Source organism: Streptomyces sp. NPDC018964, assembly GCF_044390325.1.
Lineage (GTDB): Bacteria > Actinomycetota > Actinomycetes > Streptomycetales > Streptomycetaceae > Streptomyces.
The window spans coordinates 1-56,814 of the sequence record NZ_JBIRYZ010000036.1; the positions used below are offsets into that span (position 1 = coordinate 1).

The 56,814-nt window shown below is 72.8% G+C and carries 49 protein-coding genes and 3 pseudogenes; 20 read left to right on the top strand and 32 right to left on the bottom strand.

Annotated elements, in window-relative coordinates:
- Positions 1–231 precede the first annotated feature (231 nt).
- Positions 232–2,226, bottom strand: coding sequence for a flavin monoamine oxidase family protein (locus tag ACH5AO_RS35210; RefSeq protein WP_398931928.1), 1,995 nt, complete (start codon positions 2,224–2,226; stop codon positions 232–234).
- A gap of 291 nt (positions 2,227–2,517) precedes the next feature.
- Here ACH5AO_RS35210 and ACH5AO_RS35215 point away from each other — a divergent pair, with 291 nt between their 5' ends.
- The 4 genes and pseudogenes from ACH5AO_RS35215 to ACH5AO_RS35230 all read left to right on the top strand — a co-directional run bounded on the left by ACH5AO_RS35215 (position 2,518) and on the right by ACH5AO_RS35230 (position 7,124).
- Entirely contained in the window at positions 2,518–4,416 is a 1,899-nt protein-coding gene (locus ACH5AO_RS35215) for an NAD-binding lipoprotein (protein WP_398931930.1), read from the top strand.
- A gap of 236 nt (positions 4,417–4,652) precedes the next feature.
- Positions 4,653–5,102, top strand: a pseudogene (locus ACH5AO_RS35220) (nuclear transport factor 2 family protein).
- 789 nt (positions 5,103–5,891) lie between these two features.
- Positions 5,892–6,509 carry a hypothetical protein gene (locus ACH5AO_RS35225; RefSeq protein WP_398931932.1) on the top strand — a complete coding sequence of 206 codons (618 nt, stop codon included), beginning with the start codon at positions 5,892–5,894 and terminating at the stop codon, positions 6,507–6,509.
- Between the two features lie 111 nt (positions 6,510–6,620).
- Positions 6,621–7,124: a hypothetical protein gene (locus ACH5AO_RS35230; protein WP_398931934.1), complete on the top strand. Its 504-nt coding sequence runs from the start codon at positions 6,621–6,623 to the stop codon at positions 7,122–7,124.
- 128 nt (positions 7,125–7,252) lie between these two features.
- Here ACH5AO_RS35230 and ACH5AO_RS35235 read toward each other — a convergent pair whose 3' ends face one another.
- The gene (locus ACH5AO_RS35235) at positions 7,253–7,495 is read right to left on the bottom strand and encodes a DUF5302 domain-containing protein (protein ID WP_398931935.1); all 243 of its coding nucleotides are present in this window, start codon (positions 7,493–7,495) and stop codon (positions 7,253–7,255) included.
- Positions 7,496–7,917: 422 nt separating this feature from the next.
- Positions 7,918–8,400 carry a GNAT family N-acetyltransferase gene (locus ACH5AO_RS35240; RefSeq protein WP_398931937.1) on the bottom strand — a complete coding sequence of 161 codons (483 nt, stop codon included), beginning with the start codon at positions 8,398–8,400 and terminating at the stop codon, positions 7,918–7,920.
- Positions 8,401–8,702: 302 nt separating this feature from the next.
- Between ACH5AO_RS35240 and ACH5AO_RS35245 the strand changes: the two genes are divergently transcribed.
- Positions 8,703–9,161, top strand: a complete 459-nt coding sequence (locus ACH5AO_RS35245; RefSeq protein WP_398931939.1) for an SRPBCC family protein — start codon at positions 8,703–8,705, stop codon at positions 9,159–9,161.
- A 294-nt stretch (positions 9,162–9,455) separates the two neighbouring features.
- Here ACH5AO_RS35245 and ACH5AO_RS35250 read toward each other — a convergent pair whose 3' ends face one another.
- Complete coding sequence (locus tag ACH5AO_RS35250) at positions 9,456–9,749, bottom strand: WhiB family transcriptional regulator (protein ID WP_398931941.1); 294 nt, start codon at positions 9,747–9,749, stop codon at positions 9,456–9,458.
- Between the two features lie 249 nt (positions 9,750–9,998).
- Between ACH5AO_RS35250 and ACH5AO_RS35255 the strand changes: the two genes are divergently transcribed.
- Positions 9,999–10,217 (top strand): EF-hand domain-containing protein, encoded by a 219-nt coding sequence (locus ACH5AO_RS35255; protein WP_361749518.1) that lies wholly within the window; start codon positions 9,999–10,001, stop codon positions 10,215–10,217.
- A gap of 484 nt (positions 10,218–10,701) precedes the next feature.
- Here the strand turns inward: ACH5AO_RS35255 and ACH5AO_RS35260 are convergent, their stop codons facing one another.
- Positions 10,702–12,870, bottom strand: a complete 2,169-nt coding sequence (locus tag ACH5AO_RS35260; RefSeq protein WP_398931943.1) for an MMPL family transporter — start codon at positions 12,868–12,870, stop codon at positions 10,702–10,704.
- Between the two features lie 25 nt (positions 12,871–12,895).
- Entirely contained in the window at positions 12,896–13,444 is a 549-nt protein-coding gene (locus ACH5AO_RS35265) for a TetR/AcrR family transcriptional regulator (protein ID WP_398931945.1), read from the bottom strand.
- A gap of 141 nt (positions 13,445–13,585) precedes the next feature.
- Between ACH5AO_RS35265 and ACH5AO_RS35270 the strand changes: the two are divergent.
- Positions 13,586–13,913, top strand: a pseudogene (locus ACH5AO_RS35270) (hypothetical protein); the annotation flags it as partial.
- 132 nt (positions 13,914–14,045) lie between these two features.
- On the opposite strand, the gene ACH5AO_RS35275 reads toward ACH5AO_RS35270, so the two are convergent.
- The 3 genes from ACH5AO_RS35275 to ACH5AO_RS35285 form a co-directional block, all read right to left on the bottom strand.
- Entirely contained in the window at positions 14,046–14,609 is a 564-nt protein-coding gene (locus ACH5AO_RS35275; RefSeq protein WP_398931947.1) for a dihydrofolate reductase family protein, read from the bottom strand.
- 244 nt (positions 14,610–14,853) lie between these two features.
- Positions 14,854–15,567 (bottom strand): VOC family protein, encoded by a 714-nt coding sequence (locus tag ACH5AO_RS35280; RefSeq protein WP_398931949.1) that lies wholly within the window; start codon positions 15,565–15,567, stop codon positions 14,854–14,856.
- Between the two features lie 170 nt (positions 15,568–15,737).
- Complete coding sequence (locus tag ACH5AO_RS35285; protein WP_398931951.1) at positions 15,738–15,998, bottom strand: hypothetical protein; 261 nt, start codon at positions 15,996–15,998, stop codon at positions 15,738–15,740.
- Positions 15,999–16,347: 349 nt separating this feature from the next.
- Here ACH5AO_RS35285 and ACH5AO_RS35290 point away from each other — a divergent pair, with 349 nt between their 5' ends.
- Both ACH5AO_RS35290 and ACH5AO_RS35295 read left to right on the top strand, forming a co-directional pair.
- On the top strand, positions 16,348–17,682 hold the full coding sequence (locus tag ACH5AO_RS35290; protein WP_398931953.1) for a S8 family peptidase: 1,335 nt from the start codon (positions 16,348–16,350) through the stop codon (positions 17,680–17,682).
- On the top strand, positions 17,679–17,927 hold the full coding sequence (locus ACH5AO_RS35295; RefSeq protein ID WP_398931955.1) for a hypothetical protein: 249 nt from the start codon (positions 17,679–17,681) through the stop codon (positions 17,925–17,927). Before ACH5AO_RS35290 ends, ACH5AO_RS35295 begins: the two co-directional genes overlap by 4 nt.
- Before the next feature lie 564 nt (positions 17,928–18,491).
- Here ACH5AO_RS35295 and ACH5AO_RS35300 read toward each other — a convergent pair.
- The 6 genes from ACH5AO_RS35300 to ACH5AO_RS35325 all read right to left on the bottom strand — a co-directional run bounded on the left by ACH5AO_RS35300 (position 18,492) and on the right by ACH5AO_RS35325 (position 25,111).
- A complete protein-coding gene (locus ACH5AO_RS35300) occupies positions 18,492–19,055 on the bottom strand; it encodes a hypothetical protein (protein WP_398932018.1) in 564 nt (187 codons plus the stop codon).
- Positions 19,056–19,060: 5 nt separating this feature from the next.
- Positions 19,061–20,404 (bottom strand): DUF58 domain-containing protein, encoded by a 1,344-nt coding sequence (locus ACH5AO_RS35305; protein ID WP_398931957.1) that lies wholly within the window; start codon positions 20,402–20,404, stop codon positions 19,061–19,063.
- Complete coding sequence (locus tag ACH5AO_RS35310) at positions 20,401–21,399, bottom strand: AAA family ATPase (protein WP_398931959.1); 999 nt, start codon at positions 21,397–21,399, stop codon at positions 20,401–20,403. The genes ACH5AO_RS35305 and ACH5AO_RS35310 overlap by 4 nt, the downstream gene beginning before the upstream one ends.
- Entirely contained in the window at positions 21,396–21,965 is a 570-nt protein-coding gene (locus ACH5AO_RS35315; RefSeq protein WP_398931961.1) for a hypothetical protein, read from the bottom strand. The genes ACH5AO_RS35310 and ACH5AO_RS35315 overlap by 4 nt, the downstream gene beginning before the upstream one ends.
- Positions 21,962–22,888 carry a DUF4129 domain-containing protein gene (locus tag ACH5AO_RS35320; protein WP_398931964.1) on the bottom strand — a complete coding sequence of 309 codons (927 nt, stop codon included), beginning with the start codon at positions 22,886–22,888 and terminating at the stop codon, positions 21,962–21,964. The genes ACH5AO_RS35315 and ACH5AO_RS35320 overlap by 4 nt, the downstream gene beginning before the upstream one ends.
- Before the next feature lie 201 nt (positions 22,889–23,089).
- Positions 23,090–25,111 carry a BTAD domain-containing putative transcriptional regulator gene (locus ACH5AO_RS35325; RefSeq protein WP_398931966.1) on the bottom strand — a complete coding sequence of 674 codons (2,022 nt, stop codon included), beginning with the start codon at positions 25,109–25,111 and terminating at the stop codon, positions 23,090–23,092.
- A 154-nt stretch (positions 25,112–25,265) separates the two neighbouring features.
- Here ACH5AO_RS35325 and ACH5AO_RS35330 point away from each other — a divergent pair, with 154 nt between their 5' ends.
- The gene (locus ACH5AO_RS35330) at positions 25,266–26,147 is read left to right on the top strand and encodes an alpha/beta fold hydrolase (protein WP_398931968.1); all 882 of its coding nucleotides are present in this window, start codon (positions 25,266–25,268) and stop codon (positions 26,145–26,147) included.
- A 368-nt stretch (positions 26,148–26,515) separates the two neighbouring features.
- On the opposite strand, the gene ACH5AO_RS35335 is transcribed toward ACH5AO_RS35330, so the two are convergent.
- Positions 26,516–27,760, bottom strand: a complete 1,245-nt coding sequence (locus tag ACH5AO_RS35335; protein ID WP_398931970.1) for an MFS transporter — start codon at positions 27,758–27,760, stop codon at positions 26,516–26,518.
- A gap of 133 nt (positions 27,761–27,893) precedes the next feature.
- Here ACH5AO_RS35335 and ACH5AO_RS35340 point away from each other — a divergent pair, with 133 nt between their 5' ends.
- The 4 genes and pseudogenes from ACH5AO_RS35340 to ACH5AO_RS35355 all read left to right on the top strand — a co-directional run bounded on the left by ACH5AO_RS35340 (position 27,894) and on the right by ACH5AO_RS35355 (position 32,225).
- Positions 27,894–28,829, top strand: a complete 936-nt coding sequence (locus ACH5AO_RS35340) for a LysR family transcriptional regulator (RefSeq protein WP_398931972.1) — start codon at positions 27,894–27,896, stop codon at positions 28,827–28,829.
- A gap of 691 nt (positions 28,830–29,520) precedes the next feature.
- Positions 29,521–29,858, top strand: a pseudogene (locus tag ACH5AO_RS35345) (GAF domain-containing protein); the annotation flags it as partial.
- Between the two features lie 280 nt (positions 29,859–30,138).
- A complete protein-coding gene (locus tag ACH5AO_RS35350) occupies positions 30,139–31,605 on the top strand; it encodes a membrane-associated oxidoreductase (RefSeq protein ID WP_398931974.1) in 1,467 nt (488 codons plus the stop codon).
- Between the two features lie 188 nt (positions 31,606–31,793).
- Positions 31,794–32,225, top strand: a complete 432-nt coding sequence (locus tag ACH5AO_RS35355; protein ID WP_398931976.1) for a hypothetical protein — start codon at positions 31,794–31,796, stop codon at positions 32,223–32,225.
- A 176-nt stretch (positions 32,226–32,401) separates the two neighbouring features.
- On the opposite strand, the gene ACH5AO_RS35360 is transcribed toward ACH5AO_RS35355, so the two are convergent.
- The 5 genes from ACH5AO_RS35360 to ACH5AO_RS35380 form a co-directional block, all read right to left on the bottom strand.
- The gene (locus ACH5AO_RS35360; protein WP_398931978.1) at positions 32,402–33,823 is read right to left on the bottom strand and encodes a DEAD/DEAH box helicase; all 1,422 of its coding nucleotides are present in this window, start codon (positions 33,821–33,823) and stop codon (positions 32,402–32,404) included.
- Between the two features lie 487 nt (positions 33,824–34,310).
- Positions 34,311–34,988 carry a hypothetical protein gene (locus ACH5AO_RS35365; protein WP_398931980.1) on the bottom strand — a complete coding sequence of 226 codons (678 nt, stop codon included), beginning with the start codon at positions 34,986–34,988 and terminating at the stop codon, positions 34,311–34,313.
- Between the two features lie 719 nt (positions 34,989–35,707).
- On the bottom strand, positions 35,708–36,667 hold the full coding sequence (locus ACH5AO_RS35370) for a DUF1152 domain-containing protein (protein WP_398931982.1): 960 nt from the start codon (positions 36,665–36,667) through the stop codon (positions 35,708–35,710).
- Between the two features lie 188 nt (positions 36,668–36,855).
- The gene (locus ACH5AO_RS35375; protein ID WP_398931984.1) at positions 36,856–38,208 is read right to left on the bottom strand and encodes an APC family permease; all 1,353 of its coding nucleotides are present in this window, start codon (positions 38,206–38,208) and stop codon (positions 36,856–36,858) included.
- Positions 38,205–39,107: a carbon-nitrogen hydrolase family protein gene (locus ACH5AO_RS35380; protein WP_398931986.1), complete on the bottom strand. Its 903-nt coding sequence runs from the start codon at positions 39,105–39,107 to the stop codon at positions 38,205–38,207. The genes ACH5AO_RS35375 and ACH5AO_RS35380 overlap by 4 nt, the downstream gene beginning before the upstream one ends.
- 111 nt (positions 39,108–39,218) lie before the next feature.
- On the opposite strand from ACH5AO_RS35380, the gene ACH5AO_RS35385 reads away from it, so the two are divergent.
- Positions 39,219–39,821, top strand: a complete 603-nt coding sequence (locus tag ACH5AO_RS35385; protein WP_398931988.1) for a TetR/AcrR family transcriptional regulator — start codon at positions 39,219–39,221, stop codon at positions 39,819–39,821.
- Positions 39,822–39,939: 118 nt separating this feature from the next.
- Here ACH5AO_RS35385 and ACH5AO_RS35390 read toward each other — a convergent pair whose 3' ends face one another.
- From ACH5AO_RS35390 to ACH5AO_RS35405, 4 genes are all read right to left on the bottom strand, one after another.
- The gene (locus ACH5AO_RS35390; RefSeq protein WP_398931990.1) at positions 39,940–40,749 is read right to left on the bottom strand and encodes a cytochrome c oxidase assembly protein; all 810 of its coding nucleotides are present in this window, start codon (positions 40,747–40,749) and stop codon (positions 39,940–39,942) included.
- Positions 40,746–41,138, bottom strand: a complete 393-nt coding sequence (locus tag ACH5AO_RS35395; RefSeq protein ID WP_398932020.1) for a DUF2243 domain-containing protein — start codon at positions 41,136–41,138, stop codon at positions 40,746–40,748. The genes ACH5AO_RS35390 and ACH5AO_RS35395 overlap by 4 nt, the downstream gene beginning before the upstream one ends.
- A 214-nt stretch (positions 41,139–41,352) precedes the next feature.
- Positions 41,353–41,943, bottom strand: coding sequence for a hemerythrin domain-containing protein (locus ACH5AO_RS35400; RefSeq protein WP_398931992.1), 591 nt, complete (start codon positions 41,941–41,943; stop codon positions 41,353–41,355).
- Positions 41,944–41,954: 11 nt separating this feature from the next.
- A complete protein-coding gene (locus tag ACH5AO_RS35405; protein ID WP_398931994.1) occupies positions 41,955–43,154 on the bottom strand; it encodes a hypothetical protein in 1,200 nt (399 codons plus the stop codon).
- 421 nt (positions 43,155–43,575) lie between these two features.
- Between ACH5AO_RS35405 and ACH5AO_RS35410 the strand changes: the two genes are divergently transcribed.
- Positions 43,576–43,860, top strand: a complete 285-nt coding sequence (locus ACH5AO_RS35410; RefSeq protein ID WP_398931996.1) for a GlsB/YeaQ/YmgE family stress response membrane protein — start codon at positions 43,576–43,578, stop codon at positions 43,858–43,860.
- Between the two features lie 195 nt (positions 43,861–44,055).
- Here the strand turns inward: ACH5AO_RS35410 and ACH5AO_RS35415 are convergent, their stop codons facing one another.
- From ACH5AO_RS35415 to ACH5AO_RS35440, 6 genes are all read right to left on the bottom strand, one after another.
- Complete coding sequence (locus tag ACH5AO_RS35415; RefSeq protein ID WP_398931997.1) at positions 44,056–44,220, bottom strand: hypothetical protein; 165 nt, start codon at positions 44,218–44,220, stop codon at positions 44,056–44,058.
- Positions 44,217–45,695, bottom strand: coding sequence for a cytochrome P450 (locus ACH5AO_RS35420; RefSeq protein ID WP_398931999.1), 1,479 nt, complete (start codon positions 45,693–45,695; stop codon positions 44,217–44,219). The genes ACH5AO_RS35415 and ACH5AO_RS35420 overlap by 4 nt, the downstream gene beginning before the upstream one ends.
- A 280-nt stretch (positions 45,696–45,975) precedes the next feature.
- Positions 45,976–46,764, bottom strand: a complete 789-nt coding sequence (locus ACH5AO_RS35425; RefSeq protein ID WP_398932001.1) for an endonuclease/exonuclease/phosphatase family protein — start codon at positions 46,762–46,764, stop codon at positions 45,976–45,978.
- A 1,295-nt stretch (positions 46,765–48,059) separates the two neighbouring features.
- Complete coding sequence (locus ACH5AO_RS35430) at positions 48,060–48,227, bottom strand: hypothetical protein (RefSeq protein WP_167353471.1); 168 nt, start codon at positions 48,225–48,227, stop codon at positions 48,060–48,062.
- A gap of 192 nt (positions 48,228–48,419) precedes the next feature.
- Positions 48,420–48,662 carry a hypothetical protein gene (locus tag ACH5AO_RS35435; protein ID WP_398932003.1) on the bottom strand — a complete coding sequence of 81 codons (243 nt, stop codon included), beginning with the start codon at positions 48,660–48,662 and terminating at the stop codon, positions 48,420–48,422.
- 620 nt (positions 48,663–49,282) lie between these two features.
- A complete protein-coding gene (locus ACH5AO_RS35440) occupies positions 49,283–50,794 on the bottom strand; it encodes a SulP family inorganic anion transporter (RefSeq protein ID WP_398932005.1) in 1,512 nt (503 codons plus the stop codon).
- Positions 50,795–51,186: 392 nt separating this feature from the next.
- On the opposite strand from ACH5AO_RS35440, the gene ACH5AO_RS35445 reads away from it, so the two are divergent.
- Both ACH5AO_RS35445 and ACH5AO_RS35450 read left to right on the top strand, forming a co-directional pair.
- Positions 51,187–51,609, top strand: a complete 423-nt coding sequence (locus tag ACH5AO_RS35445; protein WP_398932007.1) for a MerR family transcriptional regulator — start codon at positions 51,187–51,189, stop codon at positions 51,607–51,609.
- Positions 51,610–51,680: 71 nt separating this feature from the next.
- Positions 51,681–53,573: an SMI1/KNR4 family protein gene (locus tag ACH5AO_RS35450; RefSeq protein WP_398932009.1), complete on the top strand. Its 1,893-nt coding sequence runs from the start codon at positions 51,681–51,683 to the stop codon at positions 53,571–53,573.
- 178 nt (positions 53,574–53,751) lie between these two features.
- Here the strand turns inward: ACH5AO_RS35450 and ACH5AO_RS35455 are convergent, their stop codons facing one another.
- Positions 53,752–54,516: an SDR family oxidoreductase gene (locus tag ACH5AO_RS35455; protein ID WP_398932010.1), complete on the bottom strand. Its 765-nt coding sequence runs from the start codon at positions 54,514–54,516 to the stop codon at positions 53,752–53,754.
- A gap of 100 nt (positions 54,517–54,616) precedes the next feature.
- Here ACH5AO_RS35455 and ACH5AO_RS35460 point away from each other — a divergent pair, with 100 nt between their 5' ends.
- Together ACH5AO_RS35460 and ACH5AO_RS35465 are read left to right on the top strand one after the other, a co-directional pair.
- Entirely contained in the window at positions 54,617–55,465 is an 849-nt protein-coding gene (locus ACH5AO_RS35460) for a helix-turn-helix transcriptional regulator (RefSeq protein ID WP_398932012.1), read from the top strand.
- Between the two features lie 278 nt (positions 55,466–55,743).
- Positions 55,744–56,526 (top strand): DUF899 domain-containing protein, encoded by a 783-nt coding sequence (locus ACH5AO_RS35465; protein WP_398932014.1) that lies wholly within the window; start codon positions 55,744–55,746, stop codon positions 56,524–56,526.
- Positions 56,527–56,814: the final 288 nt, after the last annotated feature.

Genomic DNA, 56,814 nt, shown 5'->3' on the forward strand with positions numbered 1-56,814 from the left:
GGGTGGTGTTGTTTTTTTTTTTTTTTTTGGTTTTGTGTTTCGGTGGTTTTTTGTGTGCCTACAAAACAGCGCGTCCGCCCCCGTCTGTTGTTCTGCGGCCGGGAGAACCCGGCCGAGCGCCCGCACCACCTGTCCGTGGCCTGATCGACCGATCACGTGGTGCGGCGGCCCCGGAGCCCGCCCGATGCGCCGGGGTCCGGGGCCGCGTCGTGGTTCAGTGGGCCGTTCGGCTCATGCCGCGTGGATCTCCAGGGCGGCACGCACGGCGGACTCCACGGCTCCCTCGATCCACGCCGGCTTGACGGACGTGTGGTCCCCGGCGAAGTGCAACGGCCCCTCGCGCGTGGGGATGGCGGGCAGCAACTCCGTGTGCTGTCCGGGCAGGAGCACGGACGCCTCCCCGTAGGCGTAGGGGTCGCGCAGCCAGCTCTGCGTGCGGCCCGCTCCGGTGTAGAAGACCTCGATGCGCCGGCCGTAGACCTGCTGGAGGCCGCACAAGGCGTGCGGGTACCGTGCCTCGTCGTCCAGGGAGTCCCAGCGCAGCGCGTCGTCCGCCCAGCTGTAGGACGCCAGGACCACGCCCCCCTCGCTGCCGGGAACCGGGTGGGAGGGGTGGAACATGAACCGGTTGGCGTTGTCCGAGACCGATCCGCCGCCCACGACGTCGACCGCCTCCGGCTGGTCGCGTACCAGCGCGCGGTTGGCCGCGTAGTGGGTGCGCTGGCCCGCCGAGATGTGCCCGGCGGGCACGGAGGGGTGGGCGCCGAGCAGACTGCCGTCCGTGGCGGTGCGGCCGGTGCGGTAGGCGTCGTACAGGCCCGGCTCGACGGCGTTCAGCTCGCGCTTCCAGTCGGCCTCGTCGAACTCCCACCAGCGGCGGCTGAACTCCAGCAGCACCTTGGTCGCGCTGTCGTAGTGCAGTTCGCAGACGGCGCGGCGCTTGCCGTACGACATGGGCGGCTCGATCTGCACGTGGCGCAGTCCGGAGAACGGCACCGTCACCACGGCGACGTCCGCGGTGAACTGCTCACGCACGACGGGCCCGTCACGGCCCTCGGACACGGTGTCCACCCACACGTGCGGTCCCTTGTTCCGGACGTGCTCGGTGTCCGGCGAAGGACGGTCGGGGTGGTGGTATTCGATGCGCGTGACACGACGGTCGAACCGCACCTCCTTGCGCACCCGTTCCAGCAGGGCGTCCGGCAGTACGGCCGTGCCGCCCTCCAACTCGTAGAAGGGCGTGTCGGGGCTGATGAGGGAGGAGCCGATGAAGCTGTGGATGAAGGACAGCGGGAGGCGGGAGGTGAGGTTCTCCAAGGTGCCGATCAGGTCGATGGTCCGCTCGTCGAGGCCGGCGTGCTCGGTCAGGAAGCGGAACATCGACCAGTCACCGAATCGCTGCACCACGCGGGCCCAGCCCCGCAACTGTTCGGGAAGCGGCTTGCCGACCCGCTTGCCGTCGCGGTCGACACGACTGAACTCGTCGCGCACCGGGTCCAGCACGGAGCGCAGGATGGTGGCGGCCGGGGTGTCCCAGTGGGCCCGGGGGACGCCGAAGGAGCGGTTCACGCGACGGGGCGCGCGGGCGTAGTCGGCGCGCCGCACGCGGATGCCGTTGACGTGGATCCAGGTGCGGTGGGCGGGGCGTCCCTCGGTGTCGACGTCGACGTAGTGGAAACGCCGCTTCTTCAGGTCGAACCGGTCGATCAGCTCCATCACCAGGGGGTGGCTGCCGGGGATGCGCATGGCGCCCGCCTCGGCGTACTGACGGGGATCGGCGAAGGGCTGTGCGGCGTGTTCGTGGCCGCCGTGGCGGAAGGTCTTGATGCGTCCGCCGGCGCGGTTGCCGTTGGCCTCCAGCACCGTCACCCGGTGACCGGCCTCCTTCAGCAGCCAGGCGGCCACCAGCCCGGCCGGACCGGCGCCGATGACCAGTACGTCCATGGGGCGTGTCCGCCGGTGAGCCGGCAGTCCCTCCCGGAGGACGCGCTGGTAGCGCGGGACGAGGGGACGGTCGTCGGAGTCCAGGACGAGCAGTGCGCGGGCGACGGCGAGGCACCGGTCGAAGTCGGGGCCGCGGTTCCCGCCCGGGGCGGCCGGGGCGGGCAGAGCCGCGGCGGCACCGCCGGTCAGGGCCGTGGCCACCGTGGCCGTCCCGGCCGCCGCCGCGAAGGTCCTCCGGGAAAACCCGCCGTCCGAGCGCACCACTGCGTGATCTTCAGTCATGGCGGCCTTTGTACTGGCGGCCGTGACCGGGTGTCCGCCTTTCGTCGCGCAGTTGACTCGAAGGAGCGAAGACGGTGACGAATCCTGACGTCACGGCGGGTCCGCCGGTGCGGACGGCTCGGGGAACCCGAAGGAATGAATGCCGGGCAACCCTCCGGCGCCGACACGACCGGTTCCGCACACTGCCAGATGCGTATCCACATCCGTACTCTCCGGCGGGCTCACGCGGCGCATCGCGTACGCGGCGTTGCCCGGACTCGCGAGGAGTGCGGTGCGACCAGAGGGGGAAGGGTGGCACAGCCGCGTGCCCGGTTCGGTGAGAGGGCCCGTTACTGGTTCGACAGCACCCTGACCCGCGGTGCCTCCGCCCTCGTCGGCTGGATGGCGCTGTTGTGCCTGGCCGTCGTCGTCCCGGCCAGTGCGGTGCTCGTGTGGACCGACCCCGACGCGCCGGCCTCCCTGACGGACAGGTTCGCGCGGGTGTGGCGCCTGACCGGGGAGACACTGCGGCTGGGCGGTTCGACGGGCACGCCGCTGCGCGTGGCGGTGTCGTTGCTGCTCGCGCTGGTCACCCTGCTGTACGTCTCGACCCTCGTCGGTCTGATCACGACGGCGCTGACGGAGCGGCTGACCGCGTTGCGCCGGGGCCGTTCCACGGTGCTCGAGAAGGGCCACGCCGTGGTCCTGGGATGGTCGGAGCAGGTCTTCACGGTGGTGAGCGAGCTGGTGGCCGCCCACGCCAACCAGCGGCGGGCGGTGGTGGCCGTGCTGGCCGACCGGGACAAGACCGCCATGGAAGAGGCCCTGAGCACGAAGGTGGGTCCCGTCGGCCGTACGCGGCTGATCTGCCGCAGTGGTCCCGTCACCGATCCGGCCGTGCTCGGCCTGACCAGCCCGGAGACGGCCGGTGTCGTGCTGGTGATGCCCCATGACGAGCCCGATGCCGACGCTGAGGTGGTCAAGACGCTGCTGGCGCTCAGGACGGCCCTGGCCGGAAAGGCCGTCCTTCCGCCCGTCGTCGCCGCCGTCCGGGACGACCGCTACCTCCTGGCCGCCCGTCTCGCCGCCGGACCGGGCGGCGTCGTCCTGGAGAGCGACACCGTCACCGCCCGGCTGATCGTCCAGGCCACGCGCCGTCCCGGGCTCTCCCTCGTCCACCAGGAACTCCTCGACTTCGCCGGTGACGAGTTCTACCTGATCACTGAACCGGCCCTGGCCGGGCGTCCGTTCGGTGACGCGCTGCTGTCCTATCCGACGTCGAGCGTCGTCGGGGTGGTGCGCTCGGGCACTCCCCTGCTCAGCCCGCCGGAGCGGACGCTCCTGGCCCCGGACGACCTGCTCATCGTCATCTCCCGCGACGACGACACGGTCTGGCCCGGTGACTGCGCGGAGCTGGTCGAGGAGGAGGTGATGGTGTCCGGACCGCCGGCGCCCGCGCGGGCGGAGCGGGTTCTCCTGCTGGGCTGGAACCGCCGGGCGCCGCTCATGATCGAGCAGTTGCGCCGCCGCGTACGGCCCGGATCCACCGTCGACGTGGTGATGGACGGTGACGAGGCGACGGTCCGGCAGGTGGACGAGGCCGGCGCGCACGACGGCACCGGCCTGGCCCTGACCCTGCACCACGGGGACGTCACCCGCCCCGAGACCCTGCGCCGTCTGGATGTTCACTCCTACGACAGCGTGATCGTGCTCGGCCGGGATCCCGCTCCCGGGCAGCCACCGGACGCCCCGGACGACCGCACACTCGTCACCCTCCTGCTGCTGCGCCGGCTGGAGGAGGCCACCGGACGCGAACTGCCGGTCGTCACCGAGCTGATCGACGATCGCAACCGGGCGCTGGCCCCCGTCAGTCCCGGAGCCGACGTGATCATCAGTGGCAAGCTCATCGGTCTGCTCATGGCGCAGATCTCCCAGAACCGTCACCTGGCGGCGGTGTTCGAGGAACTGTTCTCCGCCGACGGCACCGGGGTCCGGCTGCGGCCGGCCACCGACTACGTACTGCCCGGGTGCGAGACGTCCTTCGCCACGGTCGTGGCCTCGGCCCGTCATCGCGGCGAATGCGCCATCGGCTACCGAAGTCACGACGGTGCCTCGGCACGTCCCGGTCACGGTGTGCGGATCAACCCGCCCAAGACCGAGCGGCGCCGGTGGGCGGCCATGGACGAGGTGGTCGTCATCGGCAAGGACTGAAGGGTGGTGCGTCCGCACGGACGGGTGTGTCTCGTCCGCGTCACGTCCGGGGTGACAGACCTGCCGGGTATGGCGCGGGACGGGTACGGCGCCCCGACGTCCACGGCCGACGCACCGTGGCCCGGGACGGGGAACCAACGCCGTCCGTGTGGCGCGTTGCGGACGTGCCGGCCGCGCCGTACGACGGCGTCCGATTGCCGCCAGCAAAGTCCTGCCGTGGTGCTCATGCCGGCGTCATGACGATGTCATCCACTACAGGGTCAGCGGCAGTTCTGACGGGTATGTACGCGGCTGAGGCGAAGTACCTGGCGGCGGGAGGCCCTGACGGGGCTTCGTTCGACCTGCTCGCCCCCTTCTTCGCGCCGGACGTCGAGCTGCACCAAGCGGATGCCCTGCCCTATGGAGGTACTTGGCGCGGACACGACGGCATGGCGCGGTTCTTCCTCGCGATGGGAGAGGTGTAGGAGTCGTTCGACATGGTGGAGCAGGAGTTCCTCGCCACCGGTGAGACCTCTGTCGTGCTCACGCAGGTCCGTGCTCGCGCTCGCGCGACCGGCCGTGAACTCAGCTTCCCCGTTCTGCAAGCGATCACGGTCAAGGACGGGCGGATCACCGAGGTCCGTCCGTTCTACTGGGACACGCGGGCTGTCGCCGACGCCTGCGCCGTGCCGGCCCCGACGGACTGAGGCCGATGGCGAACTCGTCGGTCACGGGCGCTGGTCGAGGACCGCCACCCACACGGTCGCTTCGTGACGGACGGCGGGCTTGTCGCCTCTCATGTCTCGTGGCCACGGCCCGGTGAGGCTCGAGTCGATCGATTCCGCGTCCGCGCAGGTGGTTCGGTCGCTGCGGGGGCGTACGCCTTGCCGTCCGGTATCCGCTCCGGTCGCCGGCGGGGCCTGCCGGGACCGAGCCGGGGCACCCCGATCGCCTCCGGACCGGCTCGGACTGCGGAGAGCCGCCTCGCCGCCCGGCCGTGTTCAACACCGACAGAGGCTTCCGGCCCCGCCCGACGCTGATGCCGTCGGGCGGCTCCTCTCGCGGGCTCTCCTTCTCGACGCGCCGGCGGCGGCGATCCCCCTCGGACCGAGGTGATCACCGAGGCCGCACGTCCCACCGGACGGATCCGCCCTCCGTGAGGCCTCTCCTCCTCGCTCCGGGAAATACACCCCAATGGCCCTGTTTTCGCCCTCGTGCCGAGCGCGTCGCCACGGCTGTCATTAGCGTTGCCGTCAGACGGATGGCCCGTCATGAACGAGTACGGACGAGATGCGTCACCACCAGGGCGAGCATGACGAACCTCCCCGGTGATTCCGCGGGCCTTCTCGTGCGTTCCCGCCCGCGGTTCCCGTAAGCGCTCCGGCTCCTTTCCTTCTGTCGACCGGCCTCGCACGGCACACCGTCCGGCCGGGTCGACTCCGGTCGGAGCCCGGGCGGCACCGAACCTGTTCGTTCCCACAGACACGGAGGCGACCATGACCTTCGCCGGCCGGTCCTTCATGTTCTTCGCCGTCGCGGTTCTCGGCTGCTCTGCCGGGCTCACCCTCATCAGGTCCGCGTCGGCCGACGTGACCCCACGGATGACGACCTCGGCAGCGGCAGTCCACACTGACCACGACTCCTCGGCGAGAAGCCGCACCATCCGCGTGGAGGCCCGGCTGCGAGTCGGCGAAGAGCTCGATCTGGGCGCAACGGGCCGAAGCGCCGGCGACCAGTTCGTCTTCGGCGGGGATCTGATGTCTGCCGAGGGATCCGAAGAGCGCCTCGTCGGACGCATCGACGGGTTCTGCGTCCTCACCGACCTCGAACGCAACGCGGGACCATGCGTGTCAACCGCGGTACTGCCGGAAGGCCAGATCACCCTGCAGGGCGAGCAAGCCGGTATCCCGGTACCGGCTCCGGTCGTCAACGCGATCACCGGAGGCACCGGGGCGTTCCGTGAGGCTCACGGCCAGGTGACACAGCGGGTGTTGACGCCGGCCACCTGGCAGCTCACGTTCGACGTCTCCGACGTGCGGTCCCCTCGGACCGAGGGCGGTCGCACCCCGTCCGAGGCGCCGACGCCCACGCCGTCTTCCCTCCCCGGCAAGTAGCCGCGCCGGGCGGTGTCGGCAGGTCCCTCGGCCGACTGTGAGGTGCGCCGGCTCGGAGGCGACGCACAGCACCCCGAGAACACACACCCAATCACCACACGTGGAGACGTCGTGATCAAGAAATTCCGCACACTCACCGGCTGGGGCATCGCCGTGGTGGCCACCGCCGCGGCCACGATCGGCGCAACCGCCGGGGGTTCTCCGACTCCGTCGCCGGCCGACCCGCAGGCCCGTCCGACGGCCGGTCAGGTGAAGGAGACGCAGGCTGATCCCCGGACGTCGGAGCACCGGCAGATCGCCTCATCGGTCCTGGACGGGGACTTCACGTTCACACTCACCGCTCTGAGGTCCCAGACCGACCCGTTCGCGGCGTCCGTGCGCCTCCAGGTGTTCACCTTCGAGGACGGCGCGTGGAGAGAATCGGACCGTGCCCTGGTCGGCGAGGCGGATTCCTGGTTCTGGTTCCCGCTGACCGGCCGCCACGCGGTGTGCGAGTTCTCCACCTCCGGTACGGAGCCCGCGCCGGTTGCCGTCAGCCTGCTGATCACGCCCTCGATCGGCTGCTCACCGACCGAGAACTTCCGCATCGACAACGGGCGGATCGTCCCTGCCTGACAGCGGGCGGCGGCCGCGGCACCGTGGCCGTGTCCGCCGCCTCCGTCACCCGGCGGGACCCGGCTCGGCGTCATCGGCAAGACGGCCGGGCGGTGCCTCGCCGAGTCCCGTCCGACGACGGTTCGGACTCAGCCGCCGCTCTTGCGTCGGAACGACCGCTGGCTCGCAGCCGGGCCGTGCGCGCCGCGGACCTTCGACGCGTCGGTGTTCGCGGCACGGGCCGCGGCCTGCGCCTGCTTGTCCCGCTTGCGCGCCAGGGCCTCCCGGAACTTGCCCTTCAGGTCGTACTGGCCGTCGTCGTCGGGCACCAGGGCGCCGCTCTCGGCGTCGGCCGTCTCCGGACCTTCTTGCGACGGAGAATCTGCAGTCATCGTGGCCTCCTGAGATCGGGCGGTGAAAGCACAGCTTGTCATGCCGGACACCGCGCAGGCCGCGCCACAGCCCATCATTGGTCAGCGGGTGCGCCGGGGTGGGGAGATCGTCACGTGCGCGGACGGCTGGACACCGAGTTCGACGCGGTCGGGCCCGGCACCACCGCGGCATGCGGAATCGGAAGGACACCGAAGGCGCGTGCCGGGGTCGTCGTGCGTCCCTCGTCTCTTCGACGCGGACGGTCCGAGGGAATTCCCCAGGTTGAAAGCGGTCAGCCGAGCCGTCGGCGCGGGCACCGGTGGAACGGGCCGCGGGCCGGCCGAAGTCCCATCGGGTCTTCCGCGAGGCCCGCCGCGGCCCGGACCGCATGGCGTCGACCGCCGCGGTCGTCCTCGCCTCGGAGCGGCAGCGCCGGAAGAGCTCACGGAATCGGGAACTCCAGCTCGGGCCGGTCCCATGCCACCGCGGGTGGGTTCGCGGGGGCGGTCCCGGTGGGCAGCGCGCCCACCCTGCGGTAGAACCCCTCGGCCGGGGGGTGGGACACCACGCGGACGCGGTCCAGCCCCGCCGCCCGCGCCCGGACCCTCATGTGCTCGACGAGCAACCGCCCGATGCCGAGGCCCTGCGCCCGGTCGGCGACGAAGAGCAGGTCCAGCTCCGGCGGCACCAGGACCAGCGAGTAGAAGCCGAGCACCCGGCCCGCGGGATCACCGGTGTCGACGGCCGCGAAGACCTCATGGGCTTCGATGTAGTCGGGGCCGACACGGTAGTCCGCGACCATCGCCGCGTACCGGCCCTCATAGGCGCGCGAGCCGCGCACTAGCCGTGTGAGCTGTCTGGCGTCCCGTGCGACGGCCCGTCGCACGCCGGTCCCGCCACACACGGACGTAACACTCGGTTTCATGAGGAGAGTATTACGCATTCATGAACCCGTCCGGCCTTGACGCACCAGTGGCGGACCGTCTCACAGGGAACGGCCACACCGTGCCCAGGCACCGGCGCCCCGTCCACCGGGGTCCGCCCCTGCCTGATCGCCCCGCGCGGACCGTCCCAGGTGGTCGACCGAATCGGACGTGTCGGGGCCGGCCTGTGAAACGGCTGACCGGCTGAAAGGCCAAACGCCGGTCCGCAGGCACCTCCACGCCCGACACCCCGGTAGACCGCGGCCCTCCTGGGTACTCGCCGCAGCGCGAAAGGAGGCCTGATATGAGCACGGTCAAGGAAACGGTGGAAGTCGAGGTCCCGGTCCGCACCGCCTACAACCAGTGGACCCAGTTCGAGGAGTTCCCGAACTTCATGGAGGGGGTCGAGGAGATCACACAGCTCGACGACCGCCACAACCACTGGACCACCAAGATCGGCGGGGTACGGCGGGAGTTCGACACCGAGATCGTCGACCAGCTCCCTGACGAGCGGATCACCTGGCGCACCACCAGCGGCGACGTCCAGCAGAAGGGCATGGTCCGCTTCCAGCGCATGGACGACAGCCACACCCGGGTGGAACTCGTGATGGATGTCGAACCGAGCGGGGTCGCGGAGAAGGCCGCGGACATGCTGGGGACGATCGACCGGCGCGTCAAGGGCGACATGCGGCGCTTCAAGGACTACATCGAGCGGCGGGGTGACGAGTCCGGGGCCTGGCGCGGCCGCATCACACCCGGCTGAGTGCCGTCGGCCCGACGACACCGCGGTGCGGGCGGCGGCCGCGTGCCGAGGGGCATCACGCGAGGCTGGAGTCCACCGTGATGCCCCGGTCCCGTCCGCGGTTCCGGCCGCGGACGGGCTTCCGGGTGGTGTGGGTCGACCACGGCCGGTGATGTCCGTACGTCGCTTTCCCCGGCCCGTACCGTTCCGGCGGTTCACGCCGTCGTACCCCGGTCCGCAGCCGGTCGGACCGTGCATCCGGTGCTTCGTGCCGCGCAACGCGGAAGAGGACGCTGACACCGCTTCGTAGTCGGGCTACTTCCGTTCGGCGAACAGCGCCCGGCGGATGGCACGGCGCTGCGCGGCGGTCGTGGCGCCCCAGATGCCCGCGTCCTCTCCGTGCCTGATGGCCCAGAGGCGGCAGGCGAGCAGGACCGGGCAGCAGCGGCACACCGCGCGAGCCCTCATCACCTGAGGATCCCGGTCCCGTTCGACCACCGGGAAGAACAGCTCCGGGTCCTCCCCCACGCATGCGGCCTCACGCCACCACTCCGGCGCGGCACCGGGCGGGCCGGGGACCACGCGGGGGAAGGGGGGATCGTACGTCATGGCACACCTCCGCCTGCTGCCGGTCGGGCCGGCAGATGGCCACGGCACCAGAGCGCCGCAGGCCCGGCAGGGGTTGCTCCGTCCACTGTACGCGGCGACCGGCGGGCAGGACAGGCAGCGCCCGTGCCGGGCGGAACCGTCCCTCGAGGCCGTGCTGTCGGCTTCCGGGCCGGTACGCGGGCAGCGGCCGAACGGGAGGACGGCGGATAGGCTGGCGCCGTCAGTGACGATCATGGAAGGAAGACGCACATGGCGGACAGGGTGGAGAAGGCGGCGCGAAGTGTCTTCGAGCGCTACGACCTGGACGGTGACGGCTTGGTCACCGCGGAGGAGTACCGGCAGGTCGTGGCGGAGCTGGAGGGCACCGAGATCACCGAGTCGGAGGCCCGGGGAGTGATCGACGCACTCGACACCGACGGTGACCGCCGGATGTCCTTCGACGAGTTCTGGGCAGCCATGAACCGCTGACACCGCCGTCCGGGCCCGGGCGGATTCGGGGCGCCCGTTCCCCGGTCGCCCGGGCCCCGGCGGGTGCGGCCGTTGCTCACCGGTCCGGTCCCACCCCGGTCGGCTTCCTGCCGACCGCCCGCGTGGACGTCCTGTCCTTTGCACACGCCGCGGCCGGGACCGGGCTCGACGGCGGTTTGCCGGACCTGGGCGCGCTGCCGCCTTCGGCCGCGGGGAGCTTCCGGGCGGTGTACGGGCGGGCTTTCGGCGACGTGTCCGCCGCCGGGTCCCGGCCCGGAACAGGAAGGGGAACCCGTACGGGCATGGGTCGGTGCCGACGCTCCCGGCCCCGGCCTGCCAGGACGGTCGGCGGACCGCTCGTGCACAGCGTTCGGTTCCCGCGCCCGCAGTCCGGCCTGGGCCAGGTGGGGCGGGGCGAACGGGAGAGGGCGGGACCCGCTGTGCGGGTCCCGCCCTCCGCGGTCCGGGCCGGCCGGTGCGCGGGTCAGACCGGGACGGGGGTCTCGTCGCGCGTCTCCGCGGCCAGCTGCCGGTTCAGCTTCTCGCCCTCGATGTCGAGGTCGGGCAGGGCCTTGTCGACGGGCCCCGGCAGCCACCAGGCGGCACGGCCGAGCAGCGACATCACCGCCGGGACCAGCGCCATGCGGACGACGAAGGCGTCGACGACCACGCCGACGGCGAGGGCGAACCCGATGGATTTGATGATCGGGTCGTCCATCAGGACGAAGCCCCCGAACACGGACGTCATGATGAGCGCGGCGGCCGTGACGACGCGGGCGTTGTGCCCCATGCCGCTGACCATGGCCGCCTGCGGGTCGGCGCCGTGGACGAAGTCCTCGCGCATGCGGGAGACGAGGAAGACCTCGTAGTCCATGGCGAGGCCGAACAGGATGCCGATGAGCAGGATCGGCAGGAAGCTCACCAGCGGGCCGGGGGTGTCGACGCCCACCAGGCCGGCGAGGTGGCCCTCCTGGAAGATGGCGACGGTGATGCCGAAGGTCGCGCCCACGGTGAGCAGGAAGCCCAGGGCCGCCTTCAGCGGTACCAGGACCGACCGGAAGACCAGCATGAGCAGCAGGATGGACAGGCCCACCACCAGGAGCAGGTAGACCGGCAGGGCGTCGGCGAGCTTCTCCGAGACGTCGATGCCCAGCGCGGTCGCGCCGGTGAGGGCGATGTCGGCGCCTTCGATGTCCGCGACCCGGTCACGGATGTCGTGGACGGCGTCCTCGGTGGCGACGGCGGTCGGGCCGGCCTCGGGGATGACGGCCAGCAGGGCGGTGGTGCCCTGTTCGTTCAGCTGCGGCGGGGCCACGGCCAGGATGCCGTCGGTGTCCTTGATGAGGGCTGTGGCCTTCTCGGCGGCCGCCTCGGTGGACCGCGCGTCGTCACCGTTGACGACGGCGATGAGACGGCCGTTGAAGCCTTCGCCGAAGCCCTCGGACGTCAGGTCGTACGCCTCGCGTGCCGGGGAGCCCTCGGCGGCGGTACCCGCGTCCGGCAGGGCTATGCGCATGTCCTGGGCGGGGAGGGTGAGCGCGCCCAGCCCGAGGATGCCGACGACCAGGAACGGCACGCGCAGTCTGGCGACGAGCCGGCCCCAGGCGAAGCCGAAGCCCTCGGCGGCGGTGCCGTCCTCGGCGGTGCGCTCGTCCGCCCGGCGCTGCTTGCGCGGCAGGATCTTCTTGCCGGCGAAGGAGAGGAAGGCCGGCAGCAGGGTGAGGGCGACCAGCACGGCGACGGCGACGGTGCCCGCCGCGGCCAGGCCCATCACGCTCAGGAAGGGGATGCCGACGACGGAGAGGCCGGCCAGGGCGATGACGACGGTGGCACCGGCGAAGACGACGGCGGAGCCGGCGGTGCCGGTCGCGCGGCCGGCGGCCTCCTCGGGCTTCAGGCCCTCGGTGAGGTACTGGCGGTAGCGGGAGGTGATGAAGAGCGAGTAGTCGATGCCGACGGCCAGGCCCAGCATCAGCGCCAGGACGGGGGCGGTGGAGGTCAGTTCGATCACGCTGGTCAGGGAGAAGAGGCCGGCCATGCCGACCGCGACGCCGATCAGCGCGTTCAGCAGGGTCATGCCGGCGGCGACCAGCGAGCCGAAGGTGACGACCAGGACCACCGCGGCGACCAGGACGCCGAGCGCCTCGGTGGAGCCGATCTCCACCTCACCGCCCATGACCTCGCCGCCGTGTTCGACCCGCAGGCCCTCGGCGTCGGCGCCGACCGCCTCGTAGGCCGACTTCTGCTCGTCGGTGACCTCGTCGGCGGCCTTGTCGAACTGCACCTGGATCAGGGCGTAGCGGCCGTCCCGGGAGACGGAGCCGGTTCGGAACGGGTCCATGGCGGCGGTGACACCGTCGATCCCGGAGGCTTCCTTCACCAGGGGTGCCACCGCGGCGGGGTTCAGCTTCTCGCCCTCGGGTGCGGCGAGGACGATGGCGCCGGTGGCTCCGCCGGCCTGCGGGAACTGCCGGTCGAGGTCGTCCAGCGCCCGCTGGGACTCGGTGCCCGGCATGGAGAACTTGTCGCTGGTCGGGCCCATCAGGGTGGCGGCTCCGACACCCAGCAGGGTCAGCAGGAGCAGCCAGAGGGCGGCTATTCGGCCTCTTCTGCGGAAGGAGAACCGCCCGAGCCGGTACAGCAGGGTCGCCATGGGGGAGGGGTCTTTCCGTTAGGGGTCAACTGGGGGTGTGGTCAAGCGTCCGCAGCGCGCTGCGGATCATTTCGGCGCGCAGCACCTCGTCCGGCGCCACCTCGTCATCGGCGGCACCGGTGATGAAGACGGCGCCCAGCACCATCCACGCCGCCACCCGGGCCGGTGCCCGTCGCGAGCGGCCGGCCAGCGCGTCCAGCAGCCCGTCCGCCAACTCCATGACGTCGAGGTCCTGGTGGCAGGACATCTCGGCGATGTCCTCGAAGAGAAGCCGGATCTCACGGCGGAACCGCAGCGTCAGGTCGACGTATCCGACGACGGTCTCCTCCACCAGCCGGCCGCCGGCCAGCCCGGCCACGCGGTCGAGCAGTGCGGCGAGGGCGTCCCGGGCCGGGGTCAGCAGCTCGGTGAGGATCTTCTCCTTGCCGGCGAAGTGGTAGAGGAGCGACGCCTTCGAGCAGCCCGCGTCGGAGGCGATGTCCTGCAGCGAGGTGCCGCGGAAGCCGTGCACGGCGAACAGTCGCAGTGCCGACTCCAGGATCTGACCGCGCATGGCGGAGGCGGAGCGTGCCATTCCTCAACCATAACTGTCCGATCGGTCAGTTCTGACCGATCGGACAGTGTGTCGCTGTGGCCTGCGTCACTTCCCCTGTCCGGGACTCGCGCAGGGCGCACGCGGACGGGCGAAGGCGCTCGGCGACGGCACGACGTGCCGCGCGACGGTGAGCGGCGGGGCCGGCCGTTCGAGCCGCGCACGGTACGCGTGAAGTCGGAGCTTCGCGGGGTGGGCCGTGCGGCGCTGCCCCTGGTGTTCCGGCGCGAGGACGACGGCCGGTGGCGCGCGAAGCGGCTGCACCGGCGTCTGAAAGGGCGTCTCGTCCGCCCAACGGGTGCAGGAGAACCAGGTGCCGGTGTCCGACGTAGTGCGCGCCGTCGTGGAGTGCGCGTACCCGACGGCGCGTCACCTGGTGTCCGGTGGCACCACGGTGTGGGACAGCGGACCGGTCTCGGACGGGCCCGTGACGCACATCGGTGTCGACCGGCTCCGCCGACAGCTCCACGGGCTCGGGCGACTCCGCGGTGGGCGCCGGGTCCTCCACCGTCTCAGGGCTCGGAGGTGGAGGGAAAACCTCACCGTCGTGCCCGTTCTTCCCGGAGCTCGGCAGGCGAGCCGGCTAGCGCGTCACACGGTGGCGGAGGTAGACGACCTTCGAGTTGAAGGTGCGGGTCTCGACGAGTTCGAGATCCACCCGGCGCTCGCGCCGGGGGAAGAACGGAATGCCACCGCCGACCAGCACCGGATAGACCATGGCCCGGTACTCGTCGATCAGATCCGACGCGGCCGCCTCGGCGGCGAGGGTCGCGCCGCCGATCGCGATGTCGCCCTCCCCCGGCTCGGCCCGCAACCGCTCGATCTCCTCCGCCAGGCTGCTCGATGCCAGGCGGGCGTTGCCCCGCACCGCCGACAGCGTGGTGGAGAACACCACCTTGGGAAGCGGCTTCCAGAGCGCGGCCCACTCGAGCATCGAGTCGTCGAGTGACGGATCCCGGTCGGCGGTCTCCCAGTACAGCATCGTCTCGTACAGCCGTCGTCCCAGCAGGTGAACGCCGACCTCCCGGATCTCGTCGATCCAGAAGCGGAAGACGTCCTCGTCGGGCGTCGTCCAGTCGAAGCCGCCGTCCGGCCCGACGACGTAGCCGTCGAGCGAGACGTTCATCGAATAGGTCACTCCGCGCATCGGAAGTCCTCCTCCGTGACGGGTTCGACAGTACGACCGCCGGACTCCGCAGGACTCGTCGTGGCTCACGGGGTCCCCGGTCAGCAGGGTGCGGGCCCGGACGGCGCGGACGTGTGTGCCGGGGGATGGGTGCGGCTTTCCCGGCGGGGCGCGTCGGACCACTCGTTCGGTGACGAAAACCTGCCCGTCCTGCTGTGCTCCGCCCGGCGGCAACCGCCCGCCCCGGTTCCCGTCGGGTCAGGCTTCACCGGCGCGGGAGCACGCGGAACCCGTTGCCGTCGGGGTCGGCCAGCAGCACCGTGCCGTCCCCGCCGTGGGCGGAGTCGAGACGCTTCGCCCCGAGGGAGAGCAGACGCTCGACCTCCGTCTGCTGATCGCCGTCCGGCACGAGGTCGAAGCTCAGGTCCTTGCCGGCGTCCGGCAAGAACGGCGGACCGCCCCAGGTGATCTTCGTGCCGCCGTTCGGCGACTGGACGGCGGTCTCCTCGTCCTGGTCCCAGACCAGCGGCCAGCCCAGCGCCTGGCTCCAGAAGTACCCCACGGCCTGCGAACCGTCGCAGGCGAGCGCGCCGATGGAGCCGCAGCCGGCGAGGAAGCCGTTGTCCGGCTCCAGAACGCAGAACTCGTTGCCCTCGGGGTCGGCGAGCACCACATGGGAGGCGTCCGGTTCCTGGCCGACGTCGGCGTGCCGCGCGCCGAGGTCGAGCGCCCTGGCCACGGTCTCCCGCTGGTCCTCCGGGCAGGAGCTGGTCAGGTCGAAGTGCAGCCGGTTCTGGGCGGTCTTCTGTGCCTGGCAGGGGCGGAAGCCGAGACGGTAGCCGGCGTCGTTCCCGGACAGCAGGGCGACGCCGTCGTCGTACTCGTCGGCCCTCCCCAGGCCCAGGAGGCCGGACCAGAAACGGGCCAGGCGCTCGGGCCGGTGCGCGTCGAAGGAGATTGCGAAAAGTCTGCTGCTCATCACGCCACGCGTCCTCGGTCCGTTGAGCGTCCACCGTCGGCAGGGCGCCTTGTCGGCACCTCGGACAAGGATCCTATGGACCGGCCGGCCCCGGTCGCAGTCGAGTATTCCGCGGCTGCCCGTGCGAACCCGTCGTGCGCCGGGGACGCGGGAGGCGTTCACCGGCTGTCTCACCGGCCTGCGGGCAACCGGGACGTCGGCGCGGGATGACGGGCGTCCTCGACCGGTACGGGCTGTGAGGAGGTGCGGGCCCGCTCACCGCGTACCGGGCAGCGCTTCTCCGGTCCTGGGGCGATCGTGCGTACCGGTCGTCCGGCCGCACGGGCGATCGGCTCGAAGTCGCGGTCGTAGCGCGGCAGCGTCAGCCCGGGCTTCTTCCGCGGGTCCTTCGGCGGTGCCGCGCCGGGGTGGACCGTGGCGTCGAGGCGCACCGCGGGATCCCCTCTCCCCCGCGTCCTGGAACCAAAGCCGCTGGAACCTCGTGGTCCGGCCTGACGGGACCCGGCGAAGCCCGCCCGCCAGGGCCGACCCGCTGTCAACTCCCGTACCGCGACCGGTACTCAGCGCCTCCGGAACGGCTGAAGCGGCGTCGTGTTGCGTGTCCCCGCACCCGGTGCGACGGTGGACAGGAGGGCGCTGCCCGGACGGCGGCCCGGCGGGGACAGCCCCGCAGGCGACAGCTCGCGTGTGGCCGAACGGCGACCCACCGCCCCGAGGGCCGGAGCTGTGTGCAGGCGCGCGTCCACCGGTCGGGGAAGCACACGGAAAGCGGGAAACCCCATGGCGAACGGACCCTTGGACAGGCATGCCCCCGGCGAGCAGCCGCCCCGCTTCAACGGGGTCCCGTCGGACCGGGGAACGGAGTACACCGGCCGGTACGTGGTCCTGCTCGATCCCGGCAACCAGGAGAACGGGCTGAACGCCTTGCGTTCCGCGGCCGACATCGCACTCGTGGAGCGGGTCAGCGGAGCCGGGACCACCGACGTCGCCGCACTTCTGGAGAACCCCGACGTATCGGTGTACTTCGAAGAACTCGGCGCCGCCGTCGTCGAAGTGCGGGCCGACCAGCGCCACGCGCTGGTGACCACGGCCGAGGCCCATCCGTCGATCATCGCGGCCGAACCGGAACGCATGGTCTACACCTCGGTGATCACCGCCCCGCAGCAGGCACCGACCGAGTTCTTCCCCGCCTACCGCAGTGACGAGGAAACGGTCGAGCGGCACACCAAGGCCGAGATGGCCGTCGCACAGGGCCCCGCGCTCGACGAACAGAGGTGGACATGGGGCCTCCAGGCGACCCGGGCCAGTGTGACCGGCCTGACCGGACGCGGTGTGAGGATCGCCGTCCTCGACACCGGCGTGGACACCGATCACCCGGACCTCGTCGGACGGATCGAGGACACGGCCTCCTTCGTGCCCGGTGAGACCGTCGAGGACGGGCACGGCCACGGCACCCACTGCATCGGCACCGCCGCCGGTCCGGCCGGCCCTCGGCAGGGGCCCCGCTACGGCGTGGCGACCGAGGCCCTGATACTCGCCGGGAAGGTGCTCAGCGATGCGGGCAGCGGCTCCGACGGCCAGATCCTGGCGGGCATGGCCTGGGCCGTCGCCCACGGCGCACGGGTGATATCCATGTCGCTCGGCGCTCCCGTCCGGCCGGGTGAGCTCTTTCCCCAGACGTACGAGCAGTTGGCCCGGCGCACGCTCCAGCGGGGGACGCTGATCGTCGCCGCCGCGGGCAACGAAAGCCGGCGTCCTCAGTCGGTCAGGCCCGTCGGCCGGCCCGCCAACTGCCCCTCCATCCTCGCGGTGGCCTCGCTCGACCCGTCGCTCACGGCATCGTCCTTCTCCTGCGGCGCCATCAACGGCGCGGGCGGTGAGATCAACATCGCCGCGCCCGGCAGGAACGTGCACTCGGCCGCCCCCGGCGGCGGGTACCGGTCGATGTCGGGTACCAGCATGGCCACACCGCACGTCGCGGGTGTCGTCGCACTGCTCGCCGAGGCCGACCCCGAAGCCGGTTCGGCCGACCTGGAAGCCGGCCTCCTGTCCGGTGCCTTCCCGCTGGCGCAACCCGTCGAGGACGTCGGCTCGGGTCTGCTCCAGGCCCCGTGAGCGGGTCCTCGCGGCCGGGGCCGGTCGGGGTCGTCCTCGCGGTCGACCCCGACCGGTTCGCGGAAGCGATCGAGGCCGCGCGGCGGGCCGGGCTCACCGTCACGGGTGAGCAGCCGGTTCTCGGCACGCTGTCCGGAACCATCGCCGAGGACCGGATCCCGGCTCTGAAGGAGGTCGCCGGAGTAGAAGCCGTGGACCGGGACCGCACCGTCCGCCTCCCCCCTCCCGACTCCCCGGTCCAGTAAGGGCGCGCGGGGAGGACGACGACGGCGCGGACGACAGCGCCCGCCGGAGGAACGGGCTCTTCGCAGGAGGCCGCCACAGGCGCTCCGCACCCGGCTCCGCTCGGCCCGGTGCCCCGGGAAGGCCGCGCTCGTGTTCCGGTGACCGTGCAGCGGGGCGCCCCCCGGTCCCCGGTCCTCCCGCCTCCGTCGAGCCGGGTCAGGACCAGGCCTCGGGCGTCCCCCCAGACAGCGAGCGGAGGATGTTCCGGCCGTCGGCCGCCGGTCCACGCCTCCGGCCGCCGGTGCCACCGCGCCCGTCGGCCGGCCGGACGCCCACCTGGCCGCTCGAGAAGTCGTCGCCGGTCATGCGGCGTCGTGGTGCTCGCCGATCAGGCCGCCTGGAATCCCGGTCCGCGGCACTCGGCGGGTGCGGTGGCCGTGCGCCGTGGCGTCGGGCCGTTCCACGCGAGTACCGGGGCCGAAGGGTCACTTCACCCGGCCACGGCACCCCCACCCGCCCACGGGGCGAACCCGGCGGACGAGGCCGCGCGCGCCGCCCGTCACACCCCGTCCGGCCTTCTCCTCCTACCTCCTCCCGCCCCACCACCGGGCACCCATCGCTCCTCCACCGACCACCGCCGTCCCCACCACCACACCGGCCGCGATCACCCGTCCCGGCCCGGGCGCCGGAACCATCGCGGCAGCCACCACGACCCCGGCCCCCGCACACGCTCCCACCGCCTCTCCCCACACCCGCGCGGCCCCGCGCCCCCACCTCCACGGCCATGTCTCACTCATCACCAGGTACGCGACCGACAGCACCACCACACCGGCCGCCTCCCACCACGCCGGGTCCCCGAACGCCGCGATCACCACCACACCGCCCGCCAGCACGGTCGTCCGGTGCCGCAGCAGGACGTGGGACCAGCGCACCGACTCCAGCGACGGCCGCCGGTCCAGCGCCGGCGCCGCCCACACCGCGAAGACGACCGCGCATCCGAACAGCACCGCCCCGCGTACCCCGCCCGCCGTCGCCCACGGCCGCCACGCCATCACGACGGCCGCGACCCCGATCACCCGCACCGGCACGGTCCCGGCCCGGTACCGCGCGTACTCCCGAAAGGCCGTCCGCGCGCCGAGCGCCGTCATCGCGCTCACCCCCGTCCTCCGATCCGCCCCGACAGCAACGGTGCCAGCGCCAGGTCCAACGACTCGCCCACGACGTGCCGCAGCACCGGCACCCCGCTGTCGCGCAGGGCGAACCGCATCGCGTCCCGGTCCGCGTGCCACAACCGCAGTCCCAGCTCGCCCGCCGTGTCACCGGGTTCGACGTGCGGGTCCCCGCTCGGGATCTCCACGACGACCGGCCGGCGCCCCCTTCCCTGAAGATCCCGCAGCACCTTCAGCACCCGTGCGTCGCTCAGCGGGGTGAACACGTACACCAGAGCGCCCTGCGGCAGCGCGGGCGGCGGCACCCGCTCGAGCCCGGGCCCGTCGAACCGCTGGTCCTTGCGGACGTCGAGGACACTTTCGACGATGCGGTAGAACGCCGCGTCCCCGGTCCTCGGCGCCAGCCACCGCGTGGTGCCCCCGGTCGAGACGACCCCCACCCGGTCGTGGGTGCGCAGGTACGCGCGGGCGAGCCCGGCGGCGGCCCGCACCGTCTCGTCCAGGGACGACACCCCGGTCGCCGGGTCGACGACGTCCCCGAACGCGTCGAGCAGCATCACCGTGTCGGCGGCCCGCTCGGCCGCGAACCGGTGCAGTTGTACGGTCCCGCGCCGGGTCGTCGACGGCCAGTGGATGCGCCGCTGCCGTTCCCCGGACACCCACGGCCCCACCCCGATGACCTCCACGCCCTCTCCGGCCTGCGGGGAGGCGTGCTCGCCGAGCCGCTGCGGCAGCCGCACCGGGATCGGGGTGAACCGGGCCTGCGCGGCGTGCGGGAACACGGACACCTCGGCCGCCTCGACCCGCACGGTGCGGCGCGCGGTGCCCCCGGCGTCGTACACGTCGAGGTCCACCGGGCCGAGCGACCAGCGTCCCCAGCGCAGCGCGGTGTGGCGCAGCGTCACCGTGGACGGGCCGACGACGACCTCGTCGAGCCGCAGGCCCGGGCCGAGGGTGACGCCGGGGTCGAGACGGACGGCGCCGCCGTCGTGCGCCACCGAGATGCGGAGGGTGACGGTGTCGCCCTCGAAGCAGCGTTCCGGTTCGACGGTGGCCGACGTCTCCACACGACGGACCCGGGTGCGCGGCAGCGCGAGCGCGAGCAGCACCAGCGGCGCCGCCGCGAGCGCGAGCAGCCACGCCCGGCCGGTGAGCAGAGCGGCGGACAGCGCGACGACGGCGACGGTCAGCAGGCGCAGGGTCCGCTCGCCGGGGCGCGGTCCGCCGGGCGGCGGGGGCGGTGGCTGCGCCGGACCGCTGCGCCCTTCCAGGGCGCGGACCACCGCGGCGCTCGGCCGCGGCGCGGACTCGGGTGCGGGCGGGGTCACGACGGCAGAGCGGCCGTACGCCGCGTGGACGGCGTGCCGACGCTGTCGACGATCTCCCGCAGCACGTCGTCCGTGGACATCTCGCGCACCCACAACTCCGGCCGCAGCGACACCCGGTGGGCCAGCGCGGGCACCGCGAGGCTCTTGACGTCCTCCGGAACGACGTAGTCCCGGCCGTCCAGCACGGCGCGTGCGCGCGCGAGTTGCACCAGGGCGAGACCGCCGCGCGGTGAGGCGCCGATGCTGATCTGGGGGTGGTCGCGGGTCGCGCCGACGAGTGCGACGGCGTACTCCAGCAGGTCGTCGTCGATCTCCACGCGCTCCACGACGGCCCGCCACGCCATGACGTCGGCCGGTCCCGCGAGCGTCCCGAGCACGGCCTCGGGTGCGGCCCGGTCGATCCGGGCCCGCAGCATCGCCAGCTCCTGCGGGGCGGTCAGGTAACCCATCCGCACGCGCAGCTGGAACCGGTCGAGCTGGGCCTCGGGCAGCGAGTAGGTGCCCTCGTACTCCACCGGGTTGGCGGTCGCGATCACCAGGAACGGGTCGGCGAGCGGCCGGGTCTCGCCGTCCACGGTCACCTGCGACTCGGCCATCGCCTCGAGCAGCGCGGCCTGTGTCTTGGGCGGTGTCCGGTTGATCTCGTCGGCGAGCAGGAGGTGCGTGAAGACAGGGCCGGGGTGGAACACCATCTCGCCGGTGCGCCGGTCGTACAGCGATGTTCCGGTGACGTCCGACGGCAGCAGGTCGGGCGTGAACTGGATCCGGCGGAAGTCCAGGCCGAGCGTGGTGGCGAAGGACCGTGCGAGGAGCGTCTTGCCGAGCCCCGGCAGGTCCTCGACGAGGACGTGCCCGCCGGCCAGCACGGCCAGCATCACCAGTTCGAGGGCGTCCGACTTGCCGACGACGGCACGGCCGATCTCCCGCAGTACGGCACCGGCCTGCTCGCCGACCTGCCCTGCGGTGCGGTACTGGGGCGTGGAGGGACTCGTCACGTGGTTTCTTCCTTATGGGTACGAGGGGTTCGTGTGCGGGGTGTGCCGAGTTCCTCGAGCCGGTCGACGAGACGGCGCAGCACATCCAGGGGAACGTCGCCGTCGGGCCCGGTCCGGGGTGTCTCGTGCCCCAGCCACGGCCACAGTTCGGGTCCGATCAGCTCGGCGGCGCGCCGGGGCTGGTGGTCGAGCGAGACATGGTGGTGCTCGGCGAGGACGGCGGCGTACAGGCGGCGCAGTTCGGGCCGGAGCACCGCGCGGTAGTAGAGGGCGCCGTCGGATCCCGTGGCGGTCCGCACGTTCCGCCGCCACTCCCCCATGCCCGGTGCTCGCGTCCCCAACAGCCGTACCTCGCCCCGCCGTCCGGAGTCGAAGGCGCCCGCCCCCACAACGTACCGGGCAAGGACCAGTGCCACGACGACGAGCACGGTCACCACGGCACCGGCCGCCTCGGCTCCGTCGAGGAGCAGGACGAGCAGGACGCCGGAACCGGCGATCGCGCCGCCGAGCAGCCCGAGCCGGAGCAGCGTGAACGTTCCCGGCTCCGGGGCCGTGAGCCGGTTCACCGCGCGGCCTCCCGGTCCTGGAGCAGCGAGGCGATCTCCCGCAGGGCGTCGGCGGCGGCCCGGTGGTGCGAGGCGTCCATCGGGTGCGAGGAGTAACGGGCCTCGTGGAACAGCGCGGTGAGACGCGGCGCGGCCGGAGTCGGGGCGAGGCCTGCGCCGGCGGCACGGGTGAGCAGGTCGGAGGGGCTGTCGGAGGCGCGCCGCTGCACGCCGGACGCGACGAGGGCGTCCTCCATCGCGGCGTAACAGGCGATGACGGCCGCCCGGGCGTCGCCGGTGTCGGCCAGAGCGCGCCGGCCCGAGCGTACGGCGGACAGGAGCAGACGCGCGTCGTCGTCCTCCGCCGGGGTGCCCGCGAGGCCGGGGCGCGGCGGCACCGTCAGCCCGCGCCGTCGCAGTCGCCGTACGACGGCCACCGCGACGGCCACGAGGACCACCGCGGCCAGCAGGCCGAGCAGGAGGTACAGCGGCAGGGACGATCCGTGTTCCGACCCCTCGCCGGGCGTCGGCCTGCCGGGGGGCCGCGAAGGGGGCGGCGGTCGGAGGCCCACCGGGGAGGGCCGCGGTGTGCCCTCGCGGTCGAACCGGTGCAGGACCAGGGCCAGGACGCCGATGACGCCCGGGCCGGCGAGCAGCAGCGGCACGGCGGCCTGCCGCAGCCGCTCCTCGCCCGGTGACAGTCCGGTGCGGTCGGCGCCGAGCCGGTGGCGAAGACGTCCGGTGGCGTACATGACCCCCACCGCCCAGGTGACGGACGCCCCGATCACGACGGTGCCCCCGTGGCCGAGCGGTCCCTTGCCGGAGTGCAGCAGCCCTTCGGCGGGCCGCAGCACGAGGGCGGCGACGGCCAGCGCCCCGACGACTCCGACGGCCGCCACCGCTCCGGGCACCGCCCGGTGCCCTTCCCGCTCCCCTTGTTCCATCCCGTCCCCCGCTGAACGAACCGTCCCCGAACGTCAGTTCACCGCATCCTGACACATTCCGGGTCGCCCTCCACGGCACGGTTCGCGTCTCCCGCGCATCCCGCTGAACAGTCACTCGACGGACGCCCCGCGTCCACTCCGTCGTCATCCCGTCCGCGTCGGATTCACCGGACTCGTCCGACTCGGAGAGAAGGACGGGGCTCACACGCCGAGGGCCGCGTCGGCGGCCCGCAGATGGCGTGCGACCGGGCCGAAGGAGACCAGGCCGCTGCCGCCGCCGGCCGACTCGCCGTCGGCGGCGGCGAGTTCGTCACGGGCGCGGCGCAGGGCCTCCTGGTGTCCCACGGCCGCGGCGGTACGGGCCAGTACGCACCAGAGCGCCTCCTGGAGGTGGTCGTGGGGTGGCCGGGGAACCGTCGCGAGCGCCTGCCGGGCCCGCTCGGTGGCGCCGGAGGAGGCCAGCAGCAGGGGGACGAGCCACGGCCGGTAGGGGCCGGCGTCGAGGCCGGCGAAGTCGTCGGGGTCGGGCAGGGTGCCGTCGCGCATCGACGGGACGAGCGCGACGAGGGCGGCCGCTCCCCGGGTGAGTCCGGGCATGCCGTGGCCCGCGGTCTCCGTGAGGAGCTTCGCGTACCGGGGGCGGGCCGCCGGCCATCCGTCGGTCTCGCAGGTGCGCAGGGCCCGGTACCAGGAGGTGAAGACCGCGGCGAGGGGCCGTTCGTCGCGGTGCGCCAGCCGGTCGATCTCCTCGGCCTCCGCGTCCGCCGCCGCGAGGTCGCCGAGACCGGCGAGGGCCTGGACGCGGACGAGGCGGCCCAGGACCTCGTGGCCGGGCAGGTGGTGGCCGACGGCCAGCCGGGTCAGTTCGGCGCCGAGGGCGTCCCGGCGGGCGGCCGAGCCGCAGGTGGTGAAGGACTGCATGAAGGCGCCGTTGAGGGCGAACGCGAGCACCGCGGGGTCACCGAGGCGGCGGGCGAGGCGGACGGCCTCCTCGGCGGCGCGTTCGGCGCGCAGCCGCCACGGTTCGGCGGCGGACGCGGCGGCCGCCCGGGGAAGCGGCGCGTCCGCGGCGGCGTCGCCGCGTGACTCGACGGCGACGACCGACAGCAGCCGGGCCCGCAGTGCGGGCGGGCCGTCGGGGCCGAGCCGGGCGGCGGCGCGGGCGGCAGCCCGGACGTGTCCGCCGGCGTCGGCGGGGTCGTCGGCCCGGGTCCAGACCGCCGGGACGTCGTAGGAACCGATGATCCTCGCGGCCAGCTCCGTGTCCCCGGTCGTCTCGGCCGCGGCGACCAGCTCGCGGCGGTGTTCGCGCGCCTCGCGCAGGCCGTCGGCGCCGGTCACCGCGAGGTCGCGCAGCAGGCCGGCGGTGGCGTGCAGCCGGGCCCTGGACCGGGCGGGCACCGAGCGGTCCCACGCGGCGGCCGTGCGGTCCCAGACGCCGTCCGCCGCCCCGGCCGGCTCGGTCGCGGAGCCGGTGGTGCCGCTGAGTATGCGGGCTTCGGCACGCGTCAGAGCGGTTCCGGTGTCCGGTCCGTACGCGTTGCTGAGGGCCTGACGGGCGTGGAGCAGGGTCTCCAGGGCCTCGCCGCGGCGGCCGGACCGGTCCAGGGCGGTCGCCAGCAGCACCCACCCGTCCTCCCGCGCCGGGTGCGCGGTGACGTGGGCGCGCAGATCGACGACGGCGTTCCGGGCGGCGCCGGTGGCCAGGAGGGCGTCGGCGCGGCGCTCGACCGCGTCGAGGCGGAGCGCCTCCAGCCGGGCCTGTTCGGCGGCGGCCCACGCGGCGGCGGGGAAGTCGGCCAGGACCGGCCCGCGCCACTGGGCGAGCGCCCGGTCCCACAGGGCGACCGCCGCGTGCGGTGGCGCCTCGGCGGCCCGCGCGGCCGCGTCCTCGAACCTCCAGGCGTCCACCGCCTCGCGTCCGGCGCGCAGCACGTATCCGGGGCCGTCGGTGACCAGCAGCCGTGACGGATGCCGGGGAGGGCGCCCGGGTTCCAGGGCGCGGCGCAGCGCCGCGACGAAGGTGCGGAGTGCGCCGACCGCGCCGGCCGGGGGCCCGTCCTCCCACAGGTCGGCCACGAGCCGGCCGACCGGGACCACCCGGTTGCGGGCGATCAGCAACCGCCCGAGCACCTCCCGGTGACGGGGCGCGCCGAGCGGCAGGGGCGCGCCGTCGGGGTCCCAGGCGGCGACCGGCCCCAGCAGTCCGAACTCCACACCCACGGCACGGTCCCTTCGAGCGCGGCGCCGTCCCCGGGGGTGCCGCGTGTCCACTCATCGATCGCTGATCCGGGGCCCGCAGCCTGGGTGACGTCCCCGGACGCCCCGGGCCGCCGGGCCCGGAACGTCCACTCTGCCACGAGCCGCAGGAGTCGCCGTGACCCACCCGAGCATCCCCGGATTCACCGAGCACCGCGTACCGGTCGGCGACGGCCTCGCGCTGAACGCCGCCGTCGGCGGCAGCGGTACCCCGGTCGTGCTGCTGCACGGTTTTCCGCAGACCCACCTGATGTGGCGGCACGTCGCCGCCGATCTCGCCGCCGACCACACCGTCGTCTGCCCGGACCTGCGCGGCTACGGCGCCAGCGACAAGCCCGCGGAGAGCGGCCCGGACGTCTACTCCAAGCGCACCATGGCCCGGGACGTGGTCCGTCTCGCCGCCCGTCTGGGACACGACCGCTTCGTTCTGGCCGGTCACGACCGCGGCGCCCTCGTCGCCTTCCGCGCCGCGATGGACCATCCGGGCACCGTGTCCCGGGCGCTCTTCCTCGACGTCCTGCCGACCCTCGACATGTGGCACGCCCTGCACGGTGTGTCCGGCGCGGTCGGCTTCCACCTGTATCTGATGGCCCAGGCCCCGGGCCTGCCGGAACAGATGATCGAGGCGTCCGCCGACGCCTTCTTCGGCCACTTCCTCGACGCCTGGACCGAGGCCCCGGAGGCGATCCCCGCCGATGTCCGCGCCCACTACCTCGCGGCGTCCGCGGCGGCCGTGCCCTCCATCGTCGCCGACTACCGCGCCTCGGCCGGCGTGGACGTGGACCACGACACCGCCGACCGGGAGGCGGCAGGCCGGCTGGCCATGCCGGTCACCGTCCTCCAGCGGGACTGGGGCGCGGCACTCGGCTACCACGCCCAAAAGCTGTGGAGCGCCTGGGCCGGGGACCTGCGGCACCGCACGGTCTCCTGCGGCCACTTCATGGCCGAGGAGGATCCCATGCTGGTCGCCGGTGAGATCCGGGCCCTCCACGACCGCTGACGACCACCGCCCCGCTCTCCTCCCCAGGCGGTGTACCCGGCTCGCGTCGTCGCGCCATGGCCGGGCCGACGGCGTGCTCCACGGCGGCGCGGGGAGCCGGAGACCGTGCCGGGGCGGCCGGTTCGGGATCGTCCGGCCCGCCCTCCGATGCCCAGCGCAGTCGGGTGCACGGCAGTCGGCACCGCCCCGAGCACCGTGGGCTCGGACTTCATGCGCGTTCGACGCACGGGGCGCCCCGGAGGTCGTCCACAGGCGTGCCTGTTTCCGTGGGTGCGCCCGCGGGGGTCGTCGGCCTCTTCCCGCGAAGGTGGGCCCGGACGCGCCCGGCCCACGCCCCGGCCGGCCGACGCGACCCGATCGCGCAAGGGTCATGAGTTCCGTGCCGGTTCCGGTCCGGCGGGAAGGGCTTCCCCGCGGCGGCGCAGCAGCAGCAGCGGGGTCGCCAGCAGGAACACGCCGGCCAGTCCGATGGCCGTGCGCGGGCCGAGCAGGCTGCCCAGTACGCCCCACAGGGCCGTCAGGAGGGCGGTCGTGGCCCTGGTCGTCACCGTCCAGGCGGTCAGTGTGCGGGTGATCCGGCCGGTCGCGACGCGCTGGAGGCGGTAGGTGGCGTGGACGGGGTTGAAGACCCCGCAGCAGAGGATGAGCCCGAACTCGACGCCGATCACCAGCAGCAGTCCGCCGGTGCCCGGTCCCAGGAAGACCAGGCCGATGGGCCAGACGGCACGCAGCGACCCGGCCGCGACCAGGACCTGGTGCTGCCCGAAGCGGGTGACGAGCGGCCGGGCCAGCCGCGATCCGAGCAGCCCGCCGATCGAGGGTGCGGCGAAGGCGAGGCCGTACTGCCACGGTGCGAACCCCAGCTGTCCGAGCATCTGGACGGCCAGCAGCGGCTGGACGGCCATCACCAGGCCGTTGAACAGGGCGGTGTTGAGGAACAGGGGACGCAGGGCCGTGTCGGAGAGGATGTACCGCCAGCCGTCGAGCAGGTCCCCGGCGCGCACGCGTGCGGCCTTCCGGCGCTCGGGCCGCGGCTCGTGTCCGCCCGCCGCCCGGATGCCCAGAGCCGAGAGCAGGTGGCTGACCGCGTCGGCCACCACCGTCACCACCGGACCGAGCAGCCCGATCGCCACGCCGCCCAGCGGCGGTCCGAGGATCGTGACCGACCAGGCCGTGGACTCCAGGCGGGAGTGGGCGACGAGCAGGTCCTCGGCCGGCAGCAGGTTCTTCAGGTAGGCACCCGAGGCGGCGCGGAAGGTGATGTCGGCCGCCGCGACGACGACCGAGACCAACAGGAGCTGAGGGAAGGTGAGCGCGCCGAGCACGAACGCGGCGGGGACCGTCAGCAGCGCCGCGCACCGCGTCAGGTCCGTCGCGATCAGCACCTGCCGTTTGCGGCGGAACTCCACCCACGGGCCGAGCGGAACGGCCACGGCCGCGCCCGCCGCGGCCCCCACGGAGGACAGCGCGGCGACCTCGGCCGGCCCGGCGTGCAGCACCTGGACGGCGATCAGCGGGAACGCGCCGAAGGCGAGCCACGTGCCGAGCGCGCTGGTCCCGTACGCCGCCCAGAACCATCCGAACCGCCGGCCCAGCCGGTGTCCGCTCCTCATGCCCGGTCCCCCTCGTCCTTCACCCGCACAACCGGTCCGCGATCGGGAGTATCCAAGCGAGGGCGGTGGCCTGGGATCAAACAACCGGAGGATCGCGGGTCACAACCACTGGTTGTGACATTAGGGTGTCGGCGTGGACCTCGACGCCGTACGGACCTTCGTCACCGCCGCGGACGCGGGGCGGTTCCAGGAGGCCGCCGCCGAGCTGGCGGTCACCCAGCAGGCCGTGTCCAAGCGCATCGCAACGCTGGAACGCGACCTCGGCGTGCGGCTGTTCATCCGCACCGCCCGCGGCGCCCGGCTCAGCATCGACGGGCAGGCGTTCCTGCCCCACGCGCGCGAGCTGCTGCGCGTCGCCGAGCGCGCGCGGGCGTCCGTGCGCCCCGGCCACCGTCCGCTGCGCGTCGACGTGATCGCCTCGCGCAGCGCGCCGTCGGGTCTGATGCGCGCCTTCCACCGGGCCCGTCCCGAGATCGACCTCGACGTGGTGTGGCTGTTCGACATCGAGACGGCCGTCGCCGCCCTCCGGTCCGGAACGATCGACGCGTCCTTCCGTGCCGTCGCCATGCCCGGCCGGCCTCTTCCCGAGGACATCGAGTCGGTCCGGGTGCTCGACGAGCCGCTCCAGCTCCTCACCGGTCCTGCCCACGCGCTGGCGGGCGCCCGGTCGGTGACCGTCGCGCAGCTCGCCGGGCACCGGATCTGGATGCCCGGCATCGTCCCCGGGACCGAGTGGGCCGCCTACTACGACGACCTCGTCGCCGAGTTCGGCCTCACCATCGAGGCCACCGGCCCCAATTTCGGCTCCGACGCGCTCCTCGACACCGTCGCCGACACCCCGGCTCTCGCCACCTTCATGAGCGAGGGGACCCGTCTCGTCTGGCCGGCCGGCCACGACCTGCGCCGCATCCCGGTCACCGACCCGACCCCCGTCTACCCGCACTCGCTCCTGTGGCACCGTGACAACCCGCACCCGGCGCTGGCCGTGCTCCGCGCCCATCTCGCCGCCGTGTCGGCGGGCCACGACGCCGCCGGGACCTGGACACCGGGCTGGGTGACACCGCGCTGAACGCGGGCGCGGTCTGTGGGGCGATCGGCTGTTGCGGCGTTCCGCTCAGGGCCGGAAGGCGGCGGCCCTGACCCCGGCCCCGGTCGGGACGACACCTGTGACGTGGTCCATGGCACGTCGTACGGCAGGCTTCTCGAAGGCCGACATGCTGATCGGCCTGGTGATCATCGTGGCGAACTCCCTGATCAAGTGACGGACGCTCTCGCCGTCGCCCTGCCCGGCCCCCGTCCGGGGGATCCCGGCGCACCGGACGGCCTCCGGCGAGCATCGGCACCAGGGTCGTGCGGGTCTCGACGGCCGTGTCGGACCAGGAGGCGCGGCCTCCGCGCCGGCCGCGGTCCGCATGACGCCACGACGTCCTTCGACGGACGCCGTGGCGGTCTCATCGGGCGGCCTGCGGTACTCCCGTTCAGGACTGCGGTCGCTTCCCGTGGTTCGCCGCGTGGTTGCGGCGCGACTTCTTCTTGCGGCGCCTCTTCGAGGACATGCGCGTCTCCCTGGTGACATACAGCCGTGAGACCACGTCTCACCCGGCGGTTCCCGGACCGGCGGACGGCGACGGCCCGTCCGGCAAGTGTTCCTCGCGGCACCGGGCCCCGCCACTCGTACGCCGGCCGGCCAGGCCGCCGGAGCCGGGGCCGCCGGGCCGGCGGCGACGGCAGGAACCGCCCTCGTCGACGCGGTTGTCGCCCCGCGCGCGCCGGGCACGGCGGTCGCCGTGGGCCGTCCGGTCCAGGTGTTCGCGGCCGAGCACTTCGTGCGGCGCGTACAGCCGTGGACGTGCGCGGCGGCCCCGGTCCACGATCCCCGCACCGGACGGCTGCTCGGTGCCGTGGACATCACCGGCGGGGACGGTCTCGCGCATCCGTACAGCCTGGGGTTCGTACAGGCCGTGGCACGCGCGGCGGAGTCCCGGCCTGCGCTGCTCGCCCCCGGAGGCCGGACTGCCGTCGGGCCCGGACTGGCGGCACTGGGCCGTGACGGGCGGTGCTGACGACAGAGGGCCGCGGAATCCGGCTCACGCGGCGTTCGGCGGCTACAAGCAGTCCGGGATCGGCCGGGAGACGCACAAGATGATGCTGGACCACTGCCAGCGGACGAAGAACCTGCTGGTGTCGTACTCGTCGAAGAAGCTCGGGTTCTTCCAGGAACACCGAGACGGGTGCCTGGAGCGGAAATCGCCCTCCAGGCGCCCGTCATGTCCGAACGAAAAGTGTCCGGAGTGCTCGCGCTGCTTCACGGGTCCGAAGTGGAGACCGTGCCCGGTACGGCAGTTGACAACTCGAACGCAGCACATCAAAGTCCCGGCGTGAGCGAGATCAACGATCTGACGCCGGCCGAGACGCGGGTGTGGCGCGCCTTTCCGCGAGGCGAGTCCGTGGACTTCCGCGCCGCCGAGAACGAGGATCCGGCACTCGGCGGCGCCTGGGGCACCGAGCGGACCGTACGGGCGAGCGTGCTCCGGACGCTGCTGCTCAGGGTTCCGCAGGAGGAAGGGGAGATCGCCGCGCTCAGGATCACGGGGGCGCGGATCACCGGCGTCCTGGACCTGAAGTACGCCACCGTCGCCGCCGCCGTCCGGTTGAGCCACTGCCACTTCGACGGCGCTCCCGAGCTGTACGGTGCCCAGCTGCGCCAGCTCAATCTGAGCAAGTCCGTTCTGCCGGGCCTGACCTCGGCGGCTCTGCGGGTCGAGGGGGTGCTGCACCTGACGGACTGCCGGATGCTGGGGCCGGCGCGGCTCGGCGGGGCGCAGATCTCCGGGCCGCTGTTCATGGAGCGGGCGCGGTTCACGGCACCGGACGACTCCGAACCGGCGCTGCAGCTCAACCAGGCGGTGATCGGAGGTGACTTGTGGGCGCCGGAGATGCGCGCGCACGGACAGGTACGGCTCACGGGCGCCTCCGTCGCCGGACGGATCAACGTTCAGGACGCCGAGTTCGACAAGCCCGACGGCACCGCGCTGGACGCGCAGAACCTCGAGGTGGGAGGCCATGTACGGGCGCGGTGCGTACGCGTGCGGGGCCGGGTCGAGCTCCGGGGTTCGCGCATACCGGGCCGTCTCGACCTGCTCCACGCCCGCCTGTCGCACCCGGGGGACACCGCCCTGCGGGCGAGCAGTTGTGTCATCGGTGAGCTCTGGCTGCGCGGGGGCGATCGCATCGAGGGGGCCCTGAATCTGCGGCGCTCCCAGATAGAGATCCTGACCCTCGAGCCGGAGATGCTGCCGGACCAGGTGCACCTCAGCAACCTCACGTACACCGTGCTCGCTCCGCACGAGCCCGCCGAGCGCCGTCTTCCGATGCTGGAGCGGGACGACGACCGGTACGAGCCGTACGGTTACGAGCAGTTGACGGCGGCCTACCGCCACGTCGGTGACGACGACGCGGCCCGGCTCGTCCAACTCGCCAAGCAACGCCGCCGACGCACCACGCTCACCTGGTACGGACGGCTGTGGGGGCACGTCCAGGACGTCACCGTCGGCTACGGCTTCCGTCCGTCGCGCGCGGCCGTCTGGCTGCTGTCCCTCATGACCATGGGATCGGTCGCGTACGGCCTGGACCACCCACGCCCCGTCAAGGCGGACGAGGCTCCTGACTTCAACCCCGTCTTCTACACCCTCGACCTGCTCCTGCCGGTCATCAGCTTCGGCCAGGAACCGGCGTTCGCCCCTGACGGCTGGCACCAGTGGCTGTCGTACGCCCTGATCATCACCGGCTGGATCCTGGCGACGACGATCGTCGCGGGCGTGTCCCGTACGGTCAGCCGCCAATGACCCCGTTCAGCCGGTCGAGCACGTAGTCGGCGGCGCGTCCCCGTCCGTTGCCGGCGCGGCGGCCGGGGAGTGAACGTGGTCCGTGGACTGCTTCGGACCGGTCACGGCCGTGGGGTCGCCGCGCCTCTCGTACACCGCACGCGTGACGGCGTCGGACGCCGGCACCGGCGGTCGGGCATGATGCCGTGGTGAGCACCATCGTCGAGTTCTTCATGGCGCCGGACGACGCGTCCGCCGCTCTGGCCCTGCGAACCGGCCCGAGACGCGCCGAGTCGCTCTCCTTCGGCAACTTCGATGCCGAAGAGGCCGTGGTCGAGTGGGAATGCCTTCTCGTGGGTGGCGGTTTCGAGGAACTCGTCGAAGCCGGCGAGCCGTGCGTCGTCGCCGGCCGGGACGATGCCGGGTGTGTCGTCTTCGCCGTCTCGCCCCGGCTGTCCGCCGCACTCGCCGACGCCGGGCGGTCCCGGCTGCGGGATGTCGCCGTCGCGTGGGCCGCGTGGCGCGCGGAGGACGGCGAGGTGATCGGCACGGAGATCGCCGAAGTGATCCTGAGGGATCTGGCCGCTCTCGCCGGCGATGCCCGCCGCCAGGGCCAGGGTGTCTACTGCTGGGTCGCGTAGGGCTTCGGGTTCGGCGCCGGATCGTGACGGACGTCGCGGTGGCGGTGGCGACGGCCACGAGGCACGCGGGTGCCTCACCGGCCGGCAACGCGCTCACGTGTCCGGACCCGGTGGGTCACTTCGCGGCGGTGTCGCTCGTGGACGAGGACGCCGCCCGGCGGTCCGGGCGGCCGGGGTCAGCCGCCGCGCCGTACCCGGGCCGCCTTGCGGGCCTCCGCGAGCTTGCGGGCCTCGCTGCTCTTGCGGGACGGCCTGCCGCCGGAGCCGCTCTTCGCCTCCTTGGTGCTGCCCAGGCCGCGGAACGGGACGTTGGGGTTCTTGGGGCGCGCCACGGCCGGCCCGCCGTCGAGGGACTCCCCGGAGGGGGTCCTGGCGCCGGTGATCCGGCTCAGCTCCGCCTCGCCGGACCGCACCTTGGTGACCTTGGGGGCGACATCGGCGTCCGCCATGACCTGGCTGGTCTCGCGGCGCTGTCCCGGCACGACGAGCGTCACGACGGTGCCGGAGCGGCCGGCCCGCGCCGTGCGGCCCGCGCGGTGCAGATAGTCCTTCGGGTCGGTGGCCGGGTCGACGTTGACCACGAGGTCGAGGTCGTCGACGTGCAGGCCCCGTGCGGCGACGTTCGTCGCCACCAGCGCGGTGACCTGCCCGTTCCTGAACTGGCTGAGGGTCCGGGTGCGCTGCGGCTGGGACTTTCCGCTGTGCAGGGCGGCGGCGGACACGCCACTGGCCCGCAGGTGCCGCGTGAGCTGGTCGACGCCGTGCCTGGTGTCCAGGAACAGCAGGACGCGGCCGTCCCGGGCGGCGATCTCCGTGGTCACGGCGTACCGGTCCGGGCCGTGCACGACGAGGACGTGGTGCTCGATCGCGGAGAGCGCGCCGGACGAAGGGTCCACGGAGTGGACGGCGGGGTCGCGCAGGTAGCGTCGCACCAGCTGGTCGACGTCACGGTCGAGGGTGGCGGAGAACAGCATCCGCTGCCCGTCGGGGCGCACCTGGTCCAGGACCTCGGTGACCTGCGGCAGGAACCCCATGTCACACATCTGGTCGGCCTCGTCCAGGACCACGATGCGCACGCGCCCCAGCCGGCAGCCCCCGCGTTCGACGAGGTCGTGCAGCCGGCCGGGTGTGGCGACGACGATCTCGGCGCCGTCCCGCAGCGCGGCGGTCTGCCGTCCGACGGATACTCCGCCCACCACGGTCGCGAGCCGCAGTCGCAGCGCCTCGGCGTACGGGGCGAGCACCTCGCCGACCTGCTGCGCGAGCTCCCTGGTGGGCACCAGGACGAGCGCCAGCGGCTCCTTCGGCCGCGCGCGCCGCCCCGCCGTCCGGGCGAGCATCCCCAGGCCGAAGGCGAGCGTCTTGCCGGATCCCGTACGGCCCCGGCCCAGGACGTCCCGTCCCGCGAGGGCGTTCGGCAGCGCGGCGGCCTGGATGGGGAAGGGCACGGTCACACCGTGCTCGTCGAGCACCCGCAGAACCTCGGCCGGCAGCCCCAGCCGCGCGAAGGACGCCGCGGTGGGCAGCGCCGGAGCCGCCTCCGACGCCTCGGGCACACGGTCCTGCCGCCGGGCACCGGTACGTGCTGATTCGCTCACGGAAAGCCTTCCTCCGAGGGACCGTACCGAGGAAGGCCCGGCAGGGACGCGGTCACCGGCCGGGACACCGACACGGCGACACCGCAAACAGCCAACGCTAGCACGGAGCACGCCGCGGGCCTCCCACGGCCGCGCCGCTCGGCCGAGGAACAGCGACCGGCCCCGCCTGCGCGGATGGTCCCGGCACGCCCGGACCACAACGCCTCCGCCCGCGGAAACAGCCCCGCCCCGGACCTCGCGGACGCCAGGAGACGCTTCGGACGACCCGCGCCGCGCGGTGGCACGGGGCCACTCCCGCGTCGGCACCCGGCGCGGCCCCATCCACCGAGACCCGGACCGGGAGCGGACCGGCTTCGCCGCTCCCCTGTCCGGAGGGTTCATCGCGCTTCGGGCGACCCGGCCTCGAACGGCGTCCCCGTGGCACCGCTTCCGGCGGGTGTGTCCGGCGCACGTCCACCGTGCCGGCGGTACTCACCTCCACGAGGACTCAGTCGTCGTCTCCGGTGTTCCCGCTCGGCAGGAGCCTCTGGCGGGCCCAGAGGCTCAGCAGCGCCGTTCCGCCGGCCACCAGCGGTACCGGGTCCTGGGCGAGCGGAGCCAGCACGTATCCCAGCGCCGTGACCGTGCAGACCGTCAGGGGGACGAACGCCGCCGCGCCCTCCATCCCCCACCGCAGCGTGGGCTGAGCGATGCCCAGGGCACTCGCCCCGCCGGGCACCCAGGGGCCGGCGGCCAGCACCAGCAGTCCCGCGGTGGCGCAGGCGTCGGCCGGCTCGCAGGACATCAGGCCGGGGTCGTGCGGGCCGACCGTCCACAGGCGCAGGGTGTCGCCGGCCAGGAGGAGGGACAACCCGGCGATCCCGACCCACAGGGTGGCTCTCTGGTCGCTCCGTACGAGACGGCGCAGGGCGAACAGGAAACCCAGGAACACGATTTCCGCGGCCCACAGGACACCGACCATTCCCGTCCCCGGCCGCCAGCCGTCACCGGCGCCCCGCAGCAGTACCCATCCCGTCATGAACACGGCCCCGGCGACGACGACCCCGTCGAGCACGCGCCGCAGCAGTACGTGCCGGCCTGCGCCGGCGTCGGCCGCGACCACCAGACCGGCCATCCCCAGACCGACCGTCAGCATCACTCCGGCGATCACCAGGGAATCCGGCAACGACCGTGCGTGCCCTTCCGAAGACGGAGGCCGGGACAGCGCGACGACCACTCCCCGGTACACGCCTGCGGCCACCGCGGAACCTCCCAACAGCAGCAGACGCGTCCGTACCCGCCCGCTCGTCCCCCTCGCGCGGAGCATCAGGGAGGCCGCCAGCCCCCAGCAACCGGCGGAAGGCCCGAAGGCCACCGTCCGCGTCACCGCGCCACCGGCGGCCCACGCCCCACCGAACGCCAGCACGGTCCCCAACGTCAGCGCGGTCCCCACGAGACATGCCACGCCGGCCGCGCCCCACGTCCGACGGCGGCGGCCCGCCGGGGGCCCGGACACGCCCGGTGCCTTCCCCAACCCCGACATCAGGCGCGCCTTTCCACCGGTCTCCCGTCCGCGGGGCCTCCCCCACGGCCCCCCGGTTCCTTTCGGCCACCGTAAAGACCTGGGTGCCGGCTGCGAACGGAACCGTCGGTTCATTCACTCGTACTGCGTACTCGGCGCACGGAGCACAGGCGTGCCCGTCGCCTTCGGCGGTCACCCGCCCACCGGCACCGGTCCCGGTGGGCGGGTGACCGGCTTGCGCCGGACCGGGTTGTGCGGCCCGGAGCCGGCCGAGGCCGCCGGGTACGCCGCGAAGGCCTCCGCCCGGAGCGGCGCGCGGATCCGCGGTCCTGACCGCCGTCCCGCCGACGCGCGTTCACCCGTCCCGGGTCGGTCAGGAGCTCTCAGTGGGGGAAGGTGCAGGGCGGGCGGGTCACCGTGGATTCGCGGAACTCGGCGATCCGGGAGTGGACCTGGCGCATCAGACGGGTGTCCTCGATCCGGTCCAGGTAGAGGCACCGGGCGGCCAGGCCCGGCAGGTCGAAGGCGAAGTACAGGGACATCAGCGGGTTCACGAACAACTCGCCGCCCCGAGTGCGGTCGGTGAACCGGACGTCGCCGAACGAGCCGCGGACGGCTGCCGCGATCGAGCCGTTCACGATGCTGGGCCGCTCGGGCGTGTGGTGCTGGGCGTGCGCCACCGCGTCCAGGTACAGGGCGCCTTCACGGGTGGCGCGTGGTATCGAGAACGCGCCGAGGTAGGCGCCGTCGCGCTCCAGTGCGGCGATGTTCTCCAGGACCTGTACGTGGTTCACGCCGTGGTGGGCGTCCACGCCGAAACCGACCGACACCACGAGCCGGTCGGGTATGCCGTCCAGCGCGGCGAGCGCCGCCACGCTGGTCAGGTCCTCCTCCGGTGTGCCGAGGCCGGCTTCGTCACCGCGCAGCAGGATGTCGGTGCCGCCGTCGACCAGGACCACGGCGTCGACGCCGTGCAGTTCGATCAGTGCCCGGTAGGCGTCACGCAGCGGGCGCACGCCGGTCTGCGGGAAGGCGTACACGGTGGACGGGTAGCCGTGCAGGCGCAGCCACTGGGCGAGGGTCCGCTCCGGGAAGTAGCCCTGGTGCGGGGCGGAGTCAGGAGTGACGGCGGCGAGGTCGTCGGCGGCCCAGTGGTCGGCGGGAAGACCGGCGAGCGCGCTGAAGGAGAGGTTCGCGAGGTACACCTCTTTTCCCTGGTGCAGGAGGGAGAGGGCCAGCGGCAGGCCGGAGTAGACGTCGAAACCGCCGCCCGCGCCCGCGACGAGGATCCGTTCGGAATCGGCGAGCCGGGTGAAGAGCGGGTTGGTGTGGAGAGAGGTCACGACGGTCATTGTCGTCCGGCGCCCTTCGGCCGTGCCGCACGGTGCGGGACACGGGTGCGCGGAGGTGTCGCGGGAATCCTGTGGCCCGGTGGCGGAAGGGCCGGACGGGGGCCGGGCACCTGCCGCGAACCGGCGGCGGCAGGTCCTCGTCCTCGCGCGGCCACGGGTGCCGCGCGAGGAACGGTCTTTCAGTGCGGGGCCGTGGCCGGGTCCTGGGGGCCGGGCCGCAGTTCGGGGGTGGGACGGCGGAAGCCCTTGGTGATGACGGCGAGGTAGACGACGCCGATGGCGAGCCAGGCGAGCCCCAGCCGGGTCGCGGTGGAGCCGAGCTGGGTGATCAGGTAGACGTCGACGGCCGCGCCGGCCAGGGGGAGGATCAGGAAGCCGAGCAGCGCGGGACGGCTTCCGGACCGCCATTGCCGTACGGCGTGGGCGATGACACAGATGTTGACCAGGGTGAAGCCGAGGAACGCGCCGAAGTTGATGAACGAGGTGGCGTCGGCCAGGGACATGCTCATCGCCGGCAGCGCGACCACGGCCACGATGAGGACGTTCGGCACCGGGGTGAGCAGCTTGGCGTGGAGGCGTCCGAAGACGGGGCGGGGAAGGACGTTGTCACGGCCCATGACGAACATCAGGCGGCTGGTGCTGGCCTGGATGGCCACGCAGGAGGCGAAGCCGCCGAGCATGGTGACGGTGTTCGCCACGTCGGCGAAGCCCTGGCCGCCGACGAGGGTGGAGACGGCGTAGCCGGCCGAGGACTCGTCGGCGAAGGTGCCGCCGGGGTGGGCCCACTGCATCACGAAGGAGAGCGCCACGAAGATCACGCCTCCTGCCAGTACGGTGAGGACGATGCCGCGCGGGATGGTCCGCCGGGGGTCCCGTGCTTCCTCGCTGAGGGTGCTGACGGCGTCGAAGCCGAGGAAGGCGTAGGCGGCGACGGCCGCGGCCGCGGTGATCGCCGAGATGCTGGTGGCGTCGTTCCAGAGCGCGTGTCCGGCCGCCGCGGCCCCGCCGTGGCCGAAGCCGTGGCGGGCGCAGAGCACGGCCAGGACCAGCAGGCAGCCGGTGACGGCGATCAGCAGTGTCCTGTTGACCTTGTCGGCGACCTTGAGGCCTATGACGTTGACGGCGGTGGCCGCCGCGATGTTGATCACCAGCCAGAGCCACTGCGGTACCGACGGGTACTGCGCGTGCAGGTAGATCGACTGCACCAGGAAGGCCACCATGGGCAGGAACAGGTAGTCCAGGAGCATGGCCCAGCCGGCCAGGAAGCCGAACCGCGAGTCGAGCATGCGCCGCGCGTAGGTGTAGACGGACCCCGAGGACGGGATGATCCGGGCCATCCTGGCGTAGCTGAGGCCGGTCAGCAGCATCGCACCGGTCGCGACGAGGTACGCGGTGGGCGCGGCGCCGTCGCTGGTCGCGGCGATGACGCCGAAGGTGGAGGTGACGACGGCCGGGGCCATGTAGGCGAGGCCGAACAGGACGATGGACAGGAGACCGAGGTCTCCTCTCATCCGGGTGGGCTGACCGGTCATGGTGTGCTCTCTGCGGGGGCGGAGCCGGGGCGGGTACGGCCGCTCCAGGTGGCGGGGTCGATGCGGCCCTGGTAGAGGGGCAGGGCGAGCGGGCTGTCGTCGGGCCGGAACTGCTGCCAGGGGCGGTTCAGGGCCGCGGTGCCGAACTGCCGGATGTTACTCACCTCGTCGAGGTCGACGACATCGGTGAGGGACGTGTCGCCGTCGCCCGGAGCCTGCGAGCGGACGGTGCCGGAGGGGTCGACCAGCAGGCTGCGCCCGGTGCCCACGGGGGCGGCGCAGTTCACGCTGGCGGTGAAGACCTGGTTGACGATGGAGTTGGCGCGGGCGAGGACGATCTCCTGGGCCCGGTCGCTGGTGCCGGTCTCGACGAAGTTGAGCACCAGTTCCGCCCCCATCCACGCGAGGTGGCGGGTCGTCTCGGGGAACCACGCGTCGTAGCAGATCGACAGGCCGATACGGCCGACGCCGGGCATGTCGAAGACGGTGAACCCGTCGCCGGGGGCCGTGGTCTCGTAGGGCCGCCAGGGAAAGACCTTGCGGTAGGTGGCGACGCGCTCGCCGCGCGGGGAGTACACCACGGCGGTGTTGTGGACACGGCCGTCGTCGCCGCGTTCGTAGACGCTGCCCGGGGCCAGCCACACCCCGAGGTCGGCGGCGATCCGCGCGAGCGCGGTGTCGCGGGGGCCGTCCAGCGGTTCGGCGGTGGCCTCCGGCAGGTCCGCGGGATCCAGGGGGGAGCCGCTCGGGGCGCCGCACAGGTGCAGCTCGGGATAGACGACCAGCGGCTGTGCGGGCAGGCCCCGCGTGCGCCGGGCGACATCGGCGGCGAAGCCGTCCAGGTCGTCGGCGGGACGCCGGGCGGCCTGGGCCATCACAAGGGGAAGAGGACGCGACATGGAGCACCAGGTGTGTGAGCGGATTAATTAAACGAAATTTAGTTAACGAATCCACCGGGGGTCAATGGGTGCGCTCCGGGAAAAGAGACCGTGTGTGCGAGCATGTGGGCCATGCCCCGACCGAGGAACCAGGCGGAACGGCGTGCCCAGCTGATCGACGCGGCCGCACGGGCCGTCATCAGCACGGGGGCGACCGCCCTCAAGCTGCGGGACGTGGCCGCGGAGGCGCAAGTCACTCCGGCCTCCGTGCTGTACTACTACTCCGACCTGCAGGAACTCTTCTCAGCGGTCTTCGAGCACGCCGCCGCGACCTACTTCGGCACCCGCAAAGAGGCGATCACGGCGGCCGAGGGGCCGGTGGAACAGCTGCGGGCGTGCATCCGCAGCGGGGTGCCGTGGCCGGGAGCGGGCGAGCGGAGCACCCGGCTGCTGTTCGAACTCTTCCCCGTCGCCCTGCGCAACGAGGCGGTCGGCCGGGCGCACCGGGTCTTCGTCGACCAGCAGACCGACCTGTACCGCCAGGTCCTCGCGCACGGTGAGGACGACGGACACTTCACGCTCACCGCGGCTCCCCGCACGCTGGGCCGGTCCTTCGTCGCCCTGGAGGACGGCTACGCCATGGACCTGCTGATCGGCACCGCGACAGCGGCCGAGATCGAGACACGGCTCCTGGCCCACGCCCGCACGGTGACCGGCAACCCCGCCTTCACCTGACCCGCAGCCCCCACCCCACGGCCCACCGCACCCGGCTGACGGCGTCCAGGGCGCCACGCGGACGTGGGGCCCTTGCCCCGCGGCCGGGCCCTGGGACGGTGAACGCCGCACGAGGACGTCAGCGGGCCGCGAGACGAGGCCCGCCCGCCCGGCGCTCCCGGTCCGCGTTCCTCGCCCGGCGGCGGCCGGTGGCCGTGTACCACTGGACGGCGAGGACCAGCGCCAGGACGGCTTCGACCGCGTCGCCGCCGTAGTACATGACCTGGGCCCCGAGGCGCAGGTCGTGCGCCGTGAAGGAGGTGCCCGGCGGTCCGGTGGCATGGAGGCTCTTGGCGAGGACGGCGTGGGCCGTCCCCGCCCCCAGCAGTGTCGCCGCCCGCAGCGGCAGGCTCCACCGGCGGCGCAGGGGATCGAGTTGGCAGACGGCCGCGGAGAAGAACAGGCCCGCGAGCAGCATGTGCAGTTCGAGGGCCGCGCTCAGGGCGGGGCGGTGGTGTGCCGCGGACAGCAGTCCGGTGCGGTACAGCACCCACAGCCCGCCCATGTCGACGGCCGCGGCCGCCGGAGGAAACAGCGACCACGCGGCGAAGGGAGAGTGCGCCACGCGCAACAGCCCGCGACGGAGCGTGCCCGGCGGCAGCACGCGCAGGGCGAGGGTGAGCGGGCGCGCGGCGACGAGCAGGACGGGGCCGGCCATGGCCACGAGCAGGTGCCGCGCCGAGTGGGCGGTGAACGGCCCTCCCGGCAACCACCCGCACAGTCCCCAGATCAGGGCCGCGCCCCCGGCGACGAAGGAGCAGTCCCGTCGCCACGGCCAGGCGTCGCCGCGGCGTCTCAGCCCGGCGGCGGCCGCGGCGTACGCGGCACAGGTCAGGACGCACACGAGGACGGCCGGGGGAACGACGGCCGGAAGCGGACGGTCCGTCACGGTGACCGTCGCCCCTGCCGCGCGGCCCGGGCGACGATCCCCAGGCCGGCCAGGAGCAGGGCGAGACCCGTCAGGTTCCACGCCCAGTCGTACGGGGTGACGTCCACGCCGTAGCGGATCCGGTGCAGGCGCAGCAGTTTGTGGTCGACGACGCCGTCGAAGACCTGGAAGGCGCCGAGGCCGAGGAAGAACCCGCCCCGGGCGTGTGAGGGGGACAGTGCGTGACGGCGCCTCAGGTCCGCGAAGAGGAAGAACCCGGCGACCAGCGCCAGCAGCTCCGCGGTGTGCAGCAGACCGTCGGACACCAGGGCCGCACCGGAGGTGGAGCGGTCGTAGAAGTGATGCCAGTGCAGGATCTGGTGGAAGACGATCTCGTCCGCGGCCGCCATGACGGCCGCGCCGATCACCGCGCACACCAGCAGCGACCGCCGGGGATCGGGCCGTCCCGTGCCGCCTCCGTCCGCCCGGTGGTCACGGGGCTCCACGGTGTGCCTCCGTCTCTCCGAAGGGAATCGTCCGCCGTTCTCCGTCCGCCCGCGGAGCGTGGGCCCGGGTCGGCCGGTGTCGTGGACGACGTTCGGCCGACCCGGCCTCACCGGGGAATCAGTCTTTCCCCATGGCTTTGCGGACGGTGTCCTTCGTGCGGTCCATCAGGGCGGCGACCGGTCCGAGGGCCACGTTGGCCGCGCCGGATTCGACTCCCGGGTGGGGACGGGTGGGCGCCATGGCCTCCGCGGCCTTGATGGCCTTGGCCATGGTTGCCAGGCCGGTCGCGCCGGCGTTGCGGCGGATGTGGGTGAACTCGTAGCGCTCCTCCGCCCGGGCGTGCGTCTGCACGTCCGTGCGCAGCCGCATCAGCCTCGGGAGGAACTCCGGGTCGTCGGTGTCCATCTCGTCGAGGACGGCGAGGGTCTCCTTGGCCTCGCGTTCCTCGGCGAGCCGGTCCTCGACGACCTGCTCACCGCCCGGCACCGTCCGCCGTACGAAGGGGTGGACGACCTCCTCCTCGGCGGTCTCGTGGACGGCGAGCAGGCGGACCAGGCGCCGGAAGGCGTCGCGCCGCTCATCGCCGGTGGTGGCCTCGACCTCGTCGAAGAGATTGCGGATGTCGCCGTGCTGACGCATCAGCAGGGCGACCACGTCATCGTCCCGGGCACGGTCGTCGCCGGCGTGCGGGGTGTGCAGGTCGGACATTCGGGTCTCCCCTACTTCTCGCGCTGCGCGGGGTCGGGGTGCTCGCCCTCGGTCTGGACGCGGTACTCGCGGCCGAACATCTCGTCGTGCTCGGTCATGACCCGGTCGCTCGGCGGTGCCTCCCCGCCGTGGAGGGCCTCCTGCATCCGTTCGAACCGCTCGTGCGCCTCACGCACGTAGCCGGCGCCCAGCGTGGTCAGGTCCATCTGGGTGTCCAGCAGCTCCCGCACGTAGTCCTTGTTCGGTTCGAAGGTCAGCACGTTCGGCAGCTCCGGCGCCAGCACCGAGGCGGGATCACGGCCGTCGTGCCGGCGCATCAGGTCGCAGGCGGCGTGCAGGTGCTCCAGCTCCATGTTCAGGTGCAGCTCCCAGATCGCCTTCACCTTGGGGTCGCTCTCCTGCTCCATGAAGGAGTGGTACAGGTAGCACTCGTTGTACTCGTGGTTGACGAGCTGCTCCCACCACGTCTCGCCGGGGTCGACGAGGGACTCGTAGTGGGTGACGTGCTCCTCCTCGATCAGCCCGATCTCCTGGTAGAGCTGACGGGCGATCGGCTCCATGTAGGTGGGGCCGGTGTTCATGTAGAAGTTCATCGTCTGCTGCTCCGTCGACATGATCGTCAGCGCGTGCAGCTTCGACAGCGGGTTCGTCCCGTCCTTGGCGTACGGGTCACGGACGTTGTCGACCGGATCGCGGTGGTGGAACCTCGTCGGCCGGCCGGGCATGACCTCGGTCAGGTTGTCGACGATCGACTCGGCCTTGCGGTGCTCGATCATCTCGTACAGGTTCGCGTACCGGTACAGGTGGTCGAAGTCCTCCAGTACCCCGAACTGGTACGCCTGCTTCAGGTACGGGTCCGGCTCCATGCGCGCCACCCACGCCGTCAGGTCGACCGCGACCTGCTCGTAGGCGATCGTCGTCTCCAGCACCGAGGAGACCCCCGGGAGCAGCCAGTTCACGACCTTCTGCTGCTGCGCCTCGATGTACCGGACCCGCGCCAGCTGCCGCTTGATCTCCGGGTCCACCGTGTGCCGGGCGAGCTGGTGGCTGAAGAGGATGGCCTCCACCTCGATCCCGTTCATCGTGATGATCCGGCACCGGGTGTACGGATCGCACCGGTCCGGGTCGATCGGCTCCACGTTCAGCTCACGCCAGTTGCGCAGCTGCCGGTCCAGCGGGATGCCCCGCTGCTCCAGTGGGTTGAATGTCATGGGGAGGGCCTCCTGCGGGCGGGGGTGTGGGGCGTGCCGCGTCGCCGGGGTACCCCGATGCGGGTGACGCGCACGGATCCGTCCACCAGTCTGTTCATCACAGATGCTTTGAGCCACCGCTCACGCGCGCAGGCCTCGTTGTTCCCCTGAACGGGTCAACGAGAAGGGAAGTCCGCGTTCACCGGTGAAGCGTGTCGGCGTGTCGAAGGAAACCCTCGGAGCCTGCTGTTCCTCCTTCGGGGATGCGGGCGGTCCGCGCCGACGGCAGGAGGCGGCGCCGTCCCTCCGATGGAGGATCGACGGGAGGACGTCCCCATGGAGGATCGGCGGGGGGACATCCGGAGCCGACCGCACACGAGTCAGTTAGGAGACGCGATCCGGGGACATACGTACGGCGAACCGACAGCAAGGAGAATCTGTGATGGGCATCATCGCGTGGATATTCATCGGCCTGCTCGCCGGAGCCATTGCCAAGGCGCTCATGCCGGGCAAGGACCCGGGCGGGATCATCATCACCATGCTCATCGGTATCGCCGGAGGGCTCCTCGGGGGGTTCCTCGGCAAGGTGATCTTCGGGGTCGACTCGATCGACGGCTTCTTCGACCTGTCCACCTGGATCGCGGCCATCGTCGGGTCCGTCATCCTGCTGGCGCTGTACCGGCTGTTCACCGGCCGTGGCCATCGCCGTGGGCACGCCCACGCATGACGGCCCGACGGTCGGCATGACCTGACGCAGGACAGGTTGCCGTGGGGGGGGGGGGGGGGGGGGGGGGGGGGGGGGGGGGGGGGCCGCCCGCCCCCCCCCCCCCCCCCCCCCCCCCCCCCCCCCCCCCCCCCCCCCCGCCACGGTCCGGCGAGCGCCCTCGCCACCGGCGCCGCCCCGTCGAGCGGTCCGGTGGGTTCAGGCGCGCCGGACCCGGCTCGGGTCCGGGCGGCCGGCCAGGCCGGCAGCGGTGAAGGCGGCCTCCGGCTCCTCGCGGCCCTCGGTGAAGTCGGCCCGGTCGGCGTGGTGGACGGGGACGACGTCGCGATCGCCGGGACGCGAGGCCGGCGAGGACGTGCTCATCCGCTGTCCCCCGCGGATCGGTCCCCCGCCAGGCCGGGAGACTCCCCGGGGGAGAACGGACGACCGTCCGCGGCCGCGGTGGCGGCGTCACGGTGGCCGTACCGCATGGAAATCGTGTCGGGTCTGACCGTCACCACCGCTTGAGGCCGCGGGTCGCGGGACACGAGCTCGATGCGCGGCCAGCGCTGGAGGATCGCCGCCAGGATGATCTGCAGCTCGGCCCATGCGAAGTTCTCGCCGATGCATTTGCGGCGGCCGTCGCCGAAGGCGAGGAAGGAGCCGCGGGCGGCCGGAGAACGATGTGGGGCCCAGCGGTCGGGGTCGAAGACGTCCGGGGCGGGAAAGCGGGACGGATCGTGCTGGTGGAGATACGGGCTCCAGACCACGTCGGCGCCTTCGGGGATGCGGTGGCCGCCGAGCTCCACGTCGCGGGTGGCGGTGCGGGTGACCATCCAGGCCGGCCCGTACTTGCGGATGGCTTCCCGCAGCACCTGACGGGCGTACGGAAGGTTCTCGAGGTCCGCGTAGCGCAGTGGGCGGTCCCCGCAGGCGTCCGCCAGTTCGGTGCGCAGGCGCTGCTCGACGTCAGGGTGCCGGCTGACCTCGTAGAGGGTCCATGCCAGGGTCGTGCCGGTGGTCTCGATGGCGCCGGTCAGCAGGGTGATGGCCTCGTCCTGCAGGTGTCGGCGCGTCAAGGGCCGGTCGGCGGTGAGGAGCGCGGTGAACAGACCGCCCCGGTCCGATGGTGCGTGCGGGCACGCCGGACCGGTGTCCGCGTCGTGGGGCGGCGTGTCCGGCAGGGACGTGCGGTGGTGGTCGACGGCCTGGTCGACGAGGTCGCGCAGTCGCGCGACGCGTGCGGCGTGCGCGCGGTTGGCGGGCAGCGGCAGACGGGTGACCCAGGGGGGCAGGACGGTCTGCCGGATGGTGCCCCTCATGATGGCCGGCATCAGGGCGGTGAACTCGGTCCGCAGGTGCCTGGGCAGGTCGGTGCCGAAGAGGGCGACGAGGAACGCGGCCAGGGTGAGGTCGTTCATGTCGGCGAAGACGTCGCGCTCCTCGTTCTCCCGCCATGCCCCGACCATCGACCGGACCTGGTCGATCATGGCGCTGCCGCGCGTGGCGATGTGCGCCTTGTTGAACATGGGCTGCATGAGGCGCCGGTTGCGCAGGTGCGTGTCGCCGTCGGCGACGGTGGCCAGGCCGTCGCCGAAGAAGACGCGTAACGCGTCGATGATCCTTCCGCCCTTGACGTAGTGGGCGGCCTCGGTGACCAGGACCCTGCGGGTCAGGTCGGGATCGGTGACGACGTAGGCGGCGGTCGGTCCGATGCGTATGCGTACGACACTGCCGTGCCGGCGAAGCGACGTGATGAAGGGCAGGGGGTCGCGTGCGAGGCGGTGGGCATGGCCCAGCAGGGGCAGGGCTCCGGGTGCGGTCCGGGTGGGGACGGGTATGACGGGTGGGGCGGTCACGGTCGTGGTGCTCCTCGTGTGGGTCCGTCGGGGTGGCCGTTGTCTGCCCAGGACCGCGGTGCGGGATGCGGCACCTCCATGACATGTACGTCACACCTCGCCCGTTCACCGGCGTCGAGGAGCGAGCACGCGTCCCGCAGCCCGGCACCGGCGGTCCGGTGACGGCCGGGGTGTCCGACCGGACCGGCTGCGGGGAGCGGCGGAACGGCGCGGCCGGGAGCACCGTGCGCGGCCGGACCGTCTCCTTCGGGCCGGTGGCACCGGACAGGCCCGCGGAGACCTACGGGGCGGGGGCCAGGTCGGTGTGCAGCATGTCGTGGTCCGAGTACGGGGTGGGTTCCACGCGGTGCTCGAGCGGGGTGATGCCCCGCAGGAAGACGTAGTCGAACTTGCTGTGCCAGTCGGTGGTCGGTTCGCAGGCTCCGGCGGACGAGGGGCGGCACCGGGGGTCCGTGTCCTCGGCCAGTGCCCAGATGGGGGTCAGTTCGGGGGCGTCCGGCACGGCGTTGAAGTCTCCGAGAACGATCGCGCGGTCGTACCGGGCGACCACCGGGGCGAGTACGCCGGCCTGCTCCGCCCTCACCGCTTCCTGACGCCGTTCGGCGAGGTGCGTGTTGAAGACCCGTACGGACCGGCCGCCCACCACGGTGGTGACCGCCATGTACCCACGGTCCTCGGATCCTCCGTCGGGGTATTCCACGTTGACCCGGTCCGTCATCGGTGCCGCCGAGAGGATCGCCTGGCCGTAGGCTCCCGGGCTCCACGGCGCTCCCCCGCAACGGCTCCAGTTCCGCAGGACCGTCCCGTACTCGACGTGGTAGACCAGTCCGTAGAGGCGCCGCAGATAGTCCCGGATCCTCTCGACGTCCCGTGCGCAGGCCTCTTGCAGGCCGATGACCTGGGGCGCGTACGTGGCGATCTCCGCCGCCCGGTCGACGTTGCTCGTCTCGCAGGGGTTGCAGAGGTTCCACGTCATGACCCGGTTCGGTACGACGTCCTCGGCGGCGCCGACGGGCAGTGGCCTGGCGGAGGGGGTTCCGCTCGGTGCGCTGGGACCGAGGAGCACCATGCAGGCGATGATCACGGCACCCGTGAGCAACCACGCGCCCCTTCCGAGCACTGTCGCCTCCTCCCTGCGCGGACACCCGCCGTCCGGTGCTTCCCCGCACGAGCTTATGGGACAGTGCTGTCGGCAACGCGTGAGTGTCCGGGCGGCGGGACCGTCCGCTGACGTTCTGGGAGCGGCTTGCCGGGGCGGCCGAGGAGCTTCACCTCGAGCGGAGCGCGGCCTGGTGCCACTGGCGGTGCTCCGAGATCCGGAATGGGGTGATCCGGGCCGATCTGATGCTTCGTCCGGTCGCTGAGTCACGGCGCAGGACACCGATCTCCGGTCATGGTGAGCTGCGGACCATGTGGGACATCGGGAACCTCTCACCCACCGGTGGTGTCACGGTGAGTATCGCCCGGCTCCGGGTCGAGGACATGCCTTTCCTGGAACCCGGCGGCCGGGCCGCTGTTCGTCTCGTTCCCCTCACCCCCTCGCACTGGAGGCACGTCGGACCCGGCCGGCGGATCAGCATGCGCGAGGGCCGGACGGTGGCCGGCACGGCGGTCGTGACGGAGGTTCACCTCCCCCGCTGGGCCTTCTGGATCCTCAGCCGGTGCGGAGGGCCCGAAAGCGGTCGGGGTTCGCCGGGTCCCGGTCGACGGCCTGGACCGGCGGCCGGGGCCACTGCCGGACGCCGATGCCGGCGGGCGGAAGAGCCGGATCCGCCCGCGGGTGCCTTCGACCGCGACGCATGGGCAGGGTTCGGCCGTGCGCGTCCCTCCCCCACCGTGGGAACGCGGTACGTCGGCGAGGGCGACGAACGAGGGTGCTTCGGCCGGCCGCTCGCGCGGCACCGTCTCGACCCGCGCGCCTCGGTCCACTCGGCGCACGGGCGGGTAGCGCAGGAACGGCCCGTGGCCGCCGGTCGTGGCCGGACTGCTCCCCGCCGACGACCCGCGGGTCGTAAAAGCCGCTGCCGCCGGTCCTCGCCGCCATAGGCCGTGATGTCGGAGGTGGGGCCAGTGTGGCGCGCAGGGCCGGCGTGGCGCGCCCCCGGCCGGGCGACCGCTCAGGCCCGCCCGTGGCCGGGACCTCGACGGTGTGCTTCCGTGTCCCGGGCTCCGGGACGTCGTCGCCCCGGCGGTCCGGGCGAGGTCGGGCCCGTTCGGGCGGGATCTCCCGGTGGGCCCGCTCACGCCGTCGAGGGGCCGTCCGACGCGGCCGGGGGCTGCGACGGCCGCCGCCCACGACCGGGCTGCGGCGGACAGAACGGCGCGGGCCCGGCGGCACCTGTGCCGGACCCGCGCCGACCCGGGTCAGCGCCGGCGGGACCAGCCGGTCCCGATTCCCGCCACGTGCAGGGCCAGGGCGGTCAGCCCCAGCAGCATGACGTTCACCGAAGAGAACACGTCGTTGGTGCCGATCTCCGCCGCGTTGATCAGGAACGCGATGAAGAAGAGCACCGCCGCGACCATACCGAGCATGAACGAACTCCTCTCATAGGGATGAAGCCCGTATGCCCGGCCGTCGCGCTCACAGACGCGGACGCACGCGGCCCGGCACCGCGTGGCCCGTCCGCCGGCGGCCGCAGGGCACACGGAGGTCCGCCCCGGCCGGGGCGTACGAGGTCCACCGGGCCGGGCGTCGGGCGAACGGCCGCCCGCCCGGAACGGCCGTCAGGGCTGCTCGAGCCGCGCCTTTGCCGCGCCCGCCATCCTGTCCGCCGGACGGCGCGTCCCTGCTTCCCAGAGGCACCAGGTCGACCACAGCAGCAGGACGAGGAAGACGGCGAGCAGGCCCAGCAACACCACGATCTGCCGTGCCGACCCGTTCTCCTGGACCAGGGTCAGCAACAGGCAGAGGGTCCAGGCGACCACACCGCCCGCGTACACGGCTCTGAGCTGTCGCAGTTGACTCATCGATTCCACCATCGCCCTCCTGGGCCGTACCGTCACGCGTCACCCAGCCGGTACCCCCGTCGCGCGACTTCACCGCACACGATCGCGGTCGGTCCCGCGGTCGGCTGTCGCTCCGACTCGTCCGCCGTGGACGGTGGTTCACGGCAGGGACGCGACCGCCCGCGTCGCCCGCGTCGCCCGCGTCGCCCGCACGCCGGCCGTGCCGTCCACGGCGAGCGGACGTTCCCGCGGATTCCCTTCCCGCGCGGTGGAGCGCTCCGGTGAACGGGGCGGAGGAGGGCCGCTCGTGGTGCGCGCCGGAACCCGGCAACGGCCTCTCGTGCTCTCGTGCCGGAACACGCTCGCGCGGATCCGGCCGCCGCCCCGCGTGTCCGTACGGTCCGGCGATCCGACGCCGTGTCAGGGGTGCCGAAGGCTCGGCCGCGGGCTCCGGTCGCGGCAGGGCGGGGTGCGGCCGTCCGGTCGGCACCGGCGTGGCGGTCCGTTCCGGGCCGGGCGGGTGCGCCTCTTCCCGCCCCGGCGGCGGGAGTTCACCCGTGCCGGGGGCGGGCAGGCGACAACGACGACCGACGCGTCGGCGTCCACCACCGGGTGGGCGCCGACGCGTCGGTCGTGTGCGGTCAGTGGCCGGCGGTCAGTTCGCCGCTGAGCCTGCCGTGGAGCCGGGCGCTCGGGTCGTTGAGACCGGTGATCTCGACGGCCTTGCCGCGCTGGGCGTACTTGGTCTCGACGGCGTCCAGGGCCGCGACGGAGGAAGCGTCCCAGATGTGCGCCGAGCTCAGGTCGATGACGACCTTCGGCGGGTCGCCCGCGTAGTCGAACCGGTCGACGAGGTCGCTCGCGGAGGCGAAGAACAGCTCGCCGGTGACCCGGTAGACCACGGTGGTGCCGTCGGGATCGGTGACGGCGGTGACCTCGGCGAGGCGGGCGACGCGCTTGGCGAAGACGACCATGGCGGTGACCGAGCCGGCGACGACACCGACGGCGAGGTTGTGGGTGGCCACGACGCAGACCACGGTGACCACCATGACGGTGATCTCCCCCGCGGGCATCCGCCGGAGCGTCCTCGGGGCGACGGAGTGCCAGTCGAACGTCGCGAACGACACCATGATCATGACGGCGACCAGGGCGGCCATCGGGATGTCGGAGACGACGGGGCCGAAGACGATGCACAGCACCATCAGGAAGGACCCGGCCAGGAACGTCGACAGACGGGTGCGGGCTCCGGAGACCTTCACGTTGATCATGGTCTGGCCGATCATGGCGCAGCCGCCCATGCCGCCGAAGAAGCCGGTGACGATGTTCGCGACGCCCTGGCCGATCGACTCGCGGGTTTTGGAGGAGTGGGTGTCGGTGATGTCGTCCACCAGCTTGGCCGTCATCAGCGACTCCATCAGACCGACCAGCGCCATGGCCAGCGCGTAGGGGGCGATGGTGGTCAGGGTGTCCATCGTGAACGGCACATCGGGCAGGCCCGGGACGGGCAGGGAGGACGGCAGGTCGCCCTTGTCGCCCACGGTGGGCACCGCGATGCCGGCGGCCACCGTGATGACGGTCAGGACGACGATGGAGACCAGCGGCGCCGGGACCACCCTGGTGACCTTCGGGAAGAACACCATCAGGGCCAGGCCGCCGATGATCAGCGGGTGGACCGCCCAGGGCACGTCACGCATCTCCGGCACCTGGGCCATGAAGATCAGAACGGCCAGGGCGTTGACGAAACCGACCATGACCGAGCGCGGCACGAACCGCATCAGCTTGGCCACTCCCAGCACGCCCAGGACGATCTGGAGGACGCCGGCGAGGATGACCGCGGCGATCAGGTGACCGAGGCCGTGCTCGCGGTGGAGCGGAGCGATGACAAGGGCGACGGCTCCGGTGGCCGCGGAGATCATCGCCCGTCGGCCGCCGACGACGGAGATGACGACGGCCATCGTGAAGGAGGCGAACAGGCCGATGGCCGGATCGACACCGGCGATGATCGAGAACGAGATCGCCTCGGGGATCAGCGCGAGCGCGACCACCAGGCCGGCCAGCACCTCGGTGCGCCAGACCTTCGGATCGCGCAGCCAGTCGGGCTTCAGACCGCGCGGACGCGCGGCCGGGGACGGGACGGAAACAGAGGAGGACAACGAAACAGGTACCTGTCGTGCTCGGGCACGCCCTTCTCGGCGGGCGCGCGCGGGAGGAACACGGTGGTGCCGGCCGGCACCCCGCAGGCGGCCCGTGGGAGACGGAGCCGAAGTCGAGGAGGGATCCGGCGAGGGCCTGTCAGCACGCGGCCGGGCTCAGATCCGGGGGTGGAGCGTCACGGTGGGCAGGCGGCAGCGCTGGGCGTCACGGGCTCGCGCACACTTGTCTCCTGCCGGGAATCACGTCTTCGCCGGAGGCGCCATCGGCCCCGGCACGGCGACGGCGGTACGGCGACGAGGCCGCTCCCGCCCTCCGCAACTCTACCCTAACGTTAGGGTAGAGATCGGTGAGGCGTGCAGGGACGGCTCGCCACGGCACGGGAAGGACCGGGATGACGGGCGCGGACGGCAGGCACATGCAGATCGGCGAGGTCGCCGCGCGTACGGAGCTGTCCCTGCGCACGATCCGGCACTACGAGGAGGCCGGGCTGGTCATCCCCTCCGCCCGCTCCCGGGGCGGCTTCCGCCTCTACACCGACAACGACGTGCAGCGGCTCATGGTGATCCGTCGCATGAAGCCGCTCGGCTTCTCCCTCGAGCAGATGCGCGACCTGCTGGACGCCACCGACCGCCTCGACGCCGGCACGGAACTCGGGCCCGAGGAGCGGGAGATGCTGCTGGAGCGTGTCCGCGGTTACGAACGGGCCGCCGGTGAACAGGTCACCAGGCTCCGCGTCCAGCTCGCCCGCGCCGAGGACTTCGCCACCACACTGCGCACCCGCCTGGAGCAGAACTCCCCCACGGCCCGCGCCTGAGCCGGGCCGTCGGCCGTCGGGCGGCCCTCGGCTCCCGCGGGACTGTCAGTGGTGGGTGACAGCATCGGAGCATGACGGAGAACCCATCTTTCGACTGGCGGTCCTTCCTGCTCGAGTGGAGCGGGGAGTGGGCGGATTCCCTGCCGGATGACGAAGCGCGGGGCGAAGCCGACGAGGCCGCCCGGCAGGCACGGTGGCTGGGGTTCCCGCCCGCGTCCGAGGAACGGATCGCGGCCCTGGAGAAGCGCCTCGGCCGGCGGATGCCTCCTTCGTACCGGGAGTTCCTGAAGGTCAGCGACGGATGGCGGCACGCGGGCGGGTTCGTGTCGCTGCTGGCGGGGACCGCAGACGCGCGCTGGCACGATGACGAGTCGGAACTCGCGGCCATGTTCGAGGAGGACCTGGACGACGACGCCGGGCCCGAGGAGCGGTGGGAAGCGGACCTCTGGCGGCGTGGGCTGCAACTCGACGTCGAGTCCGACGTCACCTACGTCCTCATGGATCCCGAGGACGTGGACGAGGACGGCGAGTGGGCCGTGTACACGTGGGCGAGCTGGCGGGCCGCGCCACCCGAGCGGCACGCGAGCTTCCTCGCGTTCATGCGGGACATGCACCGGGAGTTCCACAGCCTGCGGGCCCGGCCGGGCGACGGGAAGCCGGAGTTCGTCAACGCCACGACGCGGAAGCTGGACGCCCGGGTGGAGGAGGCCCGGCTGGAGGCGCTGCGCGGCGGCTGGGAACGGGCCGTGAAGGCCCTGGAAGAGGCCAAGGAGTACGGCAGGCCCCGGGCCGCCGGACTGGTCGACCAGATACGCCGGCTGCTCGGGCAGGCCCCCGTGACGTACTTCGACGGCCTGGTGACGGACCCTCGGTACGCGCCCGAGCTGCTGCCACCGCTGGTCGCCGAGCACGCGGCGCAGCGGCACCGGGACGACTCCACGCTGAGGTTCCACCTGCGGGGCGCCGACGAGGACCAGATGTCACTGGCTCACGCGACGCTGGAGCAGGTGCGCGGCGGCACGTACCGGTACACGGCGGACGGACCGTTCGGGGAGGCGGTGGAGCGGGCCCGGGAGCTGGCGCGGTGGGGGGACACCGACGGGGCGTGGCGGACCCTGATGGAGGCCCTGCCCCTGTGGGAGCCCTCGGGACCGGACCTCCTGGCGCCGCTGGGGTGGGTGGCCGACCCGCTGCTCGGGTCGCTGCTGGCCCCGGAGCGGGGCCGCGGGCTGCTGTCCGTCCCGAGGGGCGGGCAGCAGGGCGAGGCACCGGGGCCGACGGCCGGGCTCGACCCGGACGGCCTGGCCTGGCTCGCGGAGCCCGACCCCGGCGACGACCGTACGTGCTACCGGTTCGTCCTGGTCGAAGGGGTGGGGCCGGAGGAACTGCCCGCCCGTCTGGCGGACGGGGACGACGCGGTGCTGAACGAACCCATGACCCTCCGGGAGGCGCGCCGGGAACTGCTGTGGCACCGGGGGGAGTTCTCCTCGTACGACGACAAGGCCCTCATGGCGGTCGGCCGGGCCGGCCCGGGCTGGAGTTTCGCCTTCGACGGTGCCCCTGCCGGGTTCAACCGCCGGCGGTTCGTCTCCCCCGCCCCGGCCGCCGGCGCGGGCACCCGCGCGGTGGTGGTGTGGAGCGGTCTCAGGGCATGGCACGGGGAGCTGTTCTTCCATCTCTCGGTGGCGCGCGACGGTGCCGAGCAGTACGCGTTCACCTATGCGGACAAAGAGGTCCGGCGAAGCGGGGACATACCGCGGGCGCTGGACCCGAGCCGGTTCTTCGGCACCCTGGAGGACGCCGCCGAGGTGGAACGGTCGCTGCTGGAAGCGGTGGCCGGGGAGTTCGGTGTGCGGATGCCGCGCCACGCGATCGTCAGCGGGCGGCTGCACACGTTCACCACCCGCTCCTGGACACGGCCGCCGGGGGACGGTGAGACGTACGCGGTGGTCCGCATGGGCTGAGGAGCCGTGCCCCGACGGACAGCGGACGGACCGACGACGGTCCGAAAAGCGGGTGAAGGCCGGCCGGGGCCGCCGGGCCGGCCTTCCGTTCCCGCCGTCCGTCGTGGACCGCGACGACCGGACGGGCGGCGCCGGCGGTGTGGACCGGGGCGGGTGCGCGGTCGCGAGCGGTTCCGGCTCACTTCCCGTGCGGGTCGGTGCCGTTGAGTGTCTCCACGACCTGGTCGTAGTCGCCGCGGGCCTCGCCGTAGCGCAGGAACTTCACGCGCTCGACCTGGATCTCCTTCGCGTCGGGCCGGGCCTCGAGCAGGTCCACCGCCTCTGTGACGAACTCGTCGAGCGGCATGGCGTGTTCGTTGTCCTCCTGTCCGGGCAGCAGTGCGGTGCGCACGGACGGCGGCACGAGTTCCACGACCTTCACCGAGGTACCGGCCAGCTGCAGCCGGACGGACTCGCTGAGCATGTGGATCGCCGCCTTCGAGGCGTTGTAGCTCGGCGTGACCTTGAGCGGCGCGAAGGCCAGCCCTGAGGAGACGGTCATGATCGTGGCGTCCGGCCGCGTCTGCAGGTGCTCGACGAACGCGGCGATCAGACGGATCGGACCGAGCACGTTCGTCGTCACCGTGGCCTCCGCGGAGGCGAGGAACGACGCGGGGTCGCGCCAGTCCTCGACGCGCATCACGCCGGCCATGGTGACGAGGACGTTGAGGTCCGGGTGCCGGTCCAGCACCTGCTTCGCGGCGGAGGCGACGCTCGCGGCGTCCGCGGTGTCGATCCGCACGGTGTCGATGCCGGGGTGCTCGGCCGCGATCCGTTCCAGCAGCTCGGCGCGCCGGCCGCCGACGACGACGGTGTTCCCCCTGGCCTTCAGCTCGAGGGCGAGCGCGAGGCCGATGCCGCTGGTGGAGCCGGGGATGAAGACGGTGTTTCCGGAGATGTTCATGCCCCGATCGTCGCCGGTCCGCCGCCGCGGGGGCAGAGACCGGTTGTCGGGGGATCGGCGATCCCTGGCTCGCCCGCCGGTGCCGGACGATAATCGCCCCATGGACCGTGCAGCACTGGCCGACTTCCTGCGCCGCCGCCGCGAGGCACTCCAGCCGGAGGACGTCGGCCTTCCCTCAGGCGCACGCCGACGGACCCGGGGCCTGCGGCGTGAGGAGGTCGCGTCCCTGGCCGTGATGTCGGCCGACTACTACACGCGGCTGGAGCAGCGGCGCGGGCCGCAGCCCAGCGAGCACATGCTGGCCTCGCTCGCCCGGGCGCTGCGGCTGACGGGTGACGAGCGCACCTACCTGTACCGGGTGGCCGGGCACAACGCACCGGTGCCGCTGTCGGCCTCGCCCCATGTCGCCCCCGCGCTGCTGCGGGTGCTGGACCGGCTCGACGACACCCCGGCGCTCGTTCTGACCGACCTGGGCGAGACGCTGGTGCAGAACAGGATGGCCACCGCCCTGTTCGGGGACGCGTCGAAGCACACGGGTCTCGCCCGCAGTGCGATCTACCGCTGGTTCACCGATCCCGCGGAACGATCGCGCTACCCCGAGGCCGACCGCGACCGGCAGAGCCGTGCCCAGGTCGCGAACCTGCGCGCCGCCCACGGGCTGCGGGGCCCGCGGTCGCGGGCCGGTGAGCTCGTGCGCGCCCTCCAGAGGGTGAGCGAGGAGTTCGCCGAGCTGTGGGAGCGGCATGAGGTCGCGCAGCGCTTCGAGGACCACAAGACGCTCGTCCACCCGGAACTCGGCGCGATCGAGCTGGACTGCCAGGCGCTGTTCACCGAGGACCAGTCCCAGACCCTGCTCGTGCTCACGGCTCCGCCGCGCACCGAGGGCCACGAGAAGCTGCAACTGCTCGCCGTGCTCGGTCTGAACCGATTCGCCGGGGCGGAGGGGTAGACCGGCCGGTCCGACGAGCCCTCGCCGGTGTGGGCGCACAGTCACACCTCGAGCACGTTCCGTATCAGGACGCGTTTCCCCGAAGGGCGTGACCGCGGGGCGTCCGGTCGCTCCCCCGTGCTGTGGCTCGGTGATCGCGCGGGCGTCGCCGCTTCCGTGCGCCGGAAAAGGTGCTCACCGCCGCGATGAGTTCCGGCCCCGGCGCGAGTCTCTTCTGGTGACCGCCGTAGAGCGCCGCCGTACGGCGCCGTCCGGCACGAGACACCACGGAGGACCCCATGACGACCACACCGGAAGACCCGACCACCGCACTGTCCGGACGCCCGGCCGTGGTCGACCTGGCCACCTGGCAGGCCGCACGTGACGAGCTGCTGGTCCGCGAGAAGGCCCACACCCACGAGGGCGACGCCATCGCCGCGGCCCGCCGCCGGCTGCCGATGGTGGAGTTCGACGGCACGGTCGAGGTCGTCGGACCCGACGGCCCGGTCCCGTTCCTGGACCTGTTCCAGGGACGCGACGAGCTCGTGGTCTACAAGCACATGTGGTACGACGGCGCGCCGCACCAGGGGCAGTGCGAGGGCTGCACCACCGCGGCCTGGCACCTGAAGGACGCCGTCTACCTCAACGCCCGCGGCGTCTCCTTCGCCGTCCTGACCACGGGCGCCTGGGACGAGGTGGCCTCCTACGTCGAGTTCATGGGCTACACCCAGCCCTGGTACTCGGTGCGCGACCTGGACGAGCCGGTCGGCGGGGAAATGGGATACCTCGCCTGCTTCCTGCGCGACGGCGACCGCGCGTTCCTCACCTACTCCACGACGGGCCGTGGCATCGAGCCGGCCAACGGCTCCTTCGGCCTGCTCGATATGACCCCCTACGGCCGCGGCGAGGCGTGGGAGGACAACCCCGAGGGCCGGCCCAAGGGAGACCAGCCGTGCTGGTACTGGCGCACGGACGCGGACGGGAACGCCACCTGGGGCCCGACCAGCCGCCCCGTACCGCAGTGGACCCGTCCCGGCGCGACCCCCGTGGAGACCCTCGGCCGCCGCGGTCACCACCACTGACACGTACCAGGAGGACCGCACGAGTGGGCAGGGTGATCCGCGGTCTCACGGTCCCGGCCGACGGTCACTCGGCCGGGCCCGGCCGGACCGGGGAACGGCCGTTCGGCGACGACGGCGGCAACGGATCGGGCCCGGCGCCGGCCGTCGGTGAGTCGGTTCACCGACGGCCGGCGGGGAGGTTTCAGTTCACGTGGACCTCGGCGCGGTCGACGCTCACGAAGGACGCTCCGGACTGGGAGTCGTGCTCTCCCGTCACCCGGATCCGGAGGGTGTGGCTGCCGTGCGCGA

Excerpts from the sequence above, each read along its gene's own strand:
- ACH5AO_RS35455 (WP_398932010.1), bottom strand. The coding sequence starts at position 54,516 with ATGAACATCTCCGGAAACACCGTCTTCATCCCCGGCTCCACCAGCGGC.
- ACH5AO_RS35405 (WP_398931994.1), bottom strand. The coding sequence starts at position 43,154 with ATGACATTCAACCCACTGGAGCAGCGGGGCATCCCGCTGGACCGGCAG.
- ACH5AO_RS35255 (WP_361749518.1), top strand. The coding sequence starts at position 9,999 with ATGGCGGACAGGGTGGAGAAGGCGGCGCGAAGTGTCTTCGAGCGCTAC.
- ACH5AO_RS35380 (WP_398931986.1), bottom strand. The coding sequence starts at position 39,107 with ATGTCGCGTCCTCTTCCCCTTGTGATGGCCCAGGCCGCCCGGCGTCCC.
- ACH5AO_RS35375 (WP_398931984.1), bottom strand. The coding sequence starts at position 38,208 with ATGACCGGTCAGCCCACCCGGATGAGAGGAGACCTCGGTCTCCTGTCC.
- ACH5AO_RS35400 (WP_398931992.1), bottom strand. The coding sequence starts at position 41,943 with ATGTCCGACCTGCACACCCCGCACGCCGGCGACGACCGTGCCCGGGAC.
- ACH5AO_RS35250 (WP_398931941.1), bottom strand. The coding sequence starts at position 9,749 with ATGACGTACGATCCCCCCTTCCCCCGCGTGGTCCCCGGCCCGCCCGGT.
- ACH5AO_RS35335 (WP_398931970.1), bottom strand. The coding sequence starts at position 27,760 with ATGAGGAGCGGACACCGGCTGGGCCGGCGGTTCGGATGGTTCTGGGCG.
- ACH5AO_RS35425 (WP_398932001.1), bottom strand. The coding sequence starts at position 46,764 with ATGGTGCTCCTCGGTCCCAGCGCACCGAGCGGAACCCCCTCCGCCAGG.
- ACH5AO_RS35280 (WP_398931949.1), bottom strand. The coding sequence starts at position 15,567 with ATGAGCAGCAGACTTTTCGCAATCTCCTTCGACGCGCACCGGCCCGAG.
- ACH5AO_RS35235 (WP_398931935.1), bottom strand. The coding sequence starts at position 7,495 with ATGACTGCAGATTCTCCGTCGCAAGAAGGTCCGGAGACGGCCGACGCC.
- ACH5AO_RS35300 (WP_398932018.1), bottom strand. The coding sequence starts at position 19,055 with ATGACGGCGCTCGGCGCGCGGACGGCCTTTCGGGAGTACGCGCGGTAC.
- ACH5AO_RS35245 (WP_398931939.1), top strand. The coding sequence starts at position 8,703 with ATGAGCACGGTCAAGGAAACGGTGGAAGTCGAGGTCCCGGTCCGCACC.
- ACH5AO_RS35450 (WP_398932009.1), top strand. The coding sequence starts at position 51,681 with ATGACGGAGAACCCATCTTTCGACTGGCGGTCCTTCCTGCTCGAGTGG.
- ACH5AO_RS35460 (WP_398932012.1), top strand. The coding sequence starts at position 54,617 with ATGGACCGTGCAGCACTGGCCGACTTCCTGCGCCGCCGCCGCGAGGCA.
- ACH5AO_RS35445 (WP_398932007.1), top strand. The coding sequence starts at position 51,187 with ATGACGGGCGCGGACGGCAGGCACATGCAGATCGGCGAGGTCGCCGCG.
- ACH5AO_RS35240 (WP_398931937.1), bottom strand. The coding sequence starts at position 8,400 with ATGAAACCGAGTGTTACGTCCGTGTGTGGCGGGACCGGCGTGCGACGG.
- ACH5AO_RS35465 (WP_398932014.1), top strand. The coding sequence starts at position 55,744 with ATGACGACCACACCGGAAGACCCGACCACCGCACTGTCCGGACGCCCG.
- ACH5AO_RS35210 (WP_398931928.1), bottom strand. The coding sequence starts at position 2,226 with ATGACTGAAGATCACGCAGTGGTGCGCTCGGACGGCGGGTTTTCCCGG.
- ACH5AO_RS35265 (WP_398931945.1), bottom strand. The coding sequence starts at position 13,444 with ATGGCACGCTCCGCCTCCGCCATGCGCGGTCAGATCCTGGAGTCGGCA.
- ACH5AO_RS35410 (WP_398931996.1), top strand. The coding sequence starts at position 43,576 with ATGGGCATCATCGCGTGGATATTCATCGGCCTGCTCGCCGGAGCCATT.
- ACH5AO_RS35225 (WP_398931932.1), top strand. The coding sequence starts at position 5,892 with ATGACCTTCGCCGGCCGGTCCTTCATGTTCTTCGCCGTCGCGGTTCTC.
- ACH5AO_RS35435 (WP_398932003.1), bottom strand. The coding sequence starts at position 48,662 with ATGAGTCAACTGCGACAGCTCAGAGCCGTGTACGCGGGCGGTGTGGTC.
- ACH5AO_RS35415 (WP_398931997.1), bottom strand. The coding sequence starts at position 44,220 with ATGAGCACGTCCTCGCCGGCCTCGCGTCCCGGCGATCGCGACGTCGTC.
- ACH5AO_RS35430 (WP_167353471.1), bottom strand. The coding sequence starts at position 48,227 with ATGCTCGGTATGGTCGCGGCGGTGCTCTTCTTCATCGCGTTCCTGATC.
- ACH5AO_RS35275 (WP_398931947.1), bottom strand. The coding sequence starts at position 14,609 with ATGCGCGGAGTGACCTATTCGATGAACGTCTCGCTCGACGGCTACGTC.
- ACH5AO_RS35385 (WP_398931988.1), top strand. The coding sequence starts at position 39,219 with ATGCCCCGACCGAGGAACCAGGCGGAACGGCGTGCCCAGCTGATCGAC.
- ACH5AO_RS35395 (WP_398932020.1), bottom strand. The coding sequence starts at position 41,138 with ATGGCGGCCGCGGACGAGATCGTCTTCCACCAGATCCTGCACTGGCAT.
- ACH5AO_RS35260 (WP_398931943.1), bottom strand. The coding sequence starts at position 12,870 with ATGGCGACCCTGCTGTACCGGCTCGGGCGGTTCTCCTTCCGCAGAAGA.
- ACH5AO_RS35290 (WP_398931953.1), top strand. The coding sequence starts at position 16,348 with ATGGCGAACGGACCCTTGGACAGGCATGCCCCCGGCGAGCAGCCGCCC.
- ACH5AO_RS35320 (WP_398931964.1), bottom strand. The coding sequence starts at position 22,888 with ATGGAACAAGGGGAGCGGGAAGGGCACCGGGCGGTGCCCGGAGCGGTG.